Genomic DNA, 57671 nt, shown 5'->3' with positions numbered 1-57671 from the left:
GCCGTGACGGAGGCATGACTCTGGGCAACAATCCGCTGACGAACGGCGCGCGGAATGTAACCGATGATTTGGCTGGCATGATCGACAGCCTGTTCCCGGAACGTTTGAGAAACCTGACCAATACCCATACCGGGAATACCGGTGTTTTCAACACCCCTAATCGTACCGACCGTTTTGATATGAACCCTAACCGCTAATCTTTAGCATGGCAAAAAAAGAGCATTCCATTCGCTGAAGCGATGCGGAATGCTCTTTTTATACCTGTTAACTCGTCAAAGGACGAATTAGCTCAATTGCGTTCCAAGCCTTTTACCCAAACCGACTGAAGCTCCAGCTTCTCATCGACTAACAGCAAGTCGGCTTGTTTACCCGTTTCGATCGAGCCCGTACGGTCGCTGATCCGAATCAGCCTTGCCGGATTGCCGCTGGCCGCTTCGGAGGCCCGCTCGATGCTGAGACCGACTTCCTGTACGAGGAACCGGAACCCCCGGATCATCGTCAAGGTACTGCCTGCCAGAGTTCCTTCGCTGTCTCTAAGCGTACATACGCCGTCTTTCATGACCACAGGCAGATCGCCGATCATGTAGTCGCCGTTTCCTAGTCCCGCTGCCGACATGGCATCGGTAATCAGCACCAGATTGTGGTTGTTTTTTACCGCTGCCAGCACGGAAATCACCGCAGGGTGCACATGAATGCCGTCCGCGATAATTTCCGCGCTCAGCTTCGGCGAGCTCAGAAGCGCGCCGGCAACGCCCGGCTTGCGGTGATGCATAGGCGTCATGGCGTTAAAAGTATGAACGGCATGATGCAGCCCGGCATCCGCCGCCGTCATCATTTCTTCGTAGGTAGCATCCGTATGTCCAGCCGCGGCTACAATGCCGCGTTCACGGAGATAGGTGATCAGTTCAAGCGCTCCGTCGCGTTCCGGAGCGAAGGTCACTTGTTTGATGAGTCCCGGATAACGGGCCTCCCATTCTTCAATCCAGGTCCGGTTCGGGTTGACGATATGCTCCGGATTTTGGGCGCCCGGCCATTTGGGGCTGATAAACGGCCCTTCCAGGTGTACGCCTTCCAGCTGGGCATAAGGCATTTCGCCGGACATAAACGTATGGACTTCGTCCAGAACCTGATCCAGCACGCCGCGCGGCGCCGTCATGGACGTAGCCAGCATGGCCGTTGTGCCCTGGGAGCAGTGAAACCGGGTAATCGCTTCAATTCCCTGCTGGTCCGCGCCGGTGAAATCGTGATGAACTCCGCCGTGGACATGAACGTCGATAAAGCCGGGCAGAATGTATTGGCCCTGCGCATCCACGGTTTCCGGATACGAGGCTAAAGTATGGGCCAGTGCCGAAGCGGCGCCGACAAACGTAATGACGCCGTCCCGCACGGCTACCGCTCCATCCTTAATGATCCCGGTTGGCGTAACGACCTGGCCATGGGTAATAACAAAAGATCGGCTCATCAAAGCAGACGCCCCGCTTCCTGGTCTACCAGCACAATGACGTTAGGGTGCAGCTGCAGCAAGGATGCCGGACAATGGGTGGTTACGGGACCTTGAAGAGCGCGTGCAATAACCTCGGCTTTCTCGGCGCCTCTGACCAGCAGCAGAATTTGTTTGGCATGCAGGATGGAAGCGATGCCCATGGTTATGGCCTGCGTAGGCACTTCGTCGATGGAAGAGAAGAAGCGGGCATTCGCCCGGCGTGTGCTTTCATCAAGCGTCACGACATGCGTGAAGCCTTCCAGTTCAGCCCCGGGTTCATTAAAGCCGATATGGCCGTTTAATCCGACACCGAGGATCTGCAGGTCCACACGTCCGGCTTTTTGCAGCAACTCCGTATATGCAGCGGCAGCTTGCTTCGGATCGGGCGAGGAGCCCATCGGAACGTGGGTATTTTCCAGCCGGATATCGACATGGTTAAACAGCTTTTCATTCATAAACCGGCGGTAGCTTTCCGGGTGATCGTCCGGGAGACCGACGTATTCGTCAAGGTTGTAGCTTTGCGCCTGCGCGAAGCTGACGGAGCCTTCCTTGTAAAGCTCGACCAGGCGTCCATACACGCCTACGGGCGAGCTGCCCGTTGCCAAGCCCAGCAGGGCTTTCGGATTGCTTTGCAGAAGGCTGGCGACAATACCTGCCCCGATGTCGTTAAACTGATCTTCGTTTTGCGCTTTAATGATGTTTGGCATCTTAAAATTCCTCCAATTGGTTAGCGGTAACTGCGCACATTGTGATAAGAATGTTCAAGCTTGGGAACGAAATCTTCAAAACCGGAGCTGACCATGCCCATGAACAAAATATCGATGATATGGAGCTGGGCAATCCGGGAGGCCATATCGCCGCGGCGCATCCCTTCCTCGAGCGAGGAGGAGAACAGCGGAATATCCGCCAGGGAGGCCAGCGTGCTGCTTCCGTAATGAGTCAGGCAAATCGCGGTAGCGCCGCTGTCTTTGGCGCATTTTAAGGCGGCTATCGTTTCCGGCGTTTCGCCGGAATAGGAGACGGCGATAGCAACGTCCCCTTCCTTAAGGCTGGAAGCCGACGTAATTTGCATATGGGAATCTGCAAATGCGGTGCTGTTTTTGCCGATCCGGATCAGCTTTTGGTAAAAATCCTGGGCTACGATGGACGAGGTGGCGACACCGTAAAGATCGATCCGTCCCGCCCGGCAAAGCGCTTCAACCGCTTTCTGCAGCTGCTGAATATCCAGCAGCCTGGTGGTATCGGTGATCGAAGCGACGTGGTTGGCCTCCATGGCTGAAGCTATCGTCTGCAGGTCGTTTCCGGCGATGACGTCCTGGTAAGCGTTATGCGCCGGCTTTTGGGCCAGCTCGCTGGCCAGCTTCATTTTAAAATCCGGATAACCCTTAAAATGAAAAGCTTTGCAGAACCGGGTTACCGTGGAAGGGCTGACTCCGCATTGCTCCGCCAGCTCCGTAATCCCCAAATGGATGACCGCGGACGGGAAAGCCAAAATATGCTCGCCGATCCGGCGCTCCTGCTGGGACAGCTGCTGCAGATGTTCTTGTACGGCATGTAGTATTGGCGTAGAAACGGTCGGAATATCAATCACCTTCTCATTTTACATTCGGAAAATAATTTTTATAATTACAATGAACTTCATGAAAATAATTTCGATTACATCTTAGTTGATTTTCGTCGCGGATGCAAGCGGGCAAAACAGGTTTTTTGTCGAATAATAGGAGCTGAGAGCACGGATATTAAAGGAAGCATTGAGATATCCGGTTAGTTAGGTTAAATTTATAGTGAAGGTTGTTGGTGGATGGCTTGGAAAGCGAACAGCGGCAGAGAGGGGGCAGACCCGTGGAGATGGATCTGGACCACTATATTGAACGGCTGCAAAACGGCTGGACAAAAACGTTTAAGCAAATTGAAAACGACATTATGAGGCATAAGGAGCTTGGACTGACCGGTCCGCAGTTCCACATGCTGATTTACATTTACCGCAAAGGACTTTGCAAGGTCAGCGATCTCGCCGAGGCCCTTGACGTTAAGCCGAGCGCCATCACCGTAATGCTGGACAGACTGGTGCAGAACGGGTTTGTGGAGCGCCGGCATGACAAGGAGGACCGCAGGGCCGTTTTGGTTTCCCTGACGGAATACGGCAACCGGGCGATGGAGGAAGGCCGCGAGAAATCGATCCGGATTGTGAAATGGTATTTGAAACAGCTGGAAATGTCGGAAGTGGAGAGCCTGGTCACGATCGTCGAGAAGTTTTCGGTGATGGAGAAACCGCCTTGGCTTCAAAAATAAAGATCCCCTCAGGTAGGCAGCGGACAGGAACGTCGGAGACGGACCTGCAGCCGAATACCAAAGGGGATTTTTTGTTTTGCATTGATTAACCGGCCGCCGTTTTTTTGCCGGCGTCGGTTTTCTTTTTTCCCGGGCGGTATATAAAGGAAACAAGAATTCCCGCCAGCAGCAGACCCTGCGGAATAAACGTCTCCCAAGTCGGGTAAACGCCCAGCCAGCCTATGGTCGGAAGGCCGCTTTGACTGTGGGCCGGCAATTTGCCGGCGATCTGCAGGGCATGCAGGCTTTCGCCGAGGAACCGGATCACCAGATAATAGATCAGCACGGTAGCCGTCAGGAAAAAAGGACGGATCGGCAGCCAGCCGCTGAACCGGATGAGGACGTAACCCAGCACCACAAGTCCGGCCAGGGCGCCGGCAATGCCCAGAACCAGCTGACCCGGAGTGATGGAAGGGGCCATTCCGATGTAAAAGATCGCAGTCTCCGCTCCTTCGCGCAAAATAGCGAGCCCGGAAAGGACAAACAGCGACCACAAGCTGCCGCGGGCAATCGCGCCGCCGACCTGTCTGGAAATGTAATCGTTCCAGGCGTTGGCGCTTGATTTGCCATGGAGCCAGGCACCGATGGTCAGCATCATGACGACCGCGAACAGGCCCGTGATGCCTTCGGTCAGCTCCCGCGTGCTGCCGGAGGCGGCGCGGGAGACGGCAAAGGTAAGCAGCAGGGCCAGCAGGCCGCTGAGCACAAGCCCGGTCAAAGCGCCGGACCAGATGAATGTCCGGGCCGGTTTATTGTCCGCCCGCTTGGCAAACGCCAGCAAAGCCGCGACGACCAGGATGGCCTCAAGGCCTTCCCGCAGCATGACAAGCGCGGCGTCCCAGGCGCTGTAGGCCGTCACCTCGGAAATCGGCTTCAGCTCGTCCAGCATTTGCCCGATGACCGTTTTGGCTTTAACGGTATTCGGAGGAGCCGAAGCCAGGTAACCCAGAGCTTCCGTCATCCGGTTCTCCGTATTCTGATAAGCGGACGGGGAGGAGATGGAGACCTCGCCTTCAACGGAGGGCCACATCTCGATAAAGAGGTTCAGCTTCTCCTGGGCCCCGTTTGAATCGTCCGCATCGATCCGGGTCGAGGCTTCCTGCAGCAAGGCAACTGCATCGCTAAGCGAAACCTTGCCCCCGGCGTCCGGGCTCTCCGCCGGCTCGTTATCCAGCTTGCCGTCCAGGTAATCCTGCAGCATCGCGTTCATTTCGCTCAGCTCGGAGGCCGCCTGATCGGCTTTGGCCGGTTCGGCCTGCAGCGCGACGCGGATCAGGCTCATTTTGGTTTCGAGCTTGCTGTAAAGCCCGAAATGCGCCTGGCGGATCGGGTTCTCCAGCCGGGTCCAGCCGCTTGTTACGGCTTTGTAATCCCGTTTGGCCGCTTCGAGGTCCGCTTGCTGCAAATCGTCGCCCACCTTCCGGCTTAAGATGAGCAGATCCCCGGCGGACTGTTTGCCTGCATCCGCAGTGGCGGCTCCGCTTGTGCTGCCGCTGCCCCCGTCTGCTGCGCCTCCCGCTGAATCCGTAAAGGTATTTACGTCTTTAGCCAAAGTCGATAACGCTTGGTTCGCACTGTCCTTGTCTTTGGCGGAAATCGCATGTTCCGCCGCGGCCGCTTCCGAGCGGATACGGCTGTCCACGTCCTTCGGGGAGGAGATTCCCCGCCAGGCCGCTTGGAATCCGGCCAGCTCGTCCGCCGCTTCCGCCCAATCCCCGCTTCCCGCCGCGACCAAAGCCCCGCCGACCAGCGGCAGCAAATCGTCCGCCGCTGTCTGATCCGGCTGTCCTGTTGTAGCAGAGGTGACAACTGCGGCCGCTGCCGTGGCTTGCTCTGACTGTCCGGCACTGGCCGCAGCCGTCGCCATCGTCTCCGATTCCGCAAACACCACGGCTGCGCCGCCTGGTAACCATAAGGCGGCAGCCAGCAAAGCCGCCGCAAATCCGGCGCAGGAAAACCGCTTGGCGATTGCGCCTCTATTTTTTGTCCGCGGATGCCGGTACGTATGTTTCCTTTGAGTTATTTGTTCCATAAGACGTCCTTCTTTCTGTCGTCTATTCCCGGCTTTTGGTTAGAGCAGCTGTTGTCCGATATAGCCGCCCTCCGGAACGCCGGGGAAGCAGGCGAAACTTGCGCTTCCAATATGGGAGATATATTCGTTCAGCTTGTCGCTGGCCGCCAAAATCTTCTGCATGGCGATAAATTGCTTCCGGACGTCCCGCTGGAAACAGACAAAAAACAATCCCGCATCCAGCTGTCCCGTTTTGGCATCCAGGCCGCTGGAATAGGAGTAAGCGCGGCGCAGGAGTTTGGTGTTTCCGTCCATATGCGCGAGCCGGGAATGGGCATCCACGGGAATAGCCGGTTTGCCTGAAGCATCTTTGGCATTAAAATCGAGCGGATCAAATTCATCATGGGCGCCGAGCGGAGCCCCGCTGTCCCGGTAACGGCCAAACGTCTGCTGCTGATCGTCCAGGGTAGACCGGTCCCAGATCTCAAGCCGCATCCGGATCCGTCTCACGACCATATAACTTCCGCCGGCCATCCAGGGGGCCCCGTCACCCGGTTGAGCCCATACCACCCGTTCCATCAGGGCGCTGTCGTTTACGTCCGGATTGCCCGTCCCGTCTTTAAATCCCATCAGGTTCCGCGGCGTGCCCCCGGCCGGTTCGGCAGCCATCGTCCGCTGGAAACCTTCCTGCGTCCAGCGCAGCACGGCCGTGCCCCGGGCGATCCGGGCCAGGTTGCGCACCGCATGGAACGCCACCTGCAGATCGTCCGCGCAGACCTGGACGCCGAGATCCCCGCCGCACCATTCCGGCTGCAGCGCGTCGCCGCGGAAATTCGGCAGATCCGGGAAAGCGGCCGGCCGTTTGCCTGCCAGGCCAAACCGGCCGTCAAACAAGGAAGGGCCGGCGCCGAAAGTAAGGGTCGTTTTGGAAGGGGTTAATCCCGCCGCTTCCCCGGTATCGGCGGGAGGCAGATTCGGATTGGTATTGGAGGGCCCGTCGCCGAGCATCGTCCCTTGCGTCATGTCTGCGGCTGCGGCCGTCCATTTTCTGAACAGCTCCCGCACATCCTCCAGCTTGGAGGTGGTTAGGTCAAAAGCTGCGAAACACATAAAGTTTTGCGAAGGCGTTATAATGCCTGCCTGATGGCTGCCGTAAAAAGAGTACCGCTCCCCGTCCGCACTTCCGGCGTTCAGCACCTTTTTGCGGCGGGCCGCAGCCTGCGTCCCGCTAAAGATCGCTCCGGCGGCCCCGCCGCCAAGCAGGAGGCCGAGGCCGCCGACGCCGGCCATTTTCAGCACGTCCCGCCGGCTTACGGGCTTATTCAGCAGAGAACCGGGCGCCTTGGCAGGCGTCCCGGTTTCGTTATGATTTATGGAAGATTGCGCTTCTTTTTTCTTCATTCGTTTACACTCCCAGCAAAGTTCCCATTTGAGACAGCGGCTCGGCCAGCGCGTCCAGGTTTTGGCTCAATTTACGCACTTCGTCTTCTTTCAGCACATCGTAAGAGACATAACCGCCGTCTTTGGCATAGGCATTCAGCTCATCCTGCAGCGTTTTGAAGCTGCTGTCGATTTTTTGGCTCAGCTCCGCGTCTTTGTCTGCCAGGCTTGGCTTCAGCAGTTCGTAAATTTTTTGCGCGCCTTCCACGTTAGCGGCAAAATCGTAGAGGTCGGTCCGGGAATAGCGGTCTTCTTCCCCGGTTACCTTTGAAGTGGAGACTTCGTTCAGAAGCTCAACCGCTCCGGTAACGAGCAGGGAAGGGTCGATGTCGACCGTTTCGACCTTGGCGCGCAGCAGCTTGGTATCGCTCAGCAGACGGTCGGCAAATTCCTGGGTGCCGTCGGTCGTTTTGTCTGCCCACAGGGCTTTCTCCAGGCGATGGAAGCCGCGCCATTCGGCAGGATCCACGTCCCCGTCGCGGGCATCGATGTTGGGATCCAGATCGCCCAGTGCTTCGGCAATCGGTTCGATCCGTTCATAATGCATTCTGGCAGGGGCGTAAAGCTTTTTGGCTTCCTCGATTTTCCCGCTGTTGACGGCATCCACAAAAGCGCCTGTATCCTTCACAAGCGCGTCCGTTTCCTGAATAACGTAAGCCCGGTAGCTGTCGATTGCCGGGGTTAAGTCGACGCCGCCGGAGGCTGACGTGGAATCCGCCGCAGAGCCGTCGGCTGAAGCGGAGGAGGCGGAAGCTTCCGTTCCGGCGGCATTGGCAGTATTGGCAGAATTGGAGGAAGCGTCCGTTTCCGCTGGGCCGTTCTGGCTGTTGCTGGAACAGCCGGAAGCCATTAATACGGCGGCTAAAGCCGTAATCCCTAAAGAATAACGAAAATTCATATTCATGCTCCTTTATGTCATTTAGTTGATAATGATTATCAATCGCAAAGTGATAAATCTATCATATTCAGACCTTTGTATCTCGTCAATCCCTCTGCGAGAAAAAGCGAAATTTATTATTTTATGATGTCAGAAAATATTGGAAAGGGTACAATAGGAAAATAAGGACATTTTCGGGTCTGACGGTATAAAAGAGTATGTCCCGCCCGATAATGAAAAGAAGCATTGAAAGGAGAGATGACTTATGAATAAATCCCTTGACCCTGGAAATTTGTACGGGAAAGAAATCATTGTTCCGGAAAATCCGGTGTCGCGTTTCCTGTTCTCCAGCACGCGTTCCGCCTGGATCTGGCTAATTATCCGTTTATACGTCGGTTATGAATGGCTGTCGGCAGGCTGGGAGAAAGTGAATTCAGATGCCTGGGTCGGCTCCAAGGCCGGAACCGGGTTGTCGGGTTTTCTGCAGGGGGCGCTGACCAAAGCCCAGGCGGGCGGCGAACATGCAGACGTGACCGGATGGTACGCCTCCTTTCTGAGGGAGTTTGTGCTGCCGAATGCCAAAGTTTTTTCCTATCTGGTTGCATTTGGTGAAGTGCTTGTCGGGATCGGATTGATTGTAGGTTTATTGACCGGCATTGCCGCTTTCTTTGGCGGAGTAATGAATGTCAGCTATTTGTTCGCCGGTACGCTCAGCACCAATCCGATTTTGTTCGTGCTGGCGACCTGGCTCGTCATGGCTTGGAAGGTGGCCGGCTGGTACGGGCTTGACCGCTGGGCGCTGCCGAAGCTGGGAACGCCTTGGCGCAGGAGACTGACGGACCGGGATTAAGGAGAGGTACCGGCCCTTATTTGTACAAGCTTTGGAGTAAAATTTCTCATGCCCCGCGTTGCGGGGTTTTTTATTTGCTCAAGGAGGCTGCAGAAGCAAAAAAGCGAAGCCGCTCGAGCTGGTGTGACTTTTTTTACAAATCCGCGGCTTTCTCTTACTATAACTATATAAAGGGGTAAAACTCATCCAAGAGGACGGGGAGGAACGGATAATGGGGCAATATATCATGGCTCTGGATCAAGGCACGACCAGCTCGCGGGCTATTTTATTCGACAGGGAAGGACGGATGGTGCATTCGGCGCAGCACGAGTTCCCGCAATATTTTCCAAAGCCGGGTTGGGTGGAGCAAAATGCCAATGAAATCTGGGGTTCCATTTTGGCGGTGATTGCCTCTTGTTTGTCGGAGTCGGGCGTGAAGGCTGCGGACGTCAGCGGCATCGGGATCACCAACCAGCGGGAAACCGCTGTCGTCTGGGATAAAAATACCGGCATCCCCATCTACAACGCGATCGTCTGGCAGTCCCGGCAAACGTCGGAGATTTGCGAGGATTTGAAACGGCGGGAGCTGCAGGAGCTTTTTCATCAAAAAACAGGCCTGCTTATCGATCCTTATTTCTCCGGCACCAAAGTGAAATGGATTCTGGATCACGTCGAAGGCGCAAGGGAGCGGGCGGAACGCGGGGAGCTGCTGTTCGGCACCGTCGATTCCTGGCTGATCTGGAAGCTGTCCGGCGGTCTTGCTCATGTGACCGACTACTCGAACGCTTCGCGCACGCTGATGTACAACATTCACGAGCTGGGCTGGGATGAGGAGCTGCTCGAAATTTTGGACATTCCGAAAGCGATGCTGCCGAAGGTCCGCTCGTCCTCCGAGATTTATGCCCACACGGTGGAATATCATTTCTTCGGCGCCAGGGTGCCGATCGCGGGGGCGGCGGGAGACCAGCAGGCGGCTTTGTTTGGCCAAACCTGTTATGAAGAAGGCATGGTCAAAACGACCTACGGCACGGGCTGTTTTATGCTGATGAACACCGGCAGCAGACCCGTGGACTCGGAACACGGCCTCATCACCTCTATTGCCTGGGGAATAAACGGCAAAGTGGAATATGCGCTGGAGGGCAGCATTTTTGTGGCGGGTTCTGCGGTGCAGTGGCTGCGCGACGGGCTGCGGATGATCAAATCGGCCAAGGACAGCGAGACGTATGCGCAGAGAGTTGCCTCTACGGAAGGCGTGTACGTGGTGCCGGCTTTTGTTGGACTGGGCAGCCCTTATTGGGACAGCGACGTCCGGGGCGCCGTGTTTGGTTTGACGCGCGGCACCAGCAAGGAGCATTTTATCCGCGCGACGCTGGAATCGCTTGTGTACCAAACGAAAGACATCCTGCAAGCGATGGAGCAGGATTCAGGCATCGAGGTGCCGACGCTGCGCGCCGACGGCGGGGCGGTGGCCAACCGCTTCCTGATGGAGTTTCTCAGCGGACTGCTGGATGTGCCGGTCGAGGTGCCGGAAATCAGCGAAACGACGGCGCTTGGCGCGGCGTATCTCGCCGGCCTGGCCGTCGGCTTCTGGAGCGGCCGCGAGGAAATCTGCAGCAAATCGAAGCTGGCGCAGCGATATGAACCGGCAATGCCGCAGGAGGAGCGGGAAGCTTTGTACAGCGGCTGGAAAAAAGCCGTTCAGGCCGCGATGGCATTTAAATAAGCAGGGGCGGCGGCTGAACAGCTTTGCGGCTGGCTTCGGCCATGGCCCTGGTCTTGGCTTTGGCCCGGTTTGGTAAGCTTCAGCCTTGCCAGCTTTGCCAGCTTTGCCGACCGCCGCCTGCTCCTGCTGGAAGAAGGCTCAAGCTAAAAAGGCAGGGACTGCCGCTGCGCCCGGATATCTTTAAATTCTTTGGGCGAGCAGCCCACAAACCGTTTAAACATTTGCGAGAAATAGCGGTAGTCCTTATAACCTACCTTTTCGGCGACCGAATAGGTTTTGGCACCCGGCTCGGTGAGCAGCGATTTGGCTTTTTCGATGCGGAACCGGTTGAGCCATTCCACGAAATTGATGCCCATTTCCTCTTTGAAGATCCGGCTCAAATAATTGGGCGTTACATAAACGGCCTCGGCCACGCAGGCCAGATTCATCTCCCGTTCGTAGTTGTCTTCGATGTAGCGCAGGGCCGTAGCGATGATTCCTTTGAATTTCCGGTTCCGGTTATCCTGCACAAGCTCGCCGAGGCGTCCAAACAAACCGCTCACCCAGCTGTGCAGATCCTTCAGCGTATCCAGCTTCTCCATCTCCTGATACGGATTAAACGACGCGCCGATCACTTGGCTGATGTCCATGCCCATTTCTTCGACCCCGCTGGCCGAAATGAGAATCAGCCTGCCGCAGATGCCCTTTATTTTCTGCTCGTCGGCCTGTGCCTCCTGGAAACGGTCGAAGATAGGGTCCAGCGCGGCTTGCAGACCCGCCAAATCCAGCGTTTTGAGGCAGTTTACGATTGCTTTTTCTTCATCGGACGGGTACAGCACGGTTTGCGAACCGGAGGCGGCTTCGGGTCTCTGCTGGTAATGGATCAGGCTGTCCTTGCCCCGGTACAGCTTCAGCTTCAGGGCGGAATAAGCTTCGGCGTAGCTGGCTCCAAGCTCCGCCAGGTTTCGGCGGATGGAACCGATGCCGATGGAGACGGACAGCTTTAAGTATTTTTTCACGCCATGCTGAATGTCTTTGCCTATGCTGTCTATAAGCACGGGAGTCATCCCGTCCTCGCAGACCAGCCCGACCAAATGGTCGAATTCGCTATAGCAGACTAAACCTGGTGCTTTTGAGAGCAAGAGCTCCTCCGCGATGTTCATAACGGAGAACCGCAGCAGCTCTTGTTTGGCGGCCGGCTGACCGGCGGTCATCATGGCGAAATCGTCGATGCCGATGGCCAGCACGGCAAACCGGTCTCCCGAAAGCCGGATTCGGAGCTGCTCCGCTTTTTCCCGGAACGCCTCCGGGGACAGGAGCTGCCCCTTTAAAAGGCGGTTTACAAAGTCGGATTTAATCAGCGGATAATTTTCATTGAACGCCAAATCTAGCGACAAGCGGCTGCGAGTGGCGGCTTCGTGCTGCTGAATCTCTTCCCGGAGCCGGCCGAGAAGCGCGATCAGTTCCTCGGCTCCAACCGGTTTGAGCAGATATTCCTGTGCGCCGAGGCTCATGGCTTCTTTGGCGTAGGAAAAATCCTCATAGCCGCTCAAAATAACGATCCGCGTGTCCGGCAGCTCGCTCCTGATGCGGCGCGACAGCTCCAGCCCGTCCATCAGCGGCATCCGGATATCCGTAAGCACCACATGCGGTTTGGTTTGCCGGGCCTGCTCCAGCGCTTCGACACCGTTTGCGGCCTCGCCCACAATTTCTATCCCGTATCGGCTCCATTCAATCGAGGAACGGATACCTCTTCTTATCACCGCTTCGTCATCCACCAGCAGCAGTTTTATCATGAATTTCGTCCTCCTCGGTTCATAGGTTGCCGGACAATAACGGTCATTCCGCTGCCCGGAGAAGTGAGAAAACGGATCCCGAAGCCGGAGCCGAATTTGAGCTGGATCCTGTCGTTGACGTTTTTGATCCCGAATCCCCGGTTCCCGTCCTCCGGCTGCTCCAACAGCGCGTTCATCTCCGCTTCGTCGGCGCCGCTCCCGTCATCGGCGATCCGGTAAACCAGCTCGCCGTCTTCCGGGGCAACCGTGATGCGGATCGTGCCGCCGGAGCCTTTCTTCTCAATGCCGTGCGCAATGGCGTTTTCGACCAGCGGCTGCAGCACGAGCTTGACGACCTGGCAGTCGAGCGTGTCCGGCTCCACTTCGATCTCGAACCGGATGCTGTCCTCGAAGCGTTTTTTCTGAATCGTAATGTAGGATTGCAGGTGTTCGATTTCTTTCTCCACGGTGGTCAACTCGTTTCCGCTGTTCAGGCTGAGCCGGAACAATTTTGACAGCGCTTGCACCAGCTCGGAGCTTTCAAAAGCTTTTTCCATCCGGCACATCCAGTAAATCGTATCCAGCGTGTTATAAAGGAAATGAGGGTTAATTTGCGCCTGCAGCGCCTTCAGCTCGGCCTCCTGCTGTTTGATCTGCCCGGTATAGACCTCATTAATCAGCTCGCCCAGCCGTTTGGACATCCGGTTGAAGGTGGTGCCGATCAAAGCGATTTCGTCGTTGCCTTTAACCGGAATGCTGACGTTGAAGTTTTCTTTTTCCAGCGTCTTCATGGACTTCCGTATCCGGTTCAAGGGGCTGAGCACCCGGTGCGAGAACAGGACGATCATAAGCAGGCACAAGAAAAAACAGATCAATACGGCGTAAACGGTAATGTCCCGGATCATTCTGGAATCGCTGGAGAGCTCCTCCACGGGCACCAGGTTGACGAGCTTCCAGCCGGGCCGCGAAAGATCGTAATAGGTTTCGATATAAGCGCTTCCGTCGATGCTGGCTTTGAAATAGCCGTTTTTCTCCCGGTACAGCCGGGGGTCGTCGTATTTGCCTTCCAGCACCCAGCCGATTCTGGATTTATCGAGAGAGGAGATTACCTTTTTTTGCTCGTCGATAATAAAAAAATCGCTGTTTGCGCTCAGTACCCGATCCTTGTAAATATCGGAGATTTCCTGCTCGGCCACGTTGATTTTAATAATGGCAAGGTTGGAGGCGATATCGTCGATATTTTTCAGCATCTTGACGTAAGAAATGACCTTAAGCGGCGAACCGTCGTATTGCGTGACCTCGTCGGCAATCCATATTCCCTCCCCGCGCAGATCGATTAACCGCTGTTTCATGGCCGGGCTGATCCGGTTGGCGCTGCTTGCGGAATCGAAGGATAAACCGTTCGTTCCGTCGACGTAGATGGAATAGATGTTCGTGCGGAATACGGCGAAATTGTTGACCTGGTTCTGGGCGGCCAGCAGATAGTTCCGCGAGCGGTGGATTTCCGTTTCCGGAATCATAAAAAATTTCATGAAATCCTTGTTCTGCCACAGATATAAAGCCGAATTGCCCATATCGCTGAAGACGAAATTAATGTTCTCCCCGATTTGCTGCACCGTTTTCAGGTTGGACAAGCTGACCTTTTCCTCAATGACGTCCGTCGATTTCAGGTACGAGAATCCGCTTACAAGAATCAGCGGCACCAGCACGATCAGCAGGGAAAAAATCAGGAATTTATATTGGAGGCTGAAAAAACGGATTTTAAACATAACTCCTCCTACTCTCTCAATCCGGCGTTTTCTCTAAAGCCAAACAACTCTTTCTATAAAAAATATAAGGTCGCCCGGCTTCTTTGGCAAAGGGATTTTGGCTTTTTGCACGCGCTTTGGGCACATTCGAATAAAACGTCAACATTTGTGTAGAAATGCTGCCTGTTGAAAATCTGTCCTCGTCTATACAATTAGAACCGTAGCCAGGCTAACATTAACAACCCTATTCAAGGAGGCAGTCATGAACAAAAAAACACGGAGGATCATCGGTCTTCAGCTTACGCTTGCGCTGGTCATCGCTTTGCTGGCCGGCTGCGGAGGAAACGGAAACAACGCTTCGGGCGGCTCCTCGCAGTCTGCGGGCAGCGGCGGCCAGTCAAACGCGTCATCCGGCGAACCGGTCAAGGTCAGCTTCATGAATCTATGGTCCAAGGACAGCACCGAAAACATCGCGATCACGGTCCGGGAGCAGCTGGCCAAGTTTCAGGCGGAAAACCCCGACATCATCGTGGAGGAAGAATCGATCGGCGATCAGAACGCTTATTATACGAAGCTGAAAACGCTCGCCGCATCCAACGATCTGCCCGATATTTTCATCAGCAAAGGTTCGGAGCTGGCGATGTTCGCCCGCAACGAAACGGTAGCTCCGCTGGACGACATGCTGGGGGAAGACGCGGCATGGAAAGACGGCTTTCTGCCTTCGGCCTTCAACGATTTAAGCAGCGGCGGAAAAACGTTCGGCGTGCCATATTCGATGCTCGCTACGTCCGTTGTCTATTACAACAAACAGATCTTGGCGGACGCCGGCTTCACCTCGTTCCCCAAAACCTGGAGCGAATTTGAAAGCGCTGTAGCGGCGATCAAGGAAAAAGGCATCATCCCGATTGCGCTCGGCAACAAGGAGCAGTGGGTGGCCGAATCCTGCATTCTCAGCGCGCTTGGCGACCGGTACACGGGCTCCGACTGGTTTAACGGCATCAATACCAAAGCAGGGTCCAAATTTACGGATCCCGATTTCGTAAAAAGCCTGGCCACGCTGCAGAATCTGGCTAAGGAAGGCGCCTTTAACGCCGATCTGAACAGCATCAACAACGACCAGCAGAAGACGCTTTATTACAACGGCAAAGCCGCGATGTTCATCGAAGGCAGCTGGGCGATCGGAGCCGTTGCTTCTGCTCCCAAGGAAATCGCCGACAACACGGAGGTAGCCGTGCTTCCTTCCGTCGACGGAGGCAAAGGCAGCCCGCAGGCCACGTCGGGCGGGGCCGGCTCGGGTTATGCGGTCGGCGTGAAAGGCTACGAGACCAAGAAGGAAGCCATCGCGAAGGTGCTTAAGGCGATCAGCGGAGAAGAATTCGCCAAAAGCCTGGCCGAAAAAGGCGAACCGGTCGCCTACAAAGTGGGCGATTACGACAAGTCCAAGGTCAGCGCTTTGGCCGTCAAATACGGCGAGCTTTCCTCAGGCCTGCAGTTTACGCCGATCTACGATTCTTACCTCAGCCCGGCGGTCGTCAGCGTGATGAACTCCGGTTTGCAGGATTTGATGATCGACGGGGTAACGCCGGAGGAGCTGGCTAAAAAGATCCAGGCGGAATACGAGAAGGAAAACTGACTAGAGAATTCGCGCCGCTTGGGGGTTTTGGACCTCCAGGCGGGGCAAAGGAGCAGGAAGCCATGCAACGCGAAAATTCGTTTAAAATAAGCAGGTTTGGGCTGTTCGGACTTTTGGCTCCAAGCCTTGCCATTTACACCTTCGTGATGATCGTCCCTTTGATTTTATCTTTTTATTACAGCTTGACGGACTGGCTGGGCGGACCCACGAAGAAATTCGTCGGCCTGCACAACTATGAGCTGCTGCTGAAAGACCAGTTATTTTGGCAGTCCTTTAAAAACAACGTCATCATTCTGGTGCTGACGCTGATCCTTCAGATGGGGCTGGCTTTTTTGCTGACGACGTTGTTCATGTCGAAGCTTATCCGGCTGAAGGAGCTGCACCGGACGATCATTTTTTTTCCCGTGGTGCTGTCGGCCGTTGTGGTCGGCTTTATCTGGCAGATGATTTACAGCCATGACTACGGAATTCTGAACGCCTTGCTCCGGGTTGCGGGTTTGGACTCCGTCATCCGGCCGTGGCTCGACGATCCGAAGATCGTCATTTATTCCGTCACGCTCCCGCTGATCTGGCAGTTCCTGGGCATCCCTTTGATGATCTTCGTGTCCGCGGTTCACGGCATCCCCAAGGAAATCTATGAAACGAGCGAGCTGGACGGGTGCACAGGTTTTAAGAAAGCGCGTTACATTACGTTTCCTCTGATCTACGACACGATCAAGGTGGTCATGATGCTGAGCATTTCCTCGAACATGCTGGTGTTCAGCCATATTTACGTCATGACCGGCGGGGGACCGGGAACCAGCTCCATGGTGCTGGCCCAATATGCCTACAAAACCTCGTTTACGAGCATGCAGCTTGGCTACGGCAGCACCATTACGATCGGGATGTTCATTTTAAGCTTTGGCATCGTGCTGCTCTTTAAGCGGCTGGCGGAGGTGAAGCAATGATGACCCTTAAGCTGCTGAAAAAGTCGGGCACCGCTCTTTTTAACGGAATTATGGCTTTGTTTTCCCTGACCTGCCTGTTTCCGATCCTCTGGATTATCTACTCATCGCTCAAGACGAAAGACGAGTTTATGCTGAGTTCCCTGGCGCTTCCCCGGCATTTGGCCTTCCACAACTATTACAAGGCTTTTGTCGAAGGGGAAATGTCGAAGTATTTCATCAGCAGCGCGCTCAACAGCGCGATTACGGTTGCTGCCGTTGTCGTGCTGGCCTTCTGCACGGCTTATGCGCTGTCGCGGTTCAGTTTTAGGGGAAGGAACGCGATTTACACCTTTTTTATCGTAGGCATGCTGATTCCGGTTTACGGATTGATTGTTCCGCTGTACCTGCAGTTCAAGCTGATCGGCTTGTATGACAAGTTTTATACGCTGATTTTGCCTTATATCGCCATTCGGCTTCCGTTGCCGATTTTCCTGATGGAAAGCTTTATCCGGACCATTCCGGCCGAACTGGACCAGGCGGCCCATATCGACGGGGCTTCGACGAGATATACGATGACGCGGATTATTTTTCCGATCTGCCGTCCGGTGATCGCCACGGTGGTTATTCTGGCTTTTCTGGATACGTGGAACGAGTTTCCTTTCGCGCTGGTGTTGGTCACGCATGACGCGTTCAAGACGATTCCGGTCGGTTTGACCAATTTCTACGGCCAATACACGTCGGATTACACGACGCTAATGGCGGCGATGGTGCTGTCCATTTTACCGGTTCTGGCCGTGTACCTGGCCTTCCATAAGAACATCATTCAAGGCATGACCGCCGGCGCGATCAAAGGGTAAGACGCCGTGATCAAGAGGGGATACGCTGCGGACACAGGGGGTCTCCATTAAGAAAAGTGTACATTCAACGAAAAGGAGCAAGCGGAAATGAAGCTGACTAGACACGAAAACAATCCGATCGTGGTGCCCGGGGGCGCCGATTGGAGAAAGGCAGCGGTATTTAATCCGGGGGTGGTTCAGGCAAACGGAAAATATTACATGTATGAGCGGGCGGCGGGTTCGCTCCGTCCTTTCCAGACCGTAATCGGATTGCTAGAGAGCGAAGACGGCGTAAACTTCAAGCCGGCCTCGGAAGAGCCGGTATTCACCGCAGCCATGTTGGGTTATCCCGAGGGCAGCGTGGAGGACGCGCGCGTCGTTTACATCGACGGTACCTATTATATGTGTTATGCGCTGCAGCCCTACGGCTTCGACTGCTGGCCGACGGGCACGGGGCTGCCCCGGTATTACCCGGAGCATTATCCGGGCTGGAAGGATAACGGAGCCGAGCCGATGATTACCCGGTCAGGGATCGCCGTCTCGCAGAACGGCGTGGATTTCACCCAGCTCTGCTACACGACCCCGCCCGAAATCGACGACAGGGACAATGCGTTGTTCCCGGAAAAAATCGGCGGGCAGTTTGCCCTGCTGCGGCGGCCCATGCAGTATGTAGGGCCGCAGTTCGGCACGGACGTGCCGGGCATCTGGATCAGCTTCTCGGACGATTTGCAGAAATGGACAGCTCCCGAGCTGGTGGCGGTGGCCGAAAATCCGGAATGGGAAGGCACCAAAATCGGAGCGTCGGCTACGCCGGTCAAAACCGATCGCGGCTGGCTGCTGCTTTATCACGGCGTTGATGCCGGCTCCGTCTACCGGGTGGGCGCCCTGCTGCTGGATCTGGAAGATCCGCGCCGGGTGATTGCAAGGACGCGGAAACCGATCATGGAGCCTGAAGCGTATTATGAACGTTTTGGACTGGTGCTTCCAAACGTTGTTTTTCCGACGGCGAATCTCGTAGAGGACGGCCAACTTAAAATCTATTACGGCTGCTGCGATACTTGCATCGGCCTGGCCTCCCTTCCGGTGGAAGAATTGATCGATTTCATGTTCGAGGACAAGACCATTCAAATTTGAGAGGGGTAAGACCATGAGATTGAAATGGAACAAAGCTCCCAGATTTGCAAAACTTGTGTTGTGCGCGCTTTTATGTACCGGAATGTACGCAGCGGCAGCCGCGCCGCCGGTTTCGGCGGAATCTGACGCCGGGAACGGCCGACTGCTGCATGTAGCCAAGAACGGAAACGATGCCAATCCCGGCACGGCGGCCGAGCCGTATTTGACGATCAACCATGCGGCGCAGGAAGCGCAGCCCGGCGATACCGTGGTCGTTCATGCCGGATTATACCGCGAAACGGTGAAACCCGCCCGCGGCGGCACGGACGAAGAGCACCGGATCACTTATACAAACGCGGGTGACGGAGAGGTGGTCATTAAAGGCTCCGAGGAAATCGACACCTGGGTTCCGTACAGCGGGGACGTATGGCGGGTAACGCTTCCGAACAGCTATTTCGGAAATTATAATCCCTATGCCACCCGCCATCCGCAGGGAGGAGAGGGCAACTTTTTCCCTATCTATACGGCAGGGGACGTTTACTTGAACGAGCAGGCTTATTATGAAAAAGGTTCGCTGAATAACGTATTGTCCACGGGAGCAACGTGGTATTCGGAGGTTTCCGGGGGTTCAACCACCATTTACGCAAACTTCGAAGGAGCCGACCCGAACGATAAGCTGGCGGAAATTAACGTGCGCAAACAAATTTTCGCTCCGGATGCGTGGGGGCTCGGGTATATTACCGTCGACGGCTTTACGATCAAACATGCCGCGAATACCTATTCCGACTTTCCCGGCGTACCGGCCCGGGGCCAAGCTGGCGCGATCAGCGTAAACGGCGGCCTGAAATGGATCATTCAGAACAACACCATTATCAACGCACGTACGATCGGCATCGACATCGGCCTCGGCAACGATGAGTGGGCCGGGAACAGACCCGGCCAGGCGCGTACGGATTTTCACGATACCGATCTATACGGCTCTCACATCGTCCGCAACAACTACATCGCCAAATGCGGCCAATCCGGCATTGCCGGGGTGTTCTCCTGGAATTCGGACATCTTGTACAATATGATCGAGGATACGAACTACCGCGGCGAATTCAGCGGGGCGGAAACGGCGCCGATCAAAGTCCACTACATGAACAACGGGCTGATCAAGGGCAACTATATTAAAAATTCGAAGGGCGGAAATTCGGCGGGCATCTGGACGGATTGGGGGAATCAGAATGTCCGCGTCACCGGAAATATCGTAATGAATGCGCCGTGGGGCTACTACGCTGAAGCCGTTCATGGGCCTATTCTCGTGGACAACAACGTGTTTATCGGCAACAGCGATATCCGCATGCTGGACGCTACCGGCATCGTGTTCGCCAATAACCTGTTCGTCGACAACGGCAGGATTCATGTGGACGGCGAGGGAAGGGACTGCTATTATTTCGAGCCGGGGACGATGAACGAAACCAGCTCGGTCACCTCCGTCCAGAAGTTCCAATGGTACAACAATCTGGTACAGGGCTCCGAGCTCCCTTCCACTGCGGCGAACAAAACGCAGGTCAAAGAGGATAATTTTTCGAGCGCTCTTTCAAACCTTCAATATACGGCTACCAACGAAGCGGTCAGCATCAGCTTTAATCTGGACACCTCCGGCATGGCAGGCGTGCATCCCGTAACCCAGCAAAGGGTCGGCCTGATTCCCGATGCCAACGAAAGCATCGCCGCCGACGTCGATACCGACTTCTTCGGCAAAACCTTTGCTCCGGGGCATATGGCGGCCGGTCCGTTCGCCGACGCGAAAAGCGGCGCGAATACCTTCGTGTTGTGGCCTCCGCAGGGACAAAACGTGCCTAAACCTCCGGCCCCTCCTGCCGATGTGCCGGTCAATTTGGCGCTGAACGCCAATGCGTCTGCGGTTGCCTCCTACGAGGATACCAATCTGACAGCAGACAAGGCCATTGACGGAAACGGCTCGTCGCGCTGGTCCAGCGACCACAGCAACGACAACAACGCCTGGATTTACGTGGATCTTGGCGATATCTATCAAGTCTCAAAAGTGGTCTTGTCCTGGGAGGCGGCTTATGCCCGCGAATACAAGATTCAAACCTCCAATGACGGACAAAGCTGGGAAGACGCCGCCCATATTACAAATGGCGGAGGCGGCGTAGAGAGTATTGCCGTCCGCAAGGATGCGCGTTACGTTCGCATGCAGGGAATCGCGCCTAGTACGCAGTACGGCTACTCGATATATGAATTTGAGGTTTACGGCAATCCAAAAACAACCGCAGCCGCACCAGAGCCATCGCAGGGAGCTTTGCTCCCTGCGGTTGCTTTATCCACTACTTATCCAAAGAATTACAGTGATTGGGAAGACGGGCTGCTGGCCGGCAACGGCAAGCAGGGAATTATCGTGTTTGGCGACCCGCGCAAGGAGACGGTGATTTTTGACGATAAGGATTTTTTTATGGCCCGGACGGAGGCACGTCCAACAAGGACTTTTAACACCGTTAGCCCGGACAACCTGAACCGCATCCGCGATCTGCTGATCGCCGGAAGGTACAGGGAAGCGAACCAGCTGGCCGCTGACGTACAGGGCTACCAAAACGGGGGCGAAGGCAGCAAACACCCGGGGTACAAGATGACGCTTACGATGCCGGACAGCGGGGAGATTTCGAATTATGCCCGCTCCACGGACTATTCGGCAGGCGTTGTATCCGTTAACTGGTCGGACGATAAAGGAGACTGGGAACGCACTTCCTTTGTATCCAGACCGGATGGCGTGACGGTGCAGTACCTTCCCGCTCCTGCGGGTAAAACCATGGAGGTCAAACTCGGCTTGAGCATCGATGAAGGCATGCATTTGCTGAATAAAGGCGTAACGGTAGAAAACAACTCGAGTACGGATTTTCTTAACCTGCGGGCCAAATATCCCAGCGGCAGCTATGAGGCGGGGTATGAAGGAGTGACGCGCATCATTACCGACGGGACAAAAAAGATGGAAGGCGGGGACGTCTCCGTCACAAACGCTACTTATGTGCTGCTTCTTTCCCTGACCCAGCGTTATGACGGCACCTATGAAGGCGGAGTTCCCGCCCAGCAGGAGTGGAGCGAGCAGCGTCTGCAGCAGAAGCTGGCGAGCATGACGGATGGCTACTCTACTTTGCTGGAGCGCCAGACGGCCGAGCACAATAAAATTTTTGACCGGGTATCGATCGATTTCGGAGCCAGCGACGCAGACCGCTCCAAATCAAACGAAGAGCTTTTGGCGATACAGAAAAACGCCTCCAAGCCGGTGCCGGCTTTATTCGAAAGAATGTTTTATTCCGGCCGCTACCATCTGCTCGCTTCCAGCAGCGAAACGGCTGCTCCCGATCTGCTTGGCAACTGGACGGGCGACAGCAATGTGGGCTGGGACGGTTTCTATCATCTGGACGCCAATCTGAACCTGCAAATTTCAAGCGGCAATATCGGCAACATGCCGGAAGCGATGCAGGGGTATTTTTATCTGAGCAGGCAGTGGCAGGACGATTTTCGCACCAATGCAAGAAAGCTGCTCGGCACAAGAGGCATGCTGACGGGCGGCAACACGCCGAACGAGGAAGGCCTGATCTCCAACATCAACTTCGATTACCCGTACCAATATGTGACCGGCGGGGAATCGTGGCTGCTTTATCCGTTGTGGGAGTATTACGAAGTGACCGGGGACAAAGACTTCCTGGCGAGTCAATATTATCCGCTGATTCGGGATATGGGGGATTTCTACGAGGATTTTCTAGTCCGCAAAGACGCGAGCGGGAATTATATTTTTGCCGGCTCGATTTCTCCCGAAAACCGGCCCGATGGCGGGGTGCCGCTGTCCGTCAATTCGGTTTACGACCTATCCGGCGCCCGTTTTGCGCTGGAGACCCTGATTCAGACCAGTCAAACGCTGGGCAGGGATTCAAACCAAATTCCCGTATGGCAGGAGCTGCTGGACCATCTGCCGCCTTATCTGGTGAACAGCGACGGAGCGCTCGCCGAATGGGCCTGGCCGGACCTGTTGAACAAAAACAGCTACCAGCATCGACACTCCAGCGGACTGATGCCGATATGGCCTTATCGCGAAATTACGCCTGAAAAAAATAAAACCCTGTTTGACGCGGCGGCGGTTTCACTGCAAAAGAAAGACGGGGGCAGCTATGAAAACGCCGGCCACGGATTGCTGCACGGCGCGTTAATTGCCGCGAATCTGAACAATGCCGATTCCGTCAACGCCAAGCTGCTGAGAATGGCCAAAGATGACTATTACTATACGAACATGGCGACCTCGCATTACAACAACCACAATACTTTTGCCACAGATGTGGTCAATTCCGTTCCCGCTGTCATGATGGAAATGCTGGCGACCTCCGATACCGGGACCCTTGAGCTGCTGCCCGCACTGCCTAAAGATTTGCGCAAAGGTTCCATCTCCGGCATGCTCGGGAGAAGCCGGTTTAAGATCGACCAACTCAGCTGGGATTTGGACAGCCGTAAAATCAAACTCGAGCTGACCTCCGATATCGATCAGGATTTAACGCTGATTCAGCGTGCGGGCATTAAAGAAATCAGCAGCGGCAATGCTGTAATTCTCGACTCGCCGCTCGGCGGCATCGCACGTGTGCTGCCTTTGAAGGCAAACGAGACGGTTACCGTCGAGCTGACGCTTCAGGAGGCTGACGCCGACCTCAACCTGGCGCTCGGCAAACCGGCGCTGGCTTCTTCCGAGTCGAATGCGCAGCAGACGGCGGCAGCTGCTTTTGACGGCAGCATGAGCACGCGCTGGAGCGCAAGCCAAGCGGCGGACAGCTGGCTGCAGGTGGACTTGGGGGATCCGTACAAGGTAAGCCGGGTCACGATCGAGTGGGAGGATTCTTACGCCAAAGGGTACATCCTGCAAACCTCGCCCGACGGTCAGACCTGGACGGATGTTTATACGGAGCCAAACGGCAACGGGGGAACGGATACCATAGATTTGAACGCGGATGCCCGGTTCATCCGGATGCAGGGCACTGAAAGGTCCGGTCCATGGGGATATTCCATTTATGAAATGAAGGTGTACGGCGTGCCGGCGGCAGCCCGAGGATGATCAAAGGCTCATAAACAAATGGTCTCATGAAGCCCGCAAGCCCATTTTTATCTTGTCGTCGCACCAATAAGTGGACCCCCTCATAAAATGTGTTGACTGTATCCCTTAACCTTGTTAGACCACAAAACCCGGGCAAGGAGGGGTGACACATTTTGAAGGGCAGCGATCGCAACAGCAAATTTTTGCTTACTCATCGGGAGCGGGAAGTATTTGAACTGCTTGTGCAGGACAAAACGACTCGGGACATTGCAGAACAACTGTTTATAAGTGAAAAGACCGTCCGAAACCACATCTCGAATGTCATGCAAAAACTTAACGTCAAGGGCCGCGCGCAAGCGGTAGTCGAGCTGATCAAGCTTGGGGAACTTAAGATATAGTCGCTTCATTCAAAGTCCCCGAAATGCAAATAGCCTTTCCAGCTTCCCTCACGGGAAGCGGGGAGGCTTTTTTGTCGGGAGGAGCGAAACCTCTCCATCCCGCTTTAGGGAGGAAAGGTCCGCGTCTTTTTGACTATGGTTTGCTTTTCAGCCTGTTCCGTAACCTCTGGATCCTTCCGGATCAATCCTCGTTGGAAGCCAAAGGCAGTTTGTTTTTGACCATCGACTCGAAACCGGAATGGGCAAGGTGCGGATATTTCAGGCAATGTTTATGATAGCTGGCGACGATTTTGCGGTGAAGCGCATGGCCCTCAGGAAAACCCAACTCGTCCTTCACCACCTGCTCGACGCCTTTCTGGCGGAGAAGAGCCTGCAACTGTACCGCTTCCGGATCTTTGGAGGAATCAAACAACAGGGCGGCTGCTATGGCCGACACCAGATGCTCCGTTTTAAACCCGGCCTCGTTCGCCTTTCGGGCAGGGGAAATGAGTCGGTCTTCAGGGGAAAGCTTGCGCAGCGGAGAACGGGCAACTCGGAGAATTTGATCGTTAAAATGAGGATTGGCGAAACGCTCCAGCATTTGTTCGATGTACAGCTCATGTTTGAAGGCATCAAAGCCGTGTTCGGCAACCAGCATCCGGCCGGTTTCCAGCAGGGCTCCTTTAACCTTGGAACGGATGCCCGGGTCGCGCATGGCGTCATGAATGGTGCCGTACCCTTCCAAATAACCATAATAAGCCGCGCAGCAATGGCCGGTATTTACCGTAAACAGTTTGCGTTCTACATAGGGATGAAGCGAATCGGCAAATTTAGCGCCCTGAATAGGGGGAAGCTCGCCAATTAGCTGGCTGCGGTCGATCACCCACTCACAGAAAGGTTCCACCATGACCCGCAGGGGATCCCTGTGTTTCTGAACCGGCACGATACGGTCAACAACCGTGTTGGGAAAAGCGACCCGCGTTTCCGCCAGTCCGGCTTCGTACGGCCTTAAATGCTGCCCCACCCATTTCTTCAGGAGGCTGCTGGCGCCGATGCCGTTTTCACAGGCCATCACATGCAGCGGACCGGCCTGGGGAAATTTTTTCAGCCTCAGACTGATGCCTTTGGCAATCGCCTCGGAAATATCCTTTAAAGCACTTACGCCTACGGCAGTCGTCACTAGATCGGCTTCCGCAATGGAGGCGGCAACAGCATGATCTTCGCCCAAGCTGAGCGCGGTCACGTTATGAACGAGGAAGGAATCCCGCTCTTCGTTGGCGAGCACCACCGGATACTGCCGGCGTCTCTTTAGCTCCTCGACCTTTTTCATGTTCCTTGCGATAAAACAAACCTCGTAGCCGGATTGGGACAACACCGGACCGATAAATCCTCTTCCGATGTTGCCGGCGCCAAAATGCACAGCTTTCATAGAGTTGTTCCTCCTTATTCAGTCAGGTTGTGCTGACGTGATCAGGACCAGGACAAACGGAAGAAAGCGGTAGGGGCAAAATCAAAATAAGCAGGAAATCGTTCTCCCATGCCCTGGTTTCCGTTGACCACGTGGATAGCGGGTAACGCTTTAGCGGCAGGGGGCGGTGACAGATCTACTAAACTTCAAAAATAATGGTCAGGCTTCAAGAAAAAGCTTGCGGGATACGACATGGTCAAAATCGAGGTCACTTAAACGACTGGTTTGGTGATGCGGAGTTTGAAATTCAAGAAACCGGGTGATTTCGTTGGGAATCACAACGCAGTGCAGTCCGGCGGCTGCGGCAGCCTTTGAGCCGTTAGGCGAATCCTCGATCGCAACGGTCTCTTCGGGTTTCAGGTTCAGGCATTGCAGCGCCTGGTGGTACAGCTCGGGGTCCGGTTTCACTTTCGCTACGTCGTCCGAGGTTTTGATGCATTCAAAATAATCGGTGATGCCAAGCTGGTCCAGATGTTTCTCGACCCACTCCCGGGAGGAGCTGGAGGCTACGCCTAGCTTCAGGTTGGCTTCTTTGGCTGCGTCCAGGTACTGCTGAATGCCCGGCCGGATCGCTTCCAGCTCCATCAGCTCGCCGTGGCGGCGGTGAATGGACTGCCTGAATGCTTTTTTGTCGAGCGGCAGGTTTAAATCGGTCATCAGATATTCGTAAGGATTAAAGCCGTTCAGATCCGTTCCGATACAGGTGGAGTACTGCTCAAGAGTCAGCTCAACCCCATGTTCGGCATAAGCGTCTCTAAACGCATAATACCAGGCTGTTTCTGTGTCAATAATCGTGCCGTCAAAATCAAAGATGAATCCTTTGATCAAAACTCATCATCCCCTTTTTTAGTAGATTGGTGAGGTTTCATCCTGCAGCCGGTCCGAAAATTTGTATGTTTCATTTGGAATAAAAAGTAAGTTGCGGCCGCTTGTTAACTACCCTATCATGGAAAAAAAAGAAGCGTCAAGGCGGGCAAAAGCCATTTCCCTTGATGTTAACGTTTTCATCTCGCCCGGATTAACCGCTTTCAAAGCAGCGTTTTTCTCCCTTGTAATGACGCTTAAAAAGTATCGGATTTTTCGCTCTGGAAACGACGAAACTCCAGGAGCGGCAAAGGCTTGAGGCGTTAGGGAGGAGGAAGCCGCCGGCGAGGAACGAACAAGCCGGCCCAAGAGGCAAATAAAAGCGCTAAATAAAAAAGATTGATAAAATTTTGCAATAGGCCGATTCCGGGGAAGAAAAAACGCCCTTTCCCTTCTGCCCAGGCAGAAGAAAAAGGACGATTTTTTTCAGGCAAACTTACAGAGATTTCAGGTATTCCACGATCGTGAGGAGACCTTTATCAAAGTTTTCCAGATTAAAATGCTCGTTTGGCGCATGCAGGTTTTCGTCAGGCAGACCGAAGCCCATCAGCACGGCCGGAGCCGTCAGCACGCGGGACAAGGTTTCGACGATCGGAATCGAGCCGCCGTCTTTCGTGAAGAGGGCGCGGGTTCCGTACACTTTTTCATAGGCATCGGCGGCTTTCTGCAGCATCGGCTGGGAAGGGTCGATGTTGAAAGCAAAAGCCTTCTCCCCTGGATAGAACGTCAGCGCGGCGCCGGTTGGCACGTTAGCCTTCAGATGGCGTTCGATTTTCTGCAAAATGTCATGCGGATTCTGGTTGGCTACCAGACGGCAGGTGATTTTGGCATGGGCTTCTTTAGGGATAACCGTTTTGGAGCCTTCGCCCTGGAAGCCGCCGTATAAGCCGTTAATCTCCAGGGTAGGACGGGCGCCAACGCGCTCTACAAACGTATAACCCGGTTCGCCGAACAGGGAAGTCAGGCCGAGATCTTGTCTCAGCTTCTCTTCATTAAACTGCTGCTTCTCGAATTCGGCGTGCATTTCAGGCGAAAGTGGGGCAACATCGTCGTAGAAACCTTCAACGGCCACACGTCCGTCCGCGTCATGAAGCGAGTTCAGCAAGGTTACGATGGCATGCAGGGCATTTGGTACGCCGCCGCCGAAAGAGCCGGAATGAAGGTCGGTGTTGGCCGTATTGATCGTCAGCTCCAGAGAGCACAAACCGCGCAGACCTGTGGAGATGGCCGGTTTGCCTTTTTCGATCAGGGAAGTATCGGAGATCAGCACCGCGTCGGCTGCCAGCTTATCTTTATGCTGCTCGAGGTAAATTGGCAGATTTGGACTGGAAACCTCTTCTTCGCCTTCAATGCAGAATTTGATGTTGACCGGAAGCTCTTTTTCTTCAGCAAGAATGGCTTCAACGGCTTTGATATGTAAAAATACCTGGCCTTTGTCGTCCGTGGCGCCGCGCGCGTAAAGCTTTCCGTCCCGGACGTCCGGCTCAAACGGAGGCGTCTGCCACAGGTTCAGCGGATCGACAGGCTGCACGTCATAATGGCCGTACACGAGAATCGTCGGTTTGCCCGGCGCGTGCAAATGGTCGGCGTACACGATCGGATGGCCTTTCGTTTCGTTGATGGAGACATTTTCAAGACCGGCGCGTTTCAAGGTTTCGGCGAGCCACTGGGCCGCACGGTTCACGTCGGGTTTGTGCTGCGAAATAGCGGAGATGCTCGGAATGGAGAGCCATTCCTTAAGTTCATTTAAATGTTGTTCTCTAAGGTTCTCAAAATAAGTTTGGTAACTCATATGGTCATCTAATCCTCCCTGGCTTAATCTAAGGTTTATTGTACTACTTTTTGAAGAATAGCGGAAATCGGCACCTTGGCTGAACCCGCGGTCTGAGGACTTCGTTTTTGCCTTATTTGTTTTGGATAAAGATGGATGAAATCGTTCATAATGGCAAAGCTTAAAAAGACCTTAAAAACCTGAATCATAATTTTTAGTAAACCTTAAGGTTTTTGGGCGGAATTTCTGGTATCTTAATAGAAGCTTAGCTAATTCAGAAGGGAGTCACGTATTAATGACCGAAGAGAAAAAAGATTTTCAGGGAGTAGACCCGAACGCTTCCGAGCCTGCAAAAGAAGAACAGGTGCACGAGGCTGAAGCTGAACATAAAGAAGCAGCGGATGCGGCCGAAGGACAAGCTTCTGAAACCGTTCAAGAGCAGGAGGCGCAAGCCGAAGATAAACGGGAGGATGAAGGCGTTCTGGTAACCGGCCTTGACGATAACAGCGAAGCATTGGCAGTGATGCAATCGGAGGATGCCGAAGAAACACAGAAACCGGCGGAAGAACCTCCGGTAAGACGGGGAAACAGCAGCGTATGGGTGGGGATCTCCCTTATTCTGGCCGTATTGCTCGTCATCTCGTTGTTTACCAGCCCGTTTGCCCAAAAGGATTCCGAAAAAGCCGTAGCTACGGTGAACGACACGAAAATTACCAAAGGCCAGCTGTATGACGCTCTGGTTAAAGCCGGCGGCGAGCAAACGCTCAGCGGCATGATCGACGATGAACTGATCCGTCAGGAAGCGGTCAAAGCGAACGTACAAGTGACCGATGCCGACGTTAAGAAAGAAAGAGACTTCTACATCACGCAGTTCGGTTCCGAAGATGCGCTGAACCAGCTGCTTGCCCAATACGGCATGACTGCCGACGATTTCCAAAAACAGCTTAAGAAGGAAGCGCAAATCCGCAAGCTGCTTGAGCCGAAAGTTACGGTAACGGATGATCAGATCAAATCGTATTTCGACCAAAACAAAGCTCAATTTAATACGCCTGCACAGGTACAAGCTTCGCAGATCGTAGTGGCGACTGAACAAGAAGCCAAAGATATTATTACCCAGCTGAAAGGCGGATCCGATTTTGCTGCCTTGGCTAAAGAAAAATCCACGGACACGGCTACCAAAGATAAAGGCGGCGACCTCGGTTTCTTCGCTAAGGATTCCGGCACGGTAGATCCGGCTATCGAAACTGCGGCTTTCTCCCTCAAAAAAGGAGACATCAGCGGCGCGGTTAAAACATCCGACGGCCAATTTGCCGTAGTCAAAGCTACGGATACCAAAGCGGCGCATAGCGCTACCCTGGACGAGAAGAAAAGCGACATCAAAGATCTTCTGGTAACTCAGCAGGTTTCCACGATGTCGACTTCCTGGCTGGACGATCTGAGATCCAAAGCCAAAATCAACAATACGCTCGACAGCGGTGCCGCTGCGGATGAAGCCGGTGCCGAAAGCGGAGCAGCTGCGAACGAATAATCACCGCAGGATCGTAAAAGCTAATAAGCAGCAGACCGGGCAGAGGCCCGGCTGCTGCTTTTTTGCATCCTGCCTTTTTGCGGATTCTTCAAAAGTATATTTAATTCTCATGAAATTGGTTATAAAATAACGGTACACCGTAGACAAGGAAGGGTCGTTACTATGGCGGAATGGTATGAGCACAGTTTTGGCGAAGATTATCTGCTGGTGTACAAACACCGGGACGAGCAGGGGGCCAGACAAGAAGTCAAGCAGATGATCCGATGGCTGGGGCTTGACCCGGGCGCAAAGATGTTGGATTTATGCTGCGGCACGGGGCGTCATGCCTTGGCACTTCAGCAATCGGGGTATCATATGACCGGTGTCGATTTATCCGAAGTGCTGCTCCGCGAAGCAATCCGGCAGGATCCCGAAGGCCTGATCACGTGGCTGAAAGCGGACATGCGCAGCCTGCCGCTTGCGGACGGGCAGTTCGACGCGGTGGTCAATCTTTTTACCTCCTTCGGTTATTTCGTTCACGACTCCGAACACCTGAAGGTGCTGGAGGAAATCAGCCGGGTGCTGAGGCCGGGCGGACGGTTTGTGATTGACTTTCTGAATGCCGAATATACGGTTAAACACCTGATTCCGCAGTCGGAACGGGTGGATGATGGGCAGACAATCCTGGAGACCCGCTGGATCGAGGACGGTTTTGTGAAGAAAAAGATTGAAATTACGAATGCCGAAGGCAATCCCGGCGACAAAAGAATATACGACGAACGGATCAAGCTGTATTCGCTTGAAGAGTTCGAGCGTTTGTTCAGCCAAGCAGGCCTGCGGATGGAAGAAGTCCACGGCAGCTACGAGGACAACGATCCGTATGATCGACATCAATCGAAACGGATGATTATGGTGGGAAGAAGGGTTTAAGATGCCGGAAATGCCGGAAATACCGGAAATGAAAAAATGGCAGGAGGGAAGGCTGGTTCAGCTTCCCATCCCCATGGCACCGCCGCTGCGGCTGGTCAACAGCTACCTTTTACGGGATCCCCGATCAGGCGAGCTGACGATTATCGACCCGGGCCCGCGTTCGGAAGCAGCGGAACAAGAATGGGCGGCGGTGCAGGAACGATTCGGACTCCGCCCGCAGCTGGTGAAACAAATCGTGGTGACTCATCATCACCCCGATCATTTGGGGCTGGCAGGTTTCCTCCAGCAGCGGTTTGGCGCTCCGGTGCTGATGTCCAAAGCCGCGCACCAGGAAGCGGAGCGGATGTGGCAGCCGGACAGAAAGATGAACCGGGCGCTGCCGGAGCTGTTCCGTCGACATGGTTTTCCGGTGGCTCTTGCCGAGTTGCTGCCGGAGCATCTGGAGAGCTTTTACCGGCAGGTTGAGCCGCTGCCGGAAGTGACTTACGTCGAAGAGGACCAGGAGCTTGAAATGGGCGGCTGGCGCTGGCGCCCTGTTCAAACCGGAGGCCATGCATCCGGTCACCTGTCTTTTTACCAGGCAGAAGAAAAGGTGATGTTATGCGGGGATGCCGTCCTGCCGCAAATCTCTCCCAATATCAGCTATCATCCAGGCGGAGATCAACAGCCGCTGCAAACCTTTATGGAGGGACTGCGGAAGCTGGGACAATATGAAGTGTCCATGGCTTTTCCGGGCCACCGGAACCCGTTTGACTATTTCAATACCCGTACGGAGATGCTCATCGAGCATCACGAGGAACGCCTGGCTAAAGTGTCCGGACTGCTCCGGCAGTCGGGGGCGCAGACCGGGTATGAAATCTGCGCAGCTCTGTTTGGAACGGCGCTGAGCCTGCATCAGACGCGATTCGCCATGTCGGAAAGCCTGGCCCACCTGTTGGAGCTGGTGCGACGGGACGCAGCGGGGCTAAAGCTTCAGCCTGACGGAAGCTATCGTTTCGTTGACCGGACTTATGCCAAGACCCATTAGTTTTTCCCGAGTTAACGTTCTTATCCTGCCTTACCTTTCTACTCAGGAACGGATTTTCACCAAAAAAGCTGTCCCGGACGGCCGATCTTAGATCGGGTCTGGGACAGCTTTATTTTTATGGCCGGTCTGTTTTACAAAGAAGTGCCTTTTTCGGCCAGCGTATCCACGGAATCCTCCCCGCGCGCCTGTTCGCGTTCCGCCTGCTTGCGGTGGGCGATCCGGCTGCTTGCCGCCGCGGCAACGGCCCCAACAATGTCATCCAGATAGGTGTTGACGGGACCCAGGCTTTTATCGTTAAGCCGTTCGAGAATGCCGGGTTTCAGCTTGTCCACGTAACCGTAGTTCGTAAATCCGATGGTCCCGTAAACATTCACGATGGAGAAAGCGAGAATTTCATCCACGCCGTACAGGCTTTCATCGTAACGGATCATATCCTGCAGCTCCGGGATCAGCAAATTCTGCTCGCACAAAATATCCAGCTGAATGCCGGTAAGCACGGCGTTTTGCACTTCCCGTTTGGACAATACCCGTTCCACGTTATGGATGCATTCCTCCATGGTCAGGTTCGGGTAATATTTTTTCTGCAGCAGCATGACCAGCTCGGCGATTTCCTCGATCTGCACGCCGCGTTTTTCCAGCCAGTATTTGGTGGCTTCCGCGACCTTTTTACTGTTCAGGGCATAAGGGGTTTTTGGTTCTTCCATTTCCTGTTCACCTCGTTCTCAGCATCTTTAATAAGCTGTCCAAATCTCCAAAAAATATAGTTATTTTTCAAAAGAAGGCTCGTATACATAGTAGTACAAACCAGCCCAATAAACGTAGGGAGGACCCCATTCATGAAACGTATGAAACACTGGAAAAAGACGGCCGCCGCCGGCGCGGTTGCGCTGCCGCTTATTTTATCAGGCTGCTCCTTGATCGGAGCCGGCCCCTCCGGAACCATCGATGCTCCGCCGGCCAACGTGGAAGCGCAGATGCTGAACGGAGAGACGCCGACTGCGGCGGAAGTCCAGCATGATCCGGCAACCTTGACAACGGTTTATCTGAACAATGGACAAGACATGCTTGCCCCGGTTTCCCTGCCGCTGGACGACAGCGCGGACGCCGGGAAAACCACAGGCAGCGCGGACGGACAGCAGACGGATAAAGACGCGCAGCAAACGGGCGCAGACGAACAGCAAGCGGACCCAGACGCGCAGCAGACCTCGGCCGTTGATCCGCTTGCCGGAGACGATGCCTCCGATGCGTCGGCCGGAGATGCGGCTGCAACAACGGCAGACACAGACGAATCCGCAGACACGTCGGCCGTAACCGACGGCAGCGACAGTGCAGAAGGTGCATCTGACCAAGCCGACGCTGCTTCGGCCGAAACGAAGGATTCGGCGGCGACTGAAGGGGATGCACAAGCCGCAAAAGACCAGAGTCAAGGCGCAGCCCCCACCTCCGCCGCTTCAAACGACAAGCTGGTTAAAAGTCTTGAAACCCTGGTGAAAAACGGTCCCTACCAAAGCGAACTCCCGCTAGGCTTCAGCGGCGTTTTGCCTGAAGGCACCGAAGTCAAAAGCGTAACGGTCAAAGCCGACCAGAAGCTGGCCGTCGTCGAATTCTCCAAAGCGTTTGACGGCTACGATAAAGCGGACGAGCGCAAAATCCTGGAAGCCGTCACCTGGACGCTGACCGAGCAGGCGGGCGTGGATTCCGTTGAAGTTTGGGTGGACGGGCAGCGGCTGACCGAAATGCCGGTGGACCACACGCCTATTCCGTATCCGCTGAACCGCGCGGTAGGCATCAATCTGGAATTGAACGGAGGAGCAAGCGTATCGCAAACGACGCCGGTGACCGTTTATTTCACGGCAACCTCCGAAGACGGATCCTCTTATTTTGTACCCGTTACCCGCTTTGTTCCAAACAGCGAAAATCCGCTGAAGGCCGCGCTTGGGCAATTGATTGACGGCCCTCAGCAAGGGGACGGACTGGAGCAAGTGCTCACGGAAACGGCTTCCCTGAAATCCGTTGATTCCAAGGACGGCGTGGTAAGCGTCGCCCTGAACGACGATATGTTCGACAGCGGCGAGCGAATTCCGGCCCAAATGCTGGAGGCCGTTGTGCTTACGATTACAGAAAATGCCAAAGGAAGCAAAGTGAACATCACGTTTAACGACAGCAAAAATGTAGTGGATACAGAAAATAAAGCTTACAGCAGCCCGGTTACCCGGCCCGAAAAAATCAACGACCTCTCCGTTTAATCAGGCATTTTTCCGGCTCGATCCGGGCAGACTGACAACGTCAGGTGTGCCCGGGTCAGAGGCTTAGCGGAGCCATCCGAGACCAGCCGGTCTCTTTTTTTTGTCTGCGGGCCTGAAGGGGGAGACTTATGAGGGCTTGTATCCCGGGATGCTTTTGCTGGTTGACTTTGGTAGAATAAGGGGAGCACGCCGAGAACATCTTTGAGAACTGGAAGAGGCGGCAAGTTTCCGGGATTTCCGCGAAGGCGGATTTCGGAGCAAGGCCCCGCTCGGCGGGGTTATTTAAGGAGGACAACAGGAACATGAGACTCGATGGCCGCGCCCAAGATGAGCGCAGAGCAATGAAACTTACGGTAAATACGAATAAATATGCGGAAGGATCGGTCTTCATCGAAGTTGGCGATACAAAGGTGATTTGTACGGCGACGGTGGAAGAACGGGTTCCTCCATTTATGAAAGGACAAGGCAAAGGCTGGGTGACAGCGGAATATTCGATGCTGCCGCGCGCTACCCACACCCGCAACCAGCGGGAAGCCAGCCGGGGCAAGCTGACGGGCCGCACGATGGAAATTCAGCGTTTGATCGGCCGGGCACTCCGTTCAGTCGTGAACCTGGAGGCGCTCGGTGAACGTTCCGTGCTGATCGACTGCGACGTTATTCAGGCTGACGGCGGGACACGGACAAGTTCGATTACCGGCGCGTTTGTTGCCATGACGATGGCGATTCAGAAGCTGGCCGCCAAACATAATCTGCCCGTATTTCCGGTGACGGATTATCTGGCTTCTGTGAGCGTCGGGGTGATCGGGGAGCAGCTGCTCCTGGATTTGAATTACGAAGAAGATTCCAAAGCCAAAGTCGATATGAACGTTGTTATGACGGGGCAGGGCAAATTTGTAGAAGTGCAAGGCACAGGGGAAGAAAATCCGTTCTCCCGGGATGAACTGAACGGGCTGCTCGCTTTGGCGGAGAAAGGCATCAGTGAAATGATTACCCAGCAGCGTGAGGCATTAGGACCGATTGCAGACAAGATTGGAGGCAGGGCGCAGGCATGACCGAACCGACCGCGATTATTGTATCCACCCGGAACAAAGGCAAGGTTCGCGAGTTTGCGCATGCGTTGTCTATCCTCGGGAAGCCGGTAAAAAGCATGTACGATTTCCCGGATGTGCCGGAGGTTGTCGAAGACGGTGAAACGTTTGCGGAAAATGCCCGCAAAAAGGCCAAGGAAGTTGGCGACCGGCTGGGCATGCCGGTGCTGGCCGACGATTCCGGCTTGTGCGTGGACCGGCTGGATGGCAGACCGGGCGTATATTCCGCCCGTTTTGCGGGTGAAGGCGCCACGGACGCCCAAAATAATGAAAAGCTGCTGGCCGAGCTGGCGGAGCTGAACCTCGGCGAAGATACGGAGCAGCCGCTGCTCAGTCCGGCCCGCTTCGTCTGCAGCCTGGCTTATTACGATCCGGCAACAGGAAGTTTCGTAGAGGCCGACGGAGAAGTGGAAGGCTGGATTACGTCTGAGCCGGCCGGAGGCGGCGGATTTGGTTATGACCCGCTGTTTTACCTGCCTGAATATGAGAAAACGATGGCCGAGCTGAGCCTGGATGAGAAGCAGGCGGTCAGCCACAGGGGCCGTGCGCTCCGCAAGCTGGCGGAGCAGCTTGAGACGCAGGTCAAGTCGTTATAAGCGGGTTCGACCGGCACGACAAGGAAGGAAACATCCGAAACCCGAATAACTAGAAACCCAAAAAAGCATCCCGCAGCGGGATGCTTTTTTGGGTGTTTACTGGAGTCTGCAAAGCTCTTCGTCTTATCCGGCAAAGATTAACGGATGGCCACGTTATAATCCTTGAGCCAGCGGTTGACCTGCGTCAGGTAGGCAAACAGCTGCGGTCCGGACATCAGCTGGCTAAACCAGGGCAGATGTGAAGTCGGATCGGTGGTAGCGGCGATCTCGCGCAGTTTTTTGCTGTCCACCAGCGGCAGGATCGGCGAAGCCGGATCGTCCAGCACCGACAGCATTTGATCCCGGACTGCATCCAGGTAAGCCGGGTTGTGGGTTTTTGGATACGGGCTTTTTTTGCGGTACAAAACGTCGTCCGGAAGCAGGCCTTCCAGCGACTTGCGGAGGATGCCTTTTTCCCGGTCGCCGGTCATTTTGATAGGCCATGGAATATTGAATACATATTCGACCAGCCGATGGTCGCAATACGGTACGCGCACTTCTAGTCCGGCCCCCATGCTCATGCGGTCCTTCCGGTCCAGCAGGGTAGGCATGAAACGGGTGATGTTCAGGTAGGAGAGCACGCGCATTTTCGCGTCGTTTTCGGTTTCGCCTTCCAGGGCAGGCACTTCGGCCAGCGCTTCCTGATAACGGCTTTCTACGTAATCCAGCGGTTGAATGTGCTCCCTCAGCTCCGGAGACAGCAAACCGGCGCGGAAGGCGCTCGAGACGGACCATGGGAAGGTGCCGGAATCGCGCAGCTCGGGACGGTGGAACCAGGGATAACCGCCGAAAATTTCATCCGCAGCTTCGCCGGACAAAGCTACGGTAACCTCTTTTTTAATTTCATGGGAGAAGAGCAGCAGAGAAGAGTCCACATCGACCATACCCGGCAAATCCCGGACTCTTGTGGCATCGTCCAGCGCTTCTACCAGGGAATCCGTGTCGATCAGTACATAGTGATGCTGGGTTTTCAGCTCGTCGACCATCCGTTTGATCCAGGGGCCGTCCGCTCCCGGCTGGAACGCATGCTCTTTGAAATGTTTGTCATTGCCGACGTAATCCACGGAAAAAGTGTGCACCTGGCCTTGGCCGGTCTGATTGTAATAGTTGACGGCCAGCGCGGTAAGCGCGCTGGAATCCAGGCCGCCAGACAACAACGTGCCCAAAGGCACATCGGAGATCAATTGACGTTCTACCGTATCGACCAGCAAGGAGCGCAGCTTTTCGGCGGTTTGCTCGACATTGTCCTCATGAGCGACGCTTTCCAGCTTCCAGTAGGGATAAATCCGAAGTCCTGCCCGGCTGTAAATCATGGCATACCCCGGACGCAGCTCCTTCAGTTCTTTGTAGACGCCGTGGCCGGGAGTGCGTGCCGGTCCGATCGCAAAAATTTCGGCAAGCCCTTCCGCGTCAACGGAGGCTTCGACCCCAGGATGCATAAGGATGGCTTTCGGTTCGGAGCCGAAGACGAGCAGTCCGTCCTGCTCGCTGTAAAACAAGGGTTTAACCCCTAAACGGTCTCTTGCAAAAAAAACATACTGCTTCACGCTGTCCCACACCGCAAACGCAAAAATGCCGTTGAGCCGGTCCACGCAGCCCGGACCCCATTCGGCATAGGAGTGAAGGAGGACTTCCGTATCGCAGGTCGTACGGAAATGATGGCCCCTTTGCTGCAGCTCGCTTTTTAATTCGGCTGCATTATAAATTTCCCCGTTGTATACGATCGTGAACGCCGTGTCCTCATCCTGAAAAGTCATGGGCTGAGCGCCGTTTTCGGGATCCATTACACTCAGGCGGCGGTGTCCGAAGGCGCAAGGGTTGGAAATCCAAGTTCCGTGGCCGTCCGGCCCCCGTCTGTTCAGGGTTTCGGTCATATTCACCAGAAGCTCGGAATCCTGCGTCAGATCCCGGCCCCATTCAATAAATCCGGTAATTCCACACATGATTATTGTTCATCCTCTCTTTCAGCCAATCCCTGGTGCGTAGTGAAGTCGCCCAAAGTAATAACACATTATGCCGAACCGGGGCATAAAATGTCTGTCCTTTATGGAAACTAATGAAGGAAGCGTATGCAATTGAAACCAGGAAAGGGGAATGGAGCATGTACAAAATCACTAATGCGGAATTCCGCCGGATGTCGGAATATAACGGCCAGCGCTGCGCGGAAATCGAAGTAAACTCCGGCAAGGCCGGGGAACATGATCTGCTTGTTTACGTTGCCAAAACGCCACAGGGAGATTACGACATCGTCCATATGTACAGTACCGACATCGATCCCGAGATCGACTGGTACAACAACAATCTGCACGAAGCCTATGCGGAAATCTCAGAAGAGGAATTTGGTGCCCATCTGTCTTCTTCCACGCAAACGGCCGAGCTTCATCGTACGCAATTCAAGGAATCGTTATTCGGCATGAAGCAGATCGCCGCCAAATTGAAGGAAAACCTGTAGCTTATCGCCCCGACCGTGCGCAGCATTCCGCTTCGGCGGCTGCTGCCTAACGGGCGCGGCGCCTTTTTTCCGCATGGGCCCGGCATCCAGCCAGCAGCAAAAATCACTTGAAATAAATCCAAATTACGGTATAATAATTTACGTTGTCCTTACATATGTCCCAGTAGCTCAGCTGGATAGAGCAACGGCCTTCTAAGCCGTCGGTCAGGGGTTCGAATCCCTTCTGGGACGTTTTTTTGTAGAAAAGTCCTCCCCTATAGAGGGCTTTTTTTCGTCCCTCGGGAGGAGAACTTTTTAATAGAAACCCTTAAATTTCCCTGTCCAAACGGGTTGCCGCTCTTCCGCAACAGCAGTAAAATAAGTCAGTAATGCCACGGGCCCTTCTGCTCGATCCTGTAGGGAAGGTTTTGATCGGGAATGATGAACTCTTTTCGTCTTCGTTTCAAAGAACAGCGGCGCTGGCTCCCGCTGATGCTGATGCTCGTTTTTCCGCTGCTCGGCTATTTGTATCATTTTGTCGACCACCCCACCAAACATGTATATTCTCTGGTTACCGGTTTTGACCTGGCGACACCGTTTATCAAATATTTTTCTGTGCCCTACGGGGTCTGGATTTTTTATATTTACGCCTGTCTGGTCTATTTCTTTTTCAGGGACAGAAAGGCCTACTACCAGTCTATCGTTCTTTATACGGTTTGCGCGCTGACCTGCTACGCGATTTACAGCGTGTTCCAGACGACGGTTCCCCGGCCGGTTGTAAGCGGGAGCGACGTTTTTTCCCGGCTGGTCACTTTTATTTACGACCGGGATCAGCCGTTTAACTGTTTTCCCAGCATCCATTGTTTTTCCAGCTATATGGTTCTGCGGATGATGTTTGCCAGTCCCGCGCGCGGCCTTATGAACAGGCTCCTGATCGGGGGGATGTCGGTCACCATCATTTGTTCGACTCTGTTTATGAAACAGCACGTCATCTTGGATGCCCTTTCGGCTTTCGCCCTGGTGGAAATGTATCGGCTGATTCTCTTCAAGCTTCCGGCCCGGCATGCCGAGCAGGCGGCCCTGCGCCGCCGGCAGATGCAGGCATAATGAGCTATACCGAAAAATAAGAATAATCCGGGTACGATCAGACGGAGCAGCGGGCTGCCCCGTCTTTTTTATGCGCCTTTTCTTCCCCCGCAAGTTAAACATTCAGCAAATCTTCAGTTTCATTTCAGGAACCATTAATTTCCGCTTTATAGAATAGAGGAACACAATACATATATTTCTATACAGGGAGAGATGAGGGGCGCGGATGAAAAAAAAGGGATGGATTTGGACAGGGGTTGCTGTCGTGGTGCTCGCATGCGCCGTTTTTGTATTTCTACAGTTTTATCCGGGAAAGCAAGTTCAGGTACAGGCGGCTCCGCAGAACACGACTACCGTTAAGAAAGGAGACATTACGGTCAGCGTTTCGGGTTCGGGTTCCGTTATAGCTACGGGGCAGGAAAGCGTGCGTCCGAAAGACGAAGGCAAGGTGGACAAGGTGCTGGTCAAGGTAGGCGACGTAGTTAAAAAAGGCCAGCAGCTGTTGACCTATGAGGCGGATGATATTTCCGACCAGGTCAAGCAAGCCGAATCCAACATCAAGCTGCAGCAGTCGGATTTGGAGGATTTGCAGGACCAGTTTAAAGAAAAAGTCCAATCCGGGGCTACGGACGACGAATTAAATGAAGTGAAAAAATCGATCGCAAAGCAGGAGCTGGACATCAGCAGCGCCCAGGACGACCTGGCGAAAATGCAGGAGGACGCGGCCGCCCCCGATCCGCTGCTGGCGCCGATCGACGGGACCATCACCACGGTGAGCATTACCGACGGCGAGCAGGCCAAAGACGGCACGGAGCTTTTTGTCATTACGGACTACCAGAAGCTTAGCGTCAAGGTTAGCGTGGACGAGCTGGACATTCCGCAGGTCAAAACCGGCATGGCCGCCAAAATCACGCTGGACGCGCTGCCGGATCAGACGTTTGACGGTGAAGTGAGCGAGATTGCGAATGAAGGCACCTCCTCTAACGGGGTTTCTTTATTCGACGTTACGATCGCTTTGAAAAAAGCGGACGGAGCCCGCGTAGGCATGTCGGCGGAAGCCTCGATCATCATCCAGGAGAAAAAAGACGTGCTTACGCTTCCTATCGAAGCGGTACAGCAAAGAGGGGACAGATACATGGTTATTCTGCCGTCTGGTTCGGCGGAAACCGCTTCAGACAGCAAAAGCAGCCAGAGCGGAGCATCCGAGGCCGGTGCTCGTCAATTCCGGAACGGACAAACTTCCGGTGAACAGACTTCCGGCGGGCAAACGGCAGCAGGACAAACCAGCACAGGCACAAATACAGGTACAGGCTCAAGTACAGGAACCTCATCAAGCGGCTTTGCTTCCGGTGCTGGAGGTCGAACCAGAGCTTTCGGAAACGGCGCATCCGGCGGCGGCAGTACGGCTGCTAACGGAACCGGAACGGCCAACGGAACCGGGGCTTCTAACCGGGCCGGAGAGGCAAGCCGGGTCCAATTGAAAGAAATCCAGGTCGGCATTCACGACGAAAACACTATTGAAATCGTCAGCGGTTTAAACGAAGGCGATAAAGTGGTGGTGCCTACGGTTAGAGCGTCCGCCACTTCCTCGGCAAACGCGCAGGCTCAGGGGAATTTTGCGGGCGGCTTTGGCGGAGCAGGAGGTTTAGGCGGTTTAGGCGGCGGAGGCTTTGGCGGAGGCGGTTTCTCAGGAGGCGGCTTCAGCAGAGGCAGCGGCGCCCGCTCCGGAGGAGGCGGCTTTGGCGGCGGAGGTGGCCGTTAATGAATCAGACAGCCGCTCAAGATAAGGAACACCCGCTGATCGAAGTGGTCGGCTTGGGTCACAGTTATGTGATGGCCGATCAAAAGATGACCGTGCTTGACGATATTAACTTCAAGATCGAATACGGCGAGTTCGTCGCCATCATCGGGCCGTCGGGCTCAGGCAAGTCAACCCTTATGAATATGCTCGGATGCCTGGATATCGCTAAAGAGGGCACTTACCTGCTGGACGGGCAGGATGTCAAAAAGCTGTCTGACAACCGGCTGGCCAAAATCCGCAATGAGAAAATCGGTTTTATCTTTCAACAGTTCAACCTGCTGCCGAAACTTTCGGCGCTGGAAAACGTCGAGCTCCCGCTGGTCTACCGGGGCATGCCGCATAAGGAGCGGCGGAGAAATGCCGAGGAATCGCTCGCCAAGGTGGGACTTGGCGAGCGGATGCACCACCGTCCGTCCGAACTGTCCGGCGGCCAGCAGCAGCGGGTGGCGATCGCTAGGGCGATTGCCGGTAATCCGCCCGTGCTGCTCGCGGATGAGCCAACCGGAGCCCTGGACAGCAAGACGGGCGTCGAGGTTATGGACAAAATGAAAGAGCTGAACGCGCTGGGACATACGATCATTCTGATCACGCATGACTTGTCCATTGCCGAGCAGGCAAAACGGGTCATCCGTATTCAGGACGGCAAAATCGTCGAAGATCGGGGGAATCCGGCATGATGTTTTTTCAAAGCTTCAAGATGGCCTGGAAAGGCATATCCGGCAGTAAAATCCGGTCGTTCCTGACGATGCTCGGCATCATCATCGGGGTATCCTCCGTTATCGCGCTTGTATCGGTCGGCAAAGGCACAACTTCGCAGATTACCTCACAGCTCGAAGGCTTGGGGACGGACCTGCTGACGGTAAGCATCACGGGCCGGGGCAACACGACTTACCTGACCTATGACGAAGCGGAAGCCTTGGGCGATCTGAACGGAGTAAAAAATGTCTCCCCCGTCATTAACGGCTCCATGACGGCTAAACACGGCACCGAAAACACGTCGGTTTCCGTGGAAGGCATCACGCCGGCCTATGAAGACGTTCAGGATTTTCACGTCCAGTCCGGACGGTACATCCTTGACATCGACAACGGCTACCGGATGAAGGTGGCGTTGATCGGGACGGACACCGCCAGCGAATTGTACGGGACGGAGGACCCTCTCGGACAAACGATCCTGCTGAATGGATCGCCTTTTAAAATCGTAGGTCTGCTGGAGTCCAAAGGCACAAGCCTGACGTCCTCCAACAACGACAAAATCCTGATTCCGATCAAAACGGCCGAACGGGTGATGCAAAGCAAAGGGGTGCGCTCCATCACGGTTCAGGCGCAAAGCGCCGAGCAGGTCGCAAACGTCAAAACGCGGATTGAAGCCGTGCTCGACAAAAAGTTTGAAAATGCGACCAATTCCTATACCGTCTTCAATTCGCAGGATGCGATCGATACGCTGAATTCCACGACACAAACGTTGTCCATCGCCTTGGGCGGCATCGCCGGCATCTCCCTTTTTGTCGGGGGCATCGGCATCATGAACATCATGCTGGTCTCCGTCAGTGAAAGAACCCGGGAAATCGGCATCCGGAAAGCGATCGGGGCGAAGAAACGGAATATTTTGCTCCAATTCATGATCGAATCGACGATGTTAAGCGGCATGGGCGGGATCATCGGGGTCGGACTGGGCTATGGGGCAAGCGCGCTGGTCGGCCACTACACATCCATGAACACGTCCGTGTCCTTGGACATTGTAATTCTCTCTTTCGGCTTTTCTTTGTTTATCGGGGTGGTGTTCGGCGTCATCCCGGCCAATAAAGCAGCCAAACTGCGGCCGATCTATGCGCTGCGAACCGATTAATGCCTTCATGCAGGAACAGACGGAAAGCAATAGAATGAAAGACGAAAAGCGCTGGGGAGTTCCCCGGTGCTTTTCTTATGGGACCCGAAAATTCCCGGGATCATGACAAAATTTTTATCCCTTTTATGGATATTATTGGTATAGTTAAAAGGTATGTTTCAATAAACGCCGTTGTCGATGATCTAGGGGGGATATTAAGGTGAACCGGGCCTGGAATAAGAAAATAGGATGGTGGCCTAATGCCAATTTCCGACGGCTATGGCTGGGACAAACACTTTTGATGCTGGGTTCTCCCATCCCTTATATAGCTTTCCCATGGATTGCCGCAACGCTGCTTCAGGCCGATGCTTTGGAGATGGGACTATTAGGAGCTGTTTTTGCAGCCCCATATTTGATGATCGGTTGGTTTGCGGGCGTTTGGATAGAGCGGGTCCATAGGCTCCCTATATTAAAGGATGCCAGCCTGATCAGCGGACTTTTGCTCTCCTTGATCCCGCTCCTGCACGCCGTGGGCTGGCTGACGCTGGAATCCCTTTACGTCATTGCTTTTCTGTCCGCAGCCTGCACGCTGGTTATTCAATTTGCCTGCAGGTCTTTTCTCCATACGATAGTAAGCGGGAAAGAGCTGACCGAATATAGAGGCAGGCAGGAAACATCGCGCGCAGCGGCGCAGTTTGCCGGCCCTGTCGCGGCAGGCGGACTGATCCAGGTTTTTACCGCTCCTTTTGCCCTCTGGATCAACGTAGCGTTCTATTTTATTTCCGTGATGATGTTTGGGCGGATTCAAATAACGGAGACCCTGCCGGCCAATCCCCGGACAGGAGTCCTGAAGCCCATCCAAAGCGGCTTCGCCATGATTTTTTCGCATTCTTATCTGAGGACCGCCGCTTGTTCCGCGCTGCTGCTTCATTTCTCCCGCTCTGCTTTCGAGGCTGTTTACGTGCTGTTTCTTGTGCAAAAGCTCTCCGTTGGCGCTGTCCAGATCGGCTTTATTTACGGGGCGGGGAGCCTCGGCGTTATTCTGGGAACCAGGGCGGCGAGGAAAATGACCGCCCGGTTCGGCATCGGATCATGCCTGATCGGTTCCGTGGTTTTCGTGGGAGCCGGTTATTTACTCGTCTCCGTCGTGGAGGGGACGATGCTGTTTCTTTTTCCGCTGCTGTTGTTGGCGCAAATGTGCTCCTCTCTCGGAACCGCCGCTTATTTGGCGGCCGAAGCCGGCTTGCGACAGGCGGCCGCTTCAGAGGAGAAATGGGAGAGGATAAACGCGGCCCAAACCTATATCAGCCGCAGCTTTGTTCCGCTGGGAGCTTTGCTGGGCGGTGCGTTTGGGCTTTGGCTGGGACTGAGGGGAGCGATTTTTTTGTCCGGCTGTTTAGCTTTGACCCCCGTGATTTTGCTGGTGTTTTCTCCATTGCGGGATGTTCGGCAGCCGCAAGAGCCTGAGCCTGTTTCAACCGAGATCAGCCGGCCGGCTTGAGGGATAAGGCTGGGAGGGAGAAGGGCAAGCTGAAGTTAATAGATCCTAAAAAAGGCCAGGCCGTTCCTTCAGGAACGGCCTTTATTCTTCATTCTTTTATTCCATGCCCGAAACCTGAACGCTTGCAGCGGTTTTAGCAGCCTCCGTTTTGCGGCCGCGGCGCAGGACAAAGCCAAGAACGGCCCCGCCGATGGCCACGAAGGCCATCAGCTTAAATGTGTCGTCAAAACCAAGGGCCATGGCCCCCGCCGCGGCTTTCTGAACGGCCTCCGGAGAAGCGGCCGCCGCATTGCCGGCTGCTCCGGCTTGAGCGGCAGCGGCTTTCAGGTCGTTTACATGTGCCGTGGTTTTGGAGGTTAAAATGGTGACGAGCGCAGCTACGGCCATAGAGTTGACCACCTGCTGCATCGCATTGGTCAGCGACGTGACCCGCCCGACAAGGTTTTGCGGCGCTTTGTTCAGCAGATGCGTATTCATCGGCATCGACATCATGCCTACACCGGCGCCGCACATGATCAGCGGCAGGATCAGGTCTTTGCCTTCCGTGCTCATATCCACGTACGAATATTGGAACAAAGCGCCGGAAACCAGGCTAAGGCCGATGACGACCAGCCAGCGGACGCCGATCCGGTCGAACAGGAAGCCGGCAACCGGCATCATCAGACCGGAAGCGATCGCCTGCGGCAGCAGGATCAGGCCGGTGTCGAAGGCTTCAAAACCGCGGGCCTGCTGCAAAAATTGCGGCAAGAGAAACAGCGCGCCGTAAAGTGCGAACTGAGCGACCCACTGCACCACGATGCCGACGCTGAAATCGACGGATTTAAAGATCCGCAGCTCCATGAGAGGCGATTTGGCCCGCAGCTCGGTGACCACGAAAGCGATCAGCGCCGCGGTGCCGACAGCGAGGCCGATGACGGTTTTATTCGATGTCCAGCTGTCCGCGCCTTGATTAATGCCATAAGACAGGGAAGCGAAGGCCAGCGGTCCAAGGATGATGCCTAATTTATCAAAACCGGGTACGCTGCTGCGATCCACCCGGGAAAGCTTTTTGATGCCGACCAGTACGCAAAGGATGCCGACCGGAATATTGATCAGGAAAATCCAGCGCCAGGAATGATATTCGACCAGCCACCCGGAGAGAACCGGGCCGATGGCCGGCGCGAACAACACGGGGATCCCCATGATGCCCATGACGATTCCGACCTTTTCGCGCGGGGCGAGGCGGTAAACATAGGCCATTGCCACCGGCAGCACGCAGCCGCCGCCCAGGCCCTGAATAACGCGGAACACGATCAGCAGCTCCGCATTTTGCGGGGTGGCGCACAAGATGGAACCGGCCGTAAACAAAATGACGGCGGTCATAAAAACCGTCTTGGCGCCAAAGCGGTCGGACAGCCAGCCTGACAGCGGGATGACCGATGCCTGCGCCAGCATATAGCCGGTCACTACCCACTGCAGGGTGGGGAGCGTGGTATTAAAATCTTTAACCAGGGTGGACAAAGCGACGTTCATCGCTGTCCCGTCGAGGACGACCATAAATACGCCGGCGATAATGGCGATCAAGGGAACCAAAATACTTTTCAGCCGGAAGTCGGCTGCCGCGGGCAGGGTTTGCTCCATGATATCCTTCTCCTCTGTTTCCGGACTTGCGGCGTTCATTGACTGAACGGTCCGGTTCTTTGTATTATATATAATGGTTATACGGACAAATGTCCGTAAATTCATTTCCCAGTTTACGGACATTTGTCCGTATTGTCAAATCCTAGTTTCAGAGGGAGCAGCTTTTTATGAGAGGGTTAAACGCCGGCAGCAAAAACAGGAAAAAAGTGACGAAAGGACCGGAAGCCTTATCCTCCGGGAAGAAAGTGCAGGTCGAAGACGAATATAAAAAAAGGATTATGGAGGTTGCTCTGGAGCTTTTGCGGAACGGAACCTTTGAGCAGGCGACGATGTCGCAGATTGCCAAACAGGCGGAGATAGGCCAGGGCTCGCTTTACCGGCGTTACGCCAATAAAGGCGAGATCAGCTCGGAGCTGGTGCGCCGGAGCAGCGAAGCGCTGCTGGAGAAACTGGAAGCGGGGCCTGCGGCCGAGGAAATTGCAGGTTTTGGCGCAGGCAATGGACCTGAAACCTTCAAAACAGTGTACCGCCTGAAGTGGACCCTGGAGAAAATCGTGGATTTCATCGATGACCAGACCGAGCTGCTTTACGTCATCAAATCGGAATTTATGGGTAAACACCAATTAACGCAGTTTGAGCATCCTTTTTTTCAGCGCCTGAACGTTTTGATTACGTCCCTGCTCACGGAGGCGGTGCAGCGGGGGGAAATGGGGGCGTGCAACCCGTCTTTGGCGGCAAACGCCATCATTGCGGTGGTCAGTCCGGATGTCTACATGTATCAGCGGAAATATCACGAAACAACCAAAGAAGAGTTTTGCGAAGGTGTGTTTACCCTGTTTAAATCCGGTTTATTTGTCTGAAGAAGAAAAAACATTCCACTACGGAGTGTTTTTTTTATGTTTTTTTGACAGGGGGTCCAAAATCAAATAACCCAAGAACTTTTTGGGTAAAGTATACATGACAACAGGACTGGAAGGAGACGGATGATGTTGAAAAAGTGGAATCTGGCAGCAGCCCTTTTGATCTTTGTTCTGATGATCGCAGGGTGCGGAAACAACAATGCTAACAATGCCGGGCAAAACGCCAATCCGGGCACTGCCGGAAGTCCGGCGCCGGAAGCGTCTGCAGGTACGGCAAATGGCGGGGAGGGGGCGCTGGCCGCGGTCAAACAAAAAGGTTCGCTTCAAGTCGGAACGGAGGGCACTTACGCGCCGTTTTCTTTTCATGATGCCAGCGGGGCGCTGACTGGCTTTGATGTCGACATCGCCAAGGAAATCGCCAAACGTCTGGGCGTAAAAGCCGAATTCGTCGAAACCCAGTGGGACGGCATGATTGCCGGTCTGGATGCCAAGAGGTTCGACGCGGTTTTTAACGAGGTCTCCATCAATGACGAGCGTAAGGCAAAATATGATTTTTCAAGCCCTTACATTGCGTCCAAAGCCGTTTTGATTGTCCGGAAAGACAATACCGATATCAAAAGCTTCGCCGACCTTAAAGGGAAAAAAGCCGGGCAGACGTTGACCAGCAACCTCGGCAAGCTTGCCAAAGACAATGGAGCCCAAATTGTGGACGTCAACGGTTTTAATCAGGCGATCGATCTGCTCAACTCTAAACGAATTGATGCTACGATCAATGACAATCTGTCTTTTCTGGATCTGAAGAAGCAAAAACCCGACATTCCGCTGAAAGTGGTCGATGAGGAGGCAAACGCCTCGCAAAGCGCGGCCTTGTTCCGCAAAGGAGAAACCGATCTCGTGGACGCCGTCAATCAGGCGCTGGCCGACATGCAGAAGGATGGCACTTACCTCAGCATATCCAAAAAATATTTTGGCGAGGATGTTTCGAAATAAGGCCCAAGCCCAAAGGATGATTTGACCTATGGATGACCGTAAAATTCAGATCTTTATAGACTCGCTGCTGCCCCTGCTCAAGGCTGGGGTGGCTTTTACGATTCCGCTGACGCTGGTTTCGTTTGTGCTCGGCCTTCTTTTGGCGATTCTGACGGCGCTCGCCAGGCTTTCCAAAGTCGGCGTGCTGGCGCAGATCGCTCGTTTTTATGTATGGATTATTAGAGGCACGCCGCTGCTGCTGCAGTTATTTATTATTTTCTACGGCCTTCCGTCGGTGGGCATTACGCTGGATCCTTTTCCCGCGGCGGTGATCGGCTTTACCCTCAGCGTCGGAGCGTATGGATCGGAGATCGTCCGGGCGGCTATTTTGTCCATTCCGAAAGGACAGTGGGAGGCGGCCGATTCGCTGGGTATGACCAGAAACCAGGCTTTGCGCCGGGTGATTCTGCCGCAGGCTGCCCGGGTTTCGGTGCCGCCGCTGGCGAACTCTTTTATCAGCCTGGTCAAGGATACCTCTTTGGCAGGTACTATTACTTACGTGGAGCTGTTCCAAAAATCCGAACAGTTGACGGCGACAACCTATGAGCCCTTGCTGCTCTATTCGGAAGCAGGACTGATTTATCTGCTGTTCTGTACGGTGCTGTCGTCACTGCAAAATTACCTGGAGAGACGGCTTGCCCGTTTTTCGGCGCGTTAGGAGGGATACCGGATGATCCAAATTCAAAATTTGCATAAATCGTTTGGGGACCTGGAAGTGCTGAAGGGCGTCGATCTTTCGCTCGAAAAAGGCAAGGTGCTCGTCATTATCGGGCCGTCGGGCTCCGGAAAAACGACGCTGCTCCGCTGCTTTAACCTGCTGGAAACGCCGGATGAAGGGCGTCTTACGGTCGGGGACGTCACGCTTGATTTTCATGCGGGCTCGAAGCCGAAGCCCAAAGAGGTGCTGGCGCTGCGCAAACGCACGGGCATGGTATTCCAGTCGTACAATTTATTTCCGCACAGGACCGCGCTTGAAAATGTGATGGAAGCGCAGGTGACGGTGCAGGGAAAAAGCAGGGAGGAAGCCAGAAGGCGTTCGCTGGAGCTGCTGGGCAAGGTGGGGCTGGCGGAAAAGGCGGATAACTATCCGCATCAGCTTTCGGGAGGCCAGCAGCAGCGGGTCGGCATCGCCCGGGCGATGGCGGTGGATCCGGAGGTTTTGCTCTTTGACGAGCCGACTTCGGCGCTGGACCCGGAGTTGGTTGGCGAAGTGCTGAAGGTGATGAAGCAGCTGGCCGCCGAAGGCATGACGATGGCCGTGGTGACCCATGAAATGAAATTCGCGGCCGATGTCGCGGACCAGGTCATTTTGCTGGACGAGGGGAGAATCATGGAGCAGGGCCGGCCCTCCGAGGTGCTGCGGAATCCGAAAAGCCCGCGTGCGGCCGCTTTTTTGAATGTGCTGACGCAAAGGGATATCTAGAGGCAGGTCGGCTTGAAAATAAAAAGAAAAAGGCTGTTGGACAGCTGCCTGGTGCAACCGTTCCAACGGCCTTTTTCTATGCTTTTTATATCCCGTCAGGCTGTGCCTTCCGGCTTCGAATCATCCCTCTGAGTTGGCGGAACGTGCGCCCATGCCGTTTAAAATCAGCCTGACGATCTCGTCGGCGGCAGCCTGCTCATCCCAGGCACGGTCAGGGAACAGCAGAAACTTTTCCGCGAACAGTCCCAGAATCGTCGAAGCCGTAAAACGGATGGCCGTTTCCGGCGCGATGTCCGGGCTGAGCTGCCCTTTTTCCTGATAATAAAGCATGATATCCCGCAGGCGCGCTCCGACGGGGGTCCCGACCTGCTCCAGGAAAGCTTCTCTCAAATCCGGCTGAAACGGTATCTCTTGTATAAGAATCTTGATGACCTTCATATGCTTGCGGGCAAAGGCGATCCGGTTTTCGACCACCGCACGGAGAAATGCCTCGAAGGTTTCAAATTGCGTGTTCAGCACGGCTTGAAAGTTCCGGATAATAAAAGGCGCGACAAGGCGGCTCATGAGCGGAGATACGATCGAAAGCAGCAGCTCTTTTTTGGTTTTGTAGTGCCTGAAAATTGTACCTTCGGCAACGCCGGCCCGCTGGGCGATTTCGCTGGTCGAGGCTGCGGCGTACCCTTTTTCGGAAAAGATGTCCACCGCCGATTGCACGATCTGCAGCTGTTTGGCCGTCATCGGCCGTTCCTCGTCCATCGCGGTCAGCTCTTCCAGCCATTGTTCGACTTCCCGGTCCTGCTGGCGGTCCATTTCAAAGTCCCCTTCCTCTAAAAATCACCTTTTCATTTTAGCATAATACGCTAAATTTTTCGGTGTTTGCGAAGGGCCGCAATGTTAAGCAGCGTAAAGAGCACACAGAAGCCGACAAGGATGAAGAAATCAGCGGCAATTCCGTTCCAGCCCTGTCCGCGGATCATCACGTCGGTCATGGCCTGCGCCCCGTAATATAAAGGCATTATGAAACGGAGAGCGGCCAGCCAGTCCGGCAGCGTATCCAGATTAAACAACCCGGACAGGAACAGCTGCGGTACGATAATTAACGGGATGAACTGTATCATCTGCAGTTCGTTGCTGGCATAAGCCGAAAGCAAAATGCCCAAGGTCAGCGCAGTCATGGACAGTAGCAGGGTGAGCAGCAGCACGTACCCAAACGATCCGGCCATAACGATGCCGAGCACTTGGATGCTGTACCAGGTGATCAGCAGCGCCTGGGCTAAGGTGAACAGCCCGAAGCCGCCCAGATAACCAAGGACGATTTCCGAGCGCCTGATCGGGGAGGCCAGCAGCCTTTCCAGCGTGCCGGAAGTCCGCTCTCGCAGGAAAGCTACGCCGGCGATCAGGAAAACAAAGAAAAAGATAAAAAATCCGATCAGTACGGGACCGATGTGATCGATCGTGCTCATGTCCTCCGAGCCGTGCAGATAAGAGATTTCCGGATGGATCGAAGGGGGGCCGTTAGTTCCGGCGGATGGAGCTGCCGCCTGCTGAAGGGAAGCCATTGCGCCCTGAATAACGGACATGACCGCACGGCTGGCGGTCGGGTCGCTGCCCTCCAGCCGGACGGCCGGTTTGCTGCCCTGTATAGAAACGAAAGCGTCAATTTTTTCGTCTTCCAGCGCTTTTTCGGCTTGTTCGTCCGAAACGTACGAAATCACTTCCGCGTCCCGGCTTTTCAGCATCGCCGCAAAAGGGTCCGAGGCGTCCGACGTCACGCCGATGCGCGGCACGTAAGCGGAGCCGTTAAAGACGAGATTCATTAGAGTAAGCACGAGAAGCGGAGCGATAAACATAAGAGCGACGGTACGCTTGTCGCGTTTGAACTGCCGCAGCGTACGGAGAATGACTGCACGAATTCTCACCCCTCAGCACCTCCCAGCTTGATAAACGCGTCTTCGATTTGGTCCGAACCTGTTTGTCTGAGCAGTTCGGCCGGGGAACCTTCGGCTAAAATGCGGCCGTCCCGGATCATGGCGAGCCGGTCGCATTTATCCGCTTCGTCCATGACGTGCGTCGTCAGGACGACGGTGGTCCCCTTGCCGGTGAGTGCCCTCAGTTCCGCCCAGATGGAGCGGCGCAGCACCGGATCGATCCCCACCGTAGGTTCATCCAGCAGCAGCACCGGGGGTTCGTGCAGCAGGGCGATGGCCAGTGACAGCCGGCGTTTCATGCCGCCGGAATACTGCCAGGCTTTTTTGCTTAAATGTTCGCTTAAGCCCACCAGCTCAGCCGTTTCCGCGATTCGGCCGCGGAGGCGTTTGCCCCGGAGGCCGTACAGGGCAGCGAAGAATTCCATGTTTTCACGGGCGGTCAGCTCGTTATACAAAGCGTCCGCTTGGGCCATGTAGCCGATTTGCTGCAGCATGGAACGTTTGGGCAGCCGGGTGCCGAGCAGCCGGATCTCTCCCGTTGTCGGAGCGTCGATGCCGGCCAGCATTTTGACGAGCGTTGTTTTTCCCGAACCCGAAGGTCCCAGCAGGCCGAAAATTTCGGCCGGGCGAATGTTGAGCTCGATATCGCTTAAAATCGTTTTGCCTCCAAAACTCCTGCTTACCTGGCTTGCCGACAGAACGGGGGAAAGAGGGGTTTCCATGCTGAATCACATCCTGATCTTAAGAAATGAGTGATTACTCACTTTCGTATGCGATCATTGTATGCTTTCGTGACTGGAATGTAAACCCCGTTTTTTGAGCTGCTGCTTTTTTAAACTAAAAAGACCGGTGCATCAGCACCGGCCTTCTACTAAACCGTTCAACAGGATATCCTAGATCACTTTTATTTTGCGTTCCGCTGCCAGCGTCCGCAGCTCGACGTTGATTTTTTCCTTCTCGTCCTCGCTCAGATGCAGTTGAATGCCATAGTATTGGCTGACGCCGTCCAGGTTGCTCTGCCAGCGGATATGCCCGGGAAAAATAAAGTTTTCCTGGTACAGCCGCACATGAATACGGCATTCGATGTTATGCTCGGAGGCCCGCAGATTGAGGGGAGAACGGATTTTGCAGCCGTTTTTGCTGATGTCGATCAGCTCCACGGTAGCCAGTTTGCCGGCAATGGACATGTGGTTGATCGCCGTGATTTCCATTTGGCATTCCAGCGGTTCTTCCATCGAATAACGAAAGGGCTCTTTTCTACGCGTAATCATCAAGCAAACCTCCAGAACTCCGGGTAAAAAAAGTCATTTGCTTAATTATACCTAGAATTCGACGCTGAGAAAACAAAATCTTACAATTCTCGATCTTTATTGGCCGGATGCCTGCTTCGCATGCTGATAAAGCTCTTCGTAATAACCGTGCTGGGCCAGGAGCTGATCGTGTGTGCCCTGCTCGACGGCCCTGCCGTTTTTCATCACCAGGATGCGATCGGCATGCATGACGGTGGACAAGCGGTGAGCGATGACGATCGTTGTCCGTCCTTTGGACACGCTTGTGAGCGCATCCTGGACGAGCTGTTCGGTTTTCGAATCCAGATTGGCCGTCGCTTCATCAAGGATCAGGATTTTCGGTTTGAACACCATGATGCGGGCGAAGGAAATGAGCTGGCGTTCCCCGGCCGAAAGCCCGCTGCCCCGCTCGGTCAAAGGGGTTTCGTAACCGTCCGGCATGCGCATGATCATTTCATGGGCACCGACGAACTGACAGGCCTCGACGACTTTTTCCCGGGAAATATGCTCCTGAAACAAGCGTACATTGTCCAGAATACTGCCTGAGAACAGATAAGGCTCCTGTTGGATAAGACCGACGATCTGGTGAACCTGACGCTGAGGCAGGCGGCGGATATCTACCCCGTCGATTTCTATGCTTCCTTTATTTACGTCATAGAAGCGGTTCAGCAGGCTGATGAGCGTGCTTTTTCCGGCTCCGGTCGTCCCCACGACCCCGATCATTTCGCCCGGCGCGATATGCAGGTCAAGATCCGGAATGACCGGACGGGAGCTGGTGTAGCCAAAGGTAATATGATTAAAGTCGATTTTCCCCTTTACCCGCTCGATTTGGAGCTGGATCGTTTGATCCGGCTCTGGTTCCATAACGGCCGGCTTGGAGCTGAAAATGTTCCAGATCCGGTCCATGGACACCATGGTGGACTGGAAGGTGTTCCACTGCATCGTAATCTGGTTGATCGGGGCAAAAAACTGCCGGATATAACTGGTAAAGGCGTACAGGACGCCTACTTCGATCTGCTTGTGGAAGACGGCCATGCCGCCCAGCCAGACTACCAGGACCAGTGCCGCATTGCCCAGGAAATCAAACGTCCGGTTAAAGAGGACATTGGCCCGCACCTCGCGCATGTTGCCTTCCCAGTAGCTTTGGTTATGCTCGGTAAAACGGCGCGTCTGCTCTTCTTCCTGACGGAACGCCTGGATAAGGCCCATGCCCGACAGATTTTCAGCGATAAAACCGATCAGCCGGGAGAGACGGCTCCGGGTAGTCTGATAAGCTTCACGAAGATACCGGCGAAAAAGAAAGGCGACCAGCCCAATGACCGGCAGCGCGATCAGGCAATACCAGGCCAAAGTAGCGTCCAGGTTGAACATAAATACGATAATCAGGATCAAAGTCATTCCGTCGCGGATCAGGCTCAGCAGCACCTGGGTGAAAAATTGGCTGATTGTCTCGGTATCGCTCGATACGTTGGTGACCAGGCTCCCGCGGTGCACTTTGTCGAAATACGACATGGACAGCTTTGAAATATGCCCGAACAAGTCATTGCGGATTTTGGCCACAATGCTTTGGCCGGCGTATTGAAGCACGTTGTTTTGCAGGTAAGTAAAGATAAAACTGACGATGGAAATGCCGAGATAAACGCCGGCAATGATGGCGATCAGACCAAAATCCTTTTTCCCCAGGGCCAAATGGTCGTCAATGACGATTTTTACGAGATAGGGCTGCAGCAGGTCTGCTGAAATGCCCAGCAGCGCGCAGACGAAGACCCCCGCAAAAGCCAGCTTATGAGGGCCGGCGTATGCAAACACCGCCTTAAAAGCTTCCAAGGAGCCTTTTTTCTTCGGCTTGGATTTGGTTTGATCCCCGTTTAAAGCGGAAGCGGCCGGATTAGGCATGCTGCAATCCCTCCTGTTGTATACGGTATAGAGAAGCGTACAGGCCGGTTGGATCGTGAAGCAGCTGTTCATGCGTGCCCCGCTGAGCGATCCGTCCCTGATCCAATACGATGATTTCGTCGGCATGCTGCACGCTGCTGATGCGGTGAGCGATGATCAGCGTTGTTTTGCCGCTGCGCTCCCGGACAAGGTTGTTCAAAATCCCGGACTCAGTCACGGCGTCGACGGCGCTCATGCTGTCATCCAAAATAAGCAGCTCCGGTTTCTTCATAAGCCCCCTGGCCAGGCTGGCCCGCTGACGCTGGCCTCCGGACAGGGTAACCCCGCGTTCGCCAAGCCGGGTCTGGAACCCTTCAGGGAATGTGTTGACGCTTTCCAGCAATAAAGCCTGACCGGCGGCCACTTCGACCTTCTCCATCCCGGCGGAGCGGTCGCTGAAGGCGATATTATCGGCAATGTCGGTGCTGAACAGGAAGCCGTCCTGCGGCACGTAGCCGATTTTTTTGCGAAGCGATTCCAGCGTGACTTCGGTAATGTCCTGATTGTTGACGCGGATCGTTCCCGCAGGCGGTTCGTAAATACGCAGCAGAAGTTTGGCCAGCGTCGTTTTGCCGCTGCCTGTTCGTCCGATTAAACCTACGGTATGCCCCTGCGGAATTTTAAAGCTGATATCCTTCAGGGAATGTTCGCCGGAATTCGGATACGAAAATGTCAAATGGTTAAACTCAATGCTGCCCACGCTGCGGAGAGGGCGGGCGTCCTCCTGGTCGCGTACGCTGGGCGTTTCGCCAAGCAAACGGTTTACCCGGTCCAGCGACGCGCCGGAGCGCTGCATCATGTTGATGACGTTGCCGATGGTTTGCAGCGGCCCGGTAAGCATGCGCAAATAAAACGTCAAGGCCACAAAGCTGCCCAGCGTCATTTTGCCTTCAAGCGTCATGTACCCGCCGACCAGCAGCGAAACGACGAGCGAAAGCGCGCCGAGAAACGGAAGCAAGGCTTGGAAAAGGGAAGAAAGCCGCACCAGATGGAGCTGTGCGTTTTTCACCTGCTCGACCGATTCTCCGAACCGGTTTTGCGCGGTAGGTTCGATAGCGAACGTTTTGGTCACGCGAATACCGCCGATTTGTTCATCGGCCGACTCCGTCATGGACGCCAGATTTTCCTGAACCGACATGGATCTTACCCGGATCCGGGGACCAAAATAGGTAACCAGAAAGGGAATCGCAGCCAGCGGACAAACGCTGATCAGCATCAGGCTGAAGGGAATGCCCGAAAACAGCATGATGATCACGCAGGAAATGACCATAAAAACGGCGTTGGTCGTCTGGGTAACACCGAAAGATATGGCCTCGCGCACGGAAGTGACGTCATTCATCACGTAGCTGAGCAGTTTGCCGGTCCCTTGCTTGGAGAAGAAATCTTCGGCAAGCCGAGAAAACTGGTCGAAAATTTTTCCACGGGTCAGGAACTCGAACCTCCGTCCAAGCCGCATGATCGTAAATTGGCCGATCCCGAAAAAGACGCCGTAAGCAACGGCGATGCCAAGCAAAATCAGGCTGTACCTTACGATTCCGCTGTGGCCCAGTTCCCCGGCTTTCAGTCCGTCCGTCACTTCACCCAATACCTTTGGCAGCAGCGCCAAAATTCCGTTTGACGCAATGATCAAAATGACGGCCAGCAGATAAAGCTTTTTGTTGGAACGCAAATAATCGGTAAGCAAACGAAAACTTTTCAAGTTAAAAGGTCCTCCTTCTGACGGTTTCTTGCTGGATCATCGGTAAACACATCTATATAAAATATAACATAATTAAAAACTTTAGTTCCTTTTTAGTTTGAGAGAAAACAGGAAAGCGTATATTGGAAGTTTTCTGAATGCACATATGGGAGTTTTCATAAAGCGTATAACTTTAAGTGTTAAATATGATCACATAAGTATTGTAAAAAACTTAGGGATGATGTAATCTTTTGAATTAACTACATTTCCTTTCCATCAATATTTTTACACCTCTGTAAATACATCCATTTTTCCATCCAGTTTAGTCACCCACTCTGTTTGTTTTTCTCTCTCAAAGGTATCCTGCTTTTGGTTTATACAAAAAAATATGTTCATTAACCTGACGCAAACGACTTTTTTCAAAGAGAAGGGGATGCGATGAACGAATCTGTACTTGAAATCCATGGGTTGCGCACTCATTTTTTTACTTCGCGCGGGGAAGTTCCCGCTGTCGACGGAGTAAGCCTGGTGGTCAGGCGCGGCGAGGTTTTGGGTGTCGTAGGCGAATCCGGCTGTGGCAAAAGCGTGACCTCCTTGTCCGTGCTTAAGCTGATTCCCAAACCGCCGGGCAGAATTGTAGACGGCTCAATTTTGTTTCAGGGCAGGGATCTGGTGCCGATGTCCGAAAAAGAGATGCGAAAAATCCGCGGAGACCGGATTTCCATGATTTTTCAGGAACCGATGTCCTCCCTAAACCCGCTATTTACCATTGGTCAGCAGCTTGTCGAAGCCGTCAAAATCCATTTGGGGTTAAGCCGCAGGGAAGCCCGGCGACACGCGGTAGACATGCTCGCGAAGGTCGGCATTCCAAGACCCGAGTCCGTGATCGACGAGTACCCCCACCAGTTATCCGGCGGGATGAGGCAGCGCGTCATGATCGCCATGGCCATTTCCTGCAGTCCGGAGCTGCTGATTGCGGACGAACCTACAACGGCGCTCGACGTTACGATTCAGGCCCAGATTTTGGACCTGCTAAGACAGCTCAATGAAGAAAACGGGACGGCTCTGATGATGATCACGCATGACCTTGGCGTTGTAGCCGAAATTTGCGACCGGGTGGTCGTGATGTATGCCGGCAAAATCGTGGAGGAGGCGGAAACGGGGCAGCTTTTCGAAAATCCGCTTCATCCCTATACGCAAGGTCTCATTCAATCGATGCCGCTCATGAACGAGGAGAGGGAACGGCTTTACTCCATTCCCGGTCAAGTTCCCGCGATGAGCCTGGAGATGAAGGGTTGCCGGTTTGCCGACCGATGCACTCAGGTCATGCCGATCTGCCGGGAGCAGCTCCCCGAATTGGAAGACAAAGGGGCGGGTCAGCGTTGCCGCTGCTGGCTGTATTCGGCGGTCAAGGAGGATGCGGTATGAATAAGCGCTTAACGGAAGAGCCGCTGCTTGAGGTCAGCGGCCTCAAAAAATATTACCCGGTCGGCAAAGGAATGTTTCAGCGTTCCCAGTCTTATGTAAAAGCCGTCGACGACGTCAGCTTCTCCATTAGGCGTGGGGAA

Annotated in this window: 48 protein-coding genes and 1 tRNA gene (2 of these 49 cut by a window edge); 29 read left to right on the top strand and 20 right to left on the bottom strand. The window is 54.4% G+C overall.

Translation table 11 applies throughout. The annotated features are described in order from the left end of the window. Positions 1-197, top strand: partial view of a YhcN/YlaJ family sporulation lipoprotein gene (locus tag AC3ZPD_RS11355; RefSeq protein ID WP_490984408.1) — the 3' end only. 853 nt of this gene lie to the left of the window's left edge; 197 of the gene's 1050 nt are visible here — the last part of the coding sequence; its start codon lies off the left edge, out of view; it ends in the stop codon at positions 195-197. A gap of 92 nt (positions 198-289) precedes the next feature. Here the strand turns inward: AC3ZPD_RS11355 and nagA are convergent, their stop codons facing one another. The 3 genes from nagA to AC3ZPD_RS11340 are packed head-to-tail and all read right to left on the bottom strand — an operon-like array spanning position 290 to position 3074. Continuing rightward, positions 290-1462, bottom strand: coding sequence for an N-acetylglucosamine-6-phosphate deacetylase (gene nagA, locus AC3ZPD_RS11350; protein WP_490984407.1), 1173 nt, complete (start codon positions 1460-1462; stop codon positions 290-292). Then, the gene (gene nagB / locus AC3ZPD_RS11345) at positions 1462-2190 is read right to left on the bottom strand and encodes a glucosamine-6-phosphate deaminase (protein WP_490984406.1); all 729 of its coding nucleotides are present in this window, start codon (positions 2188-2190) and stop codon (positions 1462-1464) included. The genes nagA and nagB overlap by 1 nt, the downstream gene beginning before the upstream one ends. 20 nt (positions 2191-2210) lie before the next feature. Next, positions 2211-3074: a MurR/RpiR family transcriptional regulator gene (locus tag AC3ZPD_RS11340; protein WP_490984405.1), complete on the bottom strand. Its 864-nt coding sequence runs from the start codon at positions 3072-3074 to the stop codon at positions 2211-2213. A gap of 257 nt (positions 3075-3331) precedes the next feature. On the opposite strand from AC3ZPD_RS11340, the gene AC3ZPD_RS11335 reads away from it, so the two are divergent. Then, on the top strand, positions 3332-3775 hold the full coding sequence (locus AC3ZPD_RS11335) for a MarR family winged helix-turn-helix transcriptional regulator (protein ID WP_490984607.1): 444 nt from the start codon (positions 3332-3334) through the stop codon (positions 3773-3775). 85 nt (positions 3776-3860) lie between these two features. Here the strand turns inward: AC3ZPD_RS11335 and AC3ZPD_RS11330 are convergent, their stop codons facing one another. The 3 genes from AC3ZPD_RS11330 to efeO are packed head-to-tail and all read right to left on the bottom strand — an operon-like array spanning position 3861 to position 8163. Next, on the bottom strand, positions 3861-5846 hold the full coding sequence (locus AC3ZPD_RS11330; protein WP_490984404.1) for an FTR1 family iron permease: 1986 nt from the start codon (positions 5844-5846) through the stop codon (positions 3861-3863). A gap of 39 nt (positions 5847-5885) precedes the next feature. After that, complete coding sequence (gene efeB, locus AC3ZPD_RS11325; protein ID WP_490984403.1) at positions 5886-7226, bottom strand: iron uptake transporter deferrochelatase/peroxidase subunit; 1341 nt, start codon at positions 7224-7226, stop codon at positions 5886-5888. Positions 7227-7230: 4 nt separating this feature from the next. Then, on the bottom strand, positions 7231-8163 hold the full coding sequence (gene efeO / locus AC3ZPD_RS11320; RefSeq protein WP_490984402.1) for an iron uptake system protein EfeO: 933 nt from the start codon (positions 8161-8163) through the stop codon (positions 7231-7233). Between the two features lie 244 nt (positions 8164-8407). On the opposite strand from efeO, the gene AC3ZPD_RS11315 reads away from it, so the two are divergent. Together AC3ZPD_RS11315 and glpK are read left to right on the top strand one after the other, a co-directional pair. Further along, positions 8408-8992, top strand: coding sequence for a DoxX family protein (locus tag AC3ZPD_RS11315; protein WP_490984401.1), 585 nt, complete (start codon positions 8408-8410; stop codon positions 8990-8992). Between the two features lie 211 nt (positions 8993-9203). Then, positions 9204-10694 (top strand): glycerol kinase GlpK, encoded by a 1491-nt coding sequence (gene glpK, locus AC3ZPD_RS11310; protein ID WP_490984400.1) that lies wholly within the window; start codon positions 9204-9206, stop codon positions 10692-10694. A 143-nt stretch (positions 10695-10837) separates the two neighbouring features. On the opposite strand, the gene AC3ZPD_RS11305 is transcribed toward glpK, so the two are convergent. Together AC3ZPD_RS11305 and AC3ZPD_RS11300 are read right to left on the bottom strand one after the other, a co-directional pair. Further along, positions 10838-12469: a response regulator gene (locus AC3ZPD_RS11305; RefSeq protein ID WP_490984399.1), complete on the bottom strand. Its 1632-nt coding sequence runs from the start codon at positions 12467-12469 to the stop codon at positions 10838-10840. Beyond that, entirely contained in the window at positions 12466-14217 is a 1752-nt protein-coding gene (locus AC3ZPD_RS11300) for a sensor histidine kinase (RefSeq protein WP_490984398.1), read from the bottom strand. Before AC3ZPD_RS11300 ends, AC3ZPD_RS11305 begins: the two co-directional genes overlap by 4 nt. A 241-nt stretch (positions 14218-14458) precedes the next feature. Between AC3ZPD_RS11300 and AC3ZPD_RS11295 the strand changes: the two genes are divergently transcribed. From AC3ZPD_RS11295 to AC3ZPD_RS11270, 6 genes are all read left to right on the top strand, one after another. Next, a complete protein-coding gene (locus tag AC3ZPD_RS11295) occupies positions 14459-15829 on the top strand; it encodes an extracellular solute-binding protein (protein WP_490984397.1) in 1371 nt (456 codons plus the stop codon). Positions 15830-15891: 62 nt separating this feature from the next. Further along, a complete protein-coding gene (locus AC3ZPD_RS11290; RefSeq protein WP_490984396.1) occupies positions 15892-16776 on the top strand; it encodes a carbohydrate ABC transporter permease in 885 nt (294 codons plus the stop codon). Continuing rightward, a complete protein-coding gene (locus AC3ZPD_RS11285; protein WP_490984395.1) occupies positions 16773-17612 on the top strand; it encodes a carbohydrate ABC transporter permease in 840 nt (279 codons plus the stop codon). The genes AC3ZPD_RS11290 and AC3ZPD_RS11285 overlap by 4 nt, the downstream gene beginning before the upstream one ends. Positions 17613-17699: 87 nt before the next feature. Beyond that, positions 17700-18725 (top strand): glycoside hydrolase family 130 protein, encoded by a 1026-nt coding sequence (locus AC3ZPD_RS11280; protein WP_490984394.1) that lies wholly within the window; start codon positions 17700-17702, stop codon positions 18723-18725. Positions 18726-18738: 13 nt separating this feature from the next. Continuing rightward, positions 18739-23805 (top strand): glycosyl hydrolase family 95 catalytic domain-containing protein, encoded by a 5067-nt coding sequence (locus AC3ZPD_RS11275; RefSeq protein ID WP_490984393.1) that lies wholly within the window; start codon positions 18739-18741, stop codon positions 23803-23805. Positions 23806-23957: 152 nt separating this feature from the next. Continuing rightward, positions 23958-24182, top strand: coding sequence for a helix-turn-helix domain-containing protein (locus tag AC3ZPD_RS11270; RefSeq protein ID WP_094093982.1), 225 nt, complete (start codon positions 23958-23960; stop codon positions 24180-24182). A gap of 181 nt (positions 24183-24363) precedes the next feature. On the opposite strand, the gene AC3ZPD_RS11265 is transcribed toward AC3ZPD_RS11270, so the two are convergent. From AC3ZPD_RS11265 to AC3ZPD_RS11255, 3 genes are all read right to left on the bottom strand, one after another. Then, positions 24364-25590 (bottom strand): mannitol-1-phosphate 5-dehydrogenase, encoded by a 1227-nt coding sequence (locus tag AC3ZPD_RS11265; protein WP_490984392.1) that lies wholly within the window; start codon positions 25588-25590, stop codon positions 24364-24366. Positions 25591-25788: 198 nt separating this feature from the next. Then, on the bottom strand, positions 25789-26457 hold the full coding sequence (locus AC3ZPD_RS11260) for an HAD family hydrolase (protein ID WP_490984391.1): 669 nt from the start codon (positions 26455-26457) through the stop codon (positions 25789-25791). A gap of 472 nt (positions 26458-26929) precedes the next feature. Next, positions 26930-28285, bottom strand: coding sequence for a dipeptidase (locus tag AC3ZPD_RS11255; protein WP_490984390.1), 1356 nt, complete (start codon positions 28283-28285; stop codon positions 26930-26932). A gap of 274 nt (positions 28286-28559) precedes the next feature. Here AC3ZPD_RS11255 and AC3ZPD_RS11250 point away from each other — a divergent pair, with 274 nt between their 5' ends. From AC3ZPD_RS11250 to AC3ZPD_RS11240, 3 genes are all read left to right on the top strand, one after another. Then, a complete protein-coding gene (locus AC3ZPD_RS11250) occupies positions 28560-29792 on the top strand; it encodes a peptidyl-prolyl cis-trans isomerase (RefSeq protein WP_490984389.1) in 1233 nt (410 codons plus the stop codon). A 162-nt stretch (positions 29793-29954) separates the two neighbouring features. After that, entirely contained in the window at positions 29955-30701 is a 747-nt protein-coding gene (locus tag AC3ZPD_RS11245) for a class I SAM-dependent methyltransferase (protein WP_490984388.1), read from the top strand. A 1-nt stretch (position 30702) separates the two neighbouring features. Continuing rightward, positions 30703-31728 (top strand): MBL fold metallo-hydrolase, encoded by a 1026-nt coding sequence (locus AC3ZPD_RS11240; protein WP_490984387.1) that lies wholly within the window; start codon positions 30703-30705, stop codon positions 31726-31728. 131 nt (positions 31729-31859) lie between these two features. Here AC3ZPD_RS11240 and AC3ZPD_RS11235 read toward each other — a convergent pair whose 3' ends face one another. After that, on the bottom strand, positions 31860-32432 hold the full coding sequence (locus tag AC3ZPD_RS11235; RefSeq protein ID WP_490984386.1) for a phosphatidylglycerophosphatase A family protein: 573 nt from the start codon (positions 32430-32432) through the stop codon (positions 31860-31862). A 132-nt stretch (positions 32433-32564) separates the two neighbouring features. Here AC3ZPD_RS11235 and AC3ZPD_RS11230 point away from each other — a divergent pair, with 132 nt between their 5' ends. The 3 genes from AC3ZPD_RS11230 (at position 32565) to AC3ZPD_RS11220 (ending at position 35658) form a co-directional block, all read left to right on the top strand. Next, positions 32565-33974: a GerMN domain-containing protein gene (locus AC3ZPD_RS11230; RefSeq protein ID WP_490984385.1), complete on the top strand. Its 1410-nt coding sequence runs from the start codon at positions 32565-32567 to the stop codon at positions 33972-33974. Between the two features lie 302 nt (positions 33975-34276). After that, entirely contained in the window at positions 34277-35026 is a 750-nt protein-coding gene (gene rph, locus AC3ZPD_RS11225; RefSeq protein ID WP_490984384.1) for a ribonuclease PH, read from the top strand. After that, positions 35023-35658: an XTP/dITP diphosphatase gene (locus AC3ZPD_RS11220; protein WP_490984383.1), complete on the top strand. Its 636-nt coding sequence runs from the start codon at positions 35023-35025 to the stop codon at positions 35656-35658. The genes rph and AC3ZPD_RS11220 overlap by 4 nt, the downstream gene beginning before the upstream one ends. Positions 35659-35795: 137 nt before the next feature. Here the strand turns inward: AC3ZPD_RS11220 and asnB are convergent, their stop codons facing one another. Next, positions 35796-37640: an asparagine synthase (glutamine-hydrolyzing) gene (gene asnB, locus AC3ZPD_RS11215; protein WP_490984382.1), complete on the bottom strand. Its 1845-nt coding sequence runs from the start codon at positions 37638-37640 to the stop codon at positions 35796-35798. Positions 37641-37798: 158 nt separating this feature from the next. Here asnB and AC3ZPD_RS11210 point away from each other — a divergent pair, with 158 nt between their 5' ends. The 7 genes from AC3ZPD_RS11210 (at position 37799) to AC3ZPD_RS11180 (ending at position 44341) form a co-directional block, all read left to right on the top strand. After that, positions 37799-38149, top strand: coding sequence for a hypothetical protein (locus tag AC3ZPD_RS11210; protein WP_490984381.1), 351 nt, complete (start codon positions 37799-37801; stop codon positions 38147-38149). Between the two features lie 157 nt (positions 38150-38306). After that, a tRNA-Arg gene (locus AC3ZPD_RS11205) sits at positions 38307-38380 on the top strand. Between the two features lie 186 nt (positions 38381-38566). After that, positions 38567-39235, top strand: a complete 669-nt coding sequence (locus tag AC3ZPD_RS11200; RefSeq protein ID WP_490984380.1) for a phosphatase PAP2 family protein — start codon at positions 38567-38569, stop codon at positions 39233-39235. A gap of 205 nt (positions 39236-39440) precedes the next feature. Continuing rightward, positions 39441-40976, top strand: coding sequence for an efflux RND transporter periplasmic adaptor subunit (locus tag AC3ZPD_RS11195; protein WP_490984379.1), 1536 nt, complete (start codon positions 39441-39443; stop codon positions 40974-40976). Beyond that, a complete protein-coding gene (locus AC3ZPD_RS11190) occupies positions 40976-41692 on the top strand; it encodes an ABC transporter ATP-binding protein (RefSeq protein ID WP_174704688.1) in 717 nt (238 codons plus the stop codon). Before AC3ZPD_RS11195 ends, AC3ZPD_RS11190 begins: the two co-directional genes overlap by 1 nt. Then, positions 41689-42861: an ABC transporter permease gene (locus AC3ZPD_RS11185; RefSeq protein ID WP_490984378.1), complete on the top strand. Its 1173-nt coding sequence runs from the start codon at positions 41689-41691 to the stop codon at positions 42859-42861. Before AC3ZPD_RS11190 ends, AC3ZPD_RS11185 begins: the two co-directional genes overlap by 4 nt. Positions 42862-43060: 199 nt before the next feature. After that, positions 43061-44341 carry an MFS transporter gene (locus tag AC3ZPD_RS11180; protein WP_490984377.1) on the top strand — a complete coding sequence of 427 codons (1281 nt, stop codon included), beginning with the start codon at positions 43061-43063 and terminating at the stop codon, positions 44339-44341. Positions 44342-44437: 96 nt separating this feature from the next. On the opposite strand, the gene AC3ZPD_RS11175 is transcribed toward AC3ZPD_RS11180, so the two are convergent. Continuing rightward, positions 44438-45961, bottom strand: coding sequence for a DHA2 family efflux MFS transporter permease subunit (locus tag AC3ZPD_RS11175; protein ID WP_490984376.1), 1524 nt, complete (start codon positions 45959-45961; stop codon positions 44438-44440). A 167-nt stretch (positions 45962-46128) separates the two neighbouring features. On the opposite strand from AC3ZPD_RS11175, the gene AC3ZPD_RS11170 reads away from it, so the two are divergent. The 4 genes from AC3ZPD_RS11170 (at position 46129) to AC3ZPD_RS11155 (ending at position 49273) form a co-directional block, all read left to right on the top strand. After that, positions 46129-46821 carry a TetR/AcrR family transcriptional regulator gene (locus tag AC3ZPD_RS11170; RefSeq protein ID WP_490984375.1) on the top strand — a complete coding sequence of 231 codons (693 nt, stop codon included), beginning with the start codon at positions 46129-46131 and terminating at the stop codon, positions 46819-46821. Between the two features lie 126 nt (positions 46822-46947). Continuing rightward, positions 46948-47811 (top strand): amino acid ABC transporter substrate-binding protein, encoded by an 864-nt coding sequence (locus AC3ZPD_RS11165; protein ID WP_490984606.1) that lies wholly within the window; start codon positions 46948-46950, stop codon positions 47809-47811. Positions 47812-47839: 28 nt separating this feature from the next. Beyond that, on the top strand, positions 47840-48508 hold the full coding sequence (locus tag AC3ZPD_RS11160; RefSeq protein ID WP_490984374.1) for an amino acid ABC transporter permease: 669 nt from the start codon (positions 47840-47842) through the stop codon (positions 48506-48508). Positions 48509-48520: 12 nt separating this feature from the next. Beyond that, entirely contained in the window at positions 48521-49273 is a 753-nt protein-coding gene (locus AC3ZPD_RS11155; RefSeq protein WP_490984373.1) for an amino acid ABC transporter ATP-binding protein, read from the top strand. 120 nt (positions 49274-49393) lie between these two features. Here the strand turns inward: AC3ZPD_RS11155 and AC3ZPD_RS11150 are convergent, their stop codons facing one another. From AC3ZPD_RS11150 to AC3ZPD_RS11125, 6 genes are all read right to left on the bottom strand, one after another. Further along, entirely contained in the window at positions 49394-50083 is a 690-nt protein-coding gene (locus tag AC3ZPD_RS11150) for a TetR/AcrR family transcriptional regulator (RefSeq protein ID WP_490984372.1), read from the bottom strand. Positions 50084-50133: 50 nt separating this feature from the next. Then, positions 50134-51192, bottom strand: coding sequence for an ABC transporter permease (locus tag AC3ZPD_RS11145; protein ID WP_490984371.1), 1059 nt, complete (start codon positions 51190-51192; stop codon positions 50134-50136). Then, on the bottom strand, positions 51189-51923 hold the full coding sequence (locus AC3ZPD_RS11140; protein WP_490984370.1) for an ABC transporter ATP-binding protein: 735 nt from the start codon (positions 51921-51923) through the stop codon (positions 51189-51191). The genes AC3ZPD_RS11145 and AC3ZPD_RS11140 overlap by 4 nt, the downstream gene beginning before the upstream one ends. A gap of 171 nt (positions 51924-52094) precedes the next feature. Further along, complete coding sequence (locus tag AC3ZPD_RS11135) at positions 52095-52472, bottom strand: PilZ domain-containing protein (protein WP_490984369.1); 378 nt, start codon at positions 52470-52472, stop codon at positions 52095-52097. A 96-nt stretch (positions 52473-52568) separates the two neighbouring features. Next, a complete protein-coding gene (locus AC3ZPD_RS11130) occupies positions 52569-54386 on the bottom strand; it encodes an ABC transporter ATP-binding protein (protein ID WP_490984368.1) in 1818 nt (605 codons plus the stop codon). Further along, positions 54379-56124 (bottom strand): ABC transporter ATP-binding protein, encoded by a 1746-nt coding sequence (locus AC3ZPD_RS11125; protein WP_490984367.1) that lies wholly within the window; start codon positions 56122-56124, stop codon positions 54379-54381. Before AC3ZPD_RS11125 ends, AC3ZPD_RS11130 begins: the two co-directional genes overlap by 8 nt. Before the next feature lie 417 nt (positions 56125-56541). Between AC3ZPD_RS11125 and AC3ZPD_RS11120 the strand changes: the two genes are divergently transcribed. Beyond that, the gene (locus tag AC3ZPD_RS11120; protein WP_490984366.1) at positions 56542-57531 is read left to right on the top strand and encodes an ABC transporter ATP-binding protein; all 990 of its coding nucleotides are present in this window, start codon (positions 56542-56544) and stop codon (positions 57529-57531) included. Next, positions 57528-57671, top strand: the beginning of a protein-coding gene (locus AC3ZPD_RS11115; RefSeq protein ID WP_490984365.1) for an ABC transporter ATP-binding protein. 861 nt of this gene lie beyond the right edge of the window; 144 of the gene's 1005 nt are visible here — the first part of the coding sequence; the start codon lies at positions 57528-57530; the stop codon falls past the right edge of the window. The genes AC3ZPD_RS11120 and AC3ZPD_RS11115 overlap by 4 nt, the downstream gene beginning before the upstream one ends.

The sequence above is a fragment of the Paenibacillus mobilis genome (genome assembly GCF_058267595.1).
This window is presented reverse-complemented; position numbering and strand designations above follow the sequence as displayed.

Excerpts from the sequence above, each read along its gene's own strand:
- nagA (WP_490984407.1), bottom strand. The coding sequence starts at position 1,462 with ATGAGCCGATCTTTTGTTATTACCCATGGCCAGGTCGTTACGCCAACC.
- nagB (WP_490984406.1), bottom strand. The coding sequence starts at position 2,190 with ATGCCAAACATCATTAAAGCGCAAAACGAAGATCAGTTTAACGACATC.
- AC3ZPD_RS11335 (WP_490984607.1), top strand. The coding sequence starts at position 3,332 with ATGGATCTGGACCACTATATTGAACGGCTGCAAAACGGCTGGACAAAA.
- AC3ZPD_RS11330 (WP_490984404.1), bottom strand. The coding sequence starts at position 5,846 with ATGGAACAAATAACTCAAAGGAAACATACGTACCGGCATCCGCGGACA.
- efeB (WP_490984403.1), bottom strand. The coding sequence starts at position 7,226 with ATGAAGAAAAAAGAAGCGCAATCTTCCATAAATCATAACGAAACCGGG.
- efeO (WP_490984402.1), bottom strand. The coding sequence starts at position 8,163 with ATGAATTTTCGTTATTCTTTAGGGATTACGGCTTTAGCCGCCGTATTA.
- AC3ZPD_RS11315 (WP_490984401.1), top strand. The coding sequence starts at position 8,408 with ATGAATAAATCCCTTGACCCTGGAAATTTGTACGGGAAAGAAATCATT.
- glpK (WP_490984400.1), top strand. The coding sequence starts at position 9,204 with ATGGGGCAATATATCATGGCTCTGGATCAAGGCACGACCAGCTCGCGG.
- AC3ZPD_RS11305 (WP_490984399.1), bottom strand. The coding sequence starts at position 12,469 with ATGATAAAACTGCTGCTGGTGGATGACGAAGCGGTGATAAGAAGAGGT.
- AC3ZPD_RS11300 (WP_490984398.1), bottom strand. The coding sequence starts at position 14,217 with ATGTTTAAAATCCGTTTTTTCAGCCTCCAATATAAATTCCTGATTTTT.
- AC3ZPD_RS11295 (WP_490984397.1), top strand. The coding sequence starts at position 14,459 with ATGAACAAAAAAACACGGAGGATCATCGGTCTTCAGCTTACGCTTGCG.
- AC3ZPD_RS11290 (WP_490984396.1), top strand. The coding sequence starts at position 15,892 with ATGCAACGCGAAAATTCGTTTAAAATAAGCAGGTTTGGGCTGTTCGGA.
- AC3ZPD_RS11285 (WP_490984395.1), top strand. The coding sequence starts at position 16,773 with ATGATGACCCTTAAGCTGCTGAAAAAGTCGGGCACCGCTCTTTTTAAC.
- AC3ZPD_RS11280 (WP_490984394.1), top strand. The coding sequence starts at position 17,700 with ATGAAGCTGACTAGACACGAAAACAATCCGATCGTGGTGCCCGGGGGC.
- AC3ZPD_RS11275 (WP_490984393.1), top strand. The coding sequence starts at position 18,739 with ATGAGATTGAAATGGAACAAAGCTCCCAGATTTGCAAAACTTGTGTTG.
- AC3ZPD_RS11265 (WP_490984392.1), bottom strand. The coding sequence starts at position 25,590 with ATGAAAGCTGTGCATTTTGGCGCCGGCAACATCGGAAGAGGATTTATC.
- AC3ZPD_RS11255 (WP_490984390.1), bottom strand. The coding sequence starts at position 28,285 with ATGAGTTACCAAACTTATTTTGAGAACCTTAGAGAACAACATTTAAAT.
- AC3ZPD_RS11250 (WP_490984389.1), top strand. The coding sequence starts at position 28,560 with ATGACCGAAGAGAAAAAAGATTTTCAGGGAGTAGACCCGAACGCTTCC.
- AC3ZPD_RS11245 (WP_490984388.1), top strand. The coding sequence starts at position 29,955 with ATGGCGGAATGGTATGAGCACAGTTTTGGCGAAGATTATCTGCTGGTG.
- AC3ZPD_RS11240 (WP_490984387.1), top strand. The coding sequence starts at position 30,703 with ATGCCGGAAATGCCGGAAATACCGGAAATGAAAAAATGGCAGGAGGGA.
- AC3ZPD_RS11235 (WP_490984386.1), bottom strand. The coding sequence starts at position 32,432 with ATGGAAGAACCAAAAACCCCTTATGCCCTGAACAGTAAAAAGGTCGCG.
- AC3ZPD_RS11230 (WP_490984385.1), top strand. The coding sequence starts at position 32,565 with ATGAAACGTATGAAACACTGGAAAAAGACGGCCGCCGCCGGCGCGGTT.
- rph (WP_490984384.1), top strand. The coding sequence starts at position 34,277 with ATGAGACTCGATGGCCGCGCCCAAGATGAGCGCAGAGCAATGAAACTT.
- AC3ZPD_RS11220 (WP_490984383.1), top strand. The coding sequence starts at position 35,023 with ATGACCGAACCGACCGCGATTATTGTATCCACCCGGAACAAAGGCAAG.
- asnB (WP_490984382.1), bottom strand. The coding sequence starts at position 37,640 with ATGTGTGGAATTACCGGATTTATTGAATGGGGCCGGGATCTGACGCAG.
- AC3ZPD_RS11210 (WP_490984381.1), top strand. The coding sequence starts at position 37,799 with ATGTACAAAATCACTAATGCGGAATTCCGCCGGATGTCGGAATATAAC.
- AC3ZPD_RS11200 (WP_490984380.1), top strand. The coding sequence starts at position 38,567 with ATGATGAACTCTTTTCGTCTTCGTTTCAAAGAACAGCGGCGCTGGCTC.
- AC3ZPD_RS11195 (WP_490984379.1), top strand. The coding sequence starts at position 39,441 with ATGAAAAAAAAGGGATGGATTTGGACAGGGGTTGCTGTCGTGGTGCTC.
- AC3ZPD_RS11190 (WP_174704688.1), top strand. The coding sequence starts at position 40,976 with ATGAATCAGACAGCCGCTCAAGATAAGGAACACCCGCTGATCGAAGTG.
- AC3ZPD_RS11185 (WP_490984378.1), top strand. The coding sequence starts at position 41,689 with ATGATGTTTTTTCAAAGCTTCAAGATGGCCTGGAAAGGCATATCCGGC.
- AC3ZPD_RS11175 (WP_490984376.1), bottom strand. The coding sequence starts at position 45,961 with ATGGAGCAAACCCTGCCCGCGGCAGCCGACTTCCGGCTGAAAAGTATT.
- AC3ZPD_RS11170 (WP_490984375.1), top strand. The coding sequence starts at position 46,129 with ATGAGAGGGTTAAACGCCGGCAGCAAAAACAGGAAAAAAGTGACGAAA.
- AC3ZPD_RS11165 (WP_490984606.1), top strand. The coding sequence starts at position 46,948 with ATGTTGAAAAAGTGGAATCTGGCAGCAGCCCTTTTGATCTTTGTTCTG.
- AC3ZPD_RS11160 (WP_490984374.1), top strand. The coding sequence starts at position 47,840 with ATGGATGACCGTAAAATTCAGATCTTTATAGACTCGCTGCTGCCCCTG.
- AC3ZPD_RS11155 (WP_490984373.1), top strand. The coding sequence starts at position 48,521 with ATGATCCAAATTCAAAATTTGCATAAATCGTTTGGGGACCTGGAAGTG.
- AC3ZPD_RS11150 (WP_490984372.1), bottom strand. The coding sequence starts at position 50,083 with ATGGACCGCCAGCAGGACCGGGAAGTCGAACAATGGCTGGAAGAGCTG.
- AC3ZPD_RS11140 (WP_490984370.1), bottom strand. The coding sequence starts at position 51,923 with ATGGAAACCCCTCTTTCCCCCGTTCTGTCGGCAAGCCAGGTAAGCAGG.
- AC3ZPD_RS11135 (WP_490984369.1), bottom strand. The coding sequence starts at position 52,472 with ATGATTACGCGTAGAAAAGAGCCCTTTCGTTATTCGATGGAAGAACCG.
- AC3ZPD_RS11130 (WP_490984368.1), bottom strand. The coding sequence starts at position 54,386 with ATGCCTAATCCGGCCGCTTCCGCTTTAAACGGGGATCAAACCAAATCC.
- AC3ZPD_RS11120 (WP_490984366.1), top strand. The coding sequence starts at position 56,542 with ATGAACGAATCTGTACTTGAAATCCATGGGTTGCGCACTCATTTTTTT.